At 41.2% G+C, this 57,671-nt stretch carries 58 protein-coding genes and 1 tRNA gene (1 of these 59 running past the window's edge); 27 read left to right on the top strand and 32 right to left on the bottom strand.

What is annotated here, in order from left to right; all coding sequences use genetic code 11:
- The 3 genes from V7K97_RS16665 to V7K97_RS16655 form a co-directional block, all read left to right on the top strand.
- A protein-coding gene (locus V7K97_RS16665; RefSeq protein WP_334802141.1) for a tetratricopeptide repeat protein crosses the window boundary here: on the top strand, nt 1–2,101 show its 3' portion. It extends 29 nt beyond the left edge of the window; only the last 2,101 of its 2,130 coding nucleotides appear in the window; its start codon lies beyond the left edge, outside the window; the stop codon is at nt 2,099–2,101.
- A gap of 615 nt (nt 2,102–2,716) precedes the next feature.
- Nucleotides 2,717–5,146, top strand: coding sequence for a hybrid sensor histidine kinase/response regulator (locus tag V7K97_RS16660; RefSeq protein ID WP_334802140.1), 2,430 nt, complete (start codon nt 2,717–2,719; stop codon nt 5,144–5,146).
- Nucleotides 5,143–6,438: a hybrid sensor histidine kinase/response regulator gene (locus tag V7K97_RS16655; RefSeq protein WP_334802139.1), complete on the top strand. Its 1,296-nt coding sequence runs from the start codon at nt 5,143–5,145 to the stop codon at nt 6,436–6,438. Before V7K97_RS16660 ends, V7K97_RS16655 begins: the two co-directional genes overlap by 4 nt.
- A gap of 181 nt (nt 6,439–6,619) precedes the next feature.
- On the opposite strand, the gene V7K97_RS16650 is transcribed toward V7K97_RS16655, so the two are convergent.
- From V7K97_RS16650 to V7K97_RS16635, 4 genes are all read right to left on the bottom strand, one after another.
- A complete protein-coding gene (locus V7K97_RS16650; RefSeq protein ID WP_334802138.1) occupies nt 6,620–8,389 on the bottom strand; it encodes a serine/threonine-protein kinase in 1,770 nt (589 codons plus the stop codon).
- A 365-nt stretch (nt 8,390–8,754) separates the two neighbouring features.
- Nucleotides 8,755–10,308, bottom strand: a complete 1,554-nt coding sequence (locus tag V7K97_RS16645) for a YcjF family protein (RefSeq protein ID WP_334802137.1) — start codon at nt 10,306–10,308, stop codon at nt 8,755–8,757.
- A gap of 350 nt (nt 10,309–10,658) precedes the next feature.
- On the bottom strand, nt 10,659–11,000 hold the full coding sequence (locus V7K97_RS16640; protein ID WP_334802136.1) for a hypothetical protein: 342 nt from the start codon (nt 10,998–11,000) through the stop codon (nt 10,659–10,661).
- Entirely contained in the window at nt 10,997–11,698 is a 702-nt protein-coding gene (locus V7K97_RS16635) for a DUF433 domain-containing protein (protein ID WP_334802135.1), read from the bottom strand. Before V7K97_RS16635 ends, V7K97_RS16640 begins: the two co-directional genes overlap by 4 nt.
- Before the next feature lie 442 nt (nt 11,699–12,140).
- On the opposite strand from V7K97_RS16635, the gene V7K97_RS16630 reads away from it, so the two are divergent.
- Together V7K97_RS16630 and V7K97_RS16625 are read left to right on the top strand one after the other, a co-directional pair.
- Complete coding sequence (locus tag V7K97_RS16630) at nt 12,141–12,623, top strand: hypothetical protein (protein ID WP_334802134.1); 483 nt, start codon at nt 12,141–12,143, stop codon at nt 12,621–12,623.
- Between the two features lie 150 nt (nt 12,624–12,773).
- On the top strand, nt 12,774–13,631 hold the full coding sequence (locus tag V7K97_RS16625; protein ID WP_334802133.1) for a lysophospholipid acyltransferase family protein: 858 nt from the start codon (nt 12,774–12,776) through the stop codon (nt 13,629–13,631).
- Between the two features lie 96 nt (nt 13,632–13,727).
- Here V7K97_RS16625 and V7K97_RS16620 read toward each other — a convergent pair whose 3' ends face one another.
- From V7K97_RS16620 to V7K97_RS16605, 4 genes are all read right to left on the bottom strand, one after another.
- Complete coding sequence (locus V7K97_RS16620) at nt 13,728–13,988, bottom strand: MoaD/ThiS family protein (RefSeq protein ID WP_334802132.1); 261 nt, start codon at nt 13,986–13,988, stop codon at nt 13,728–13,730.
- A gap of 129 nt (nt 13,989–14,117) precedes the next feature.
- Nucleotides 14,118–14,408, bottom strand: coding sequence for an Asp-tRNA(Asn)/Glu-tRNA(Gln) amidotransferase subunit GatC (gatC, locus tag V7K97_RS16615; protein ID WP_334802131.1), 291 nt, complete (start codon nt 14,406–14,408; stop codon nt 14,118–14,120).
- Between the two features lie 103 nt (nt 14,409–14,511).
- Nucleotides 14,512–15,033: a photosystem I assembly protein Ycf3 gene (locus tag V7K97_RS16610; RefSeq protein ID WP_334802130.1), complete on the bottom strand. Its 522-nt coding sequence runs from the start codon at nt 15,031–15,033 to the stop codon at nt 14,512–14,514.
- 118 nt (nt 15,034–15,151) lie between these two features.
- Entirely contained in the window at nt 15,152–15,922 is a 771-nt protein-coding gene (locus V7K97_RS16605; RefSeq protein WP_334802129.1) for an SOS response-associated peptidase, read from the bottom strand.
- 185 nt (nt 15,923–16,107) lie between these two features.
- On the opposite strand from V7K97_RS16605, the gene V7K97_RS16600 reads away from it, so the two are divergent.
- The gene (locus tag V7K97_RS16600) at nt 16,108–16,719 is read left to right on the top strand and encodes a glutathione S-transferase family protein (RefSeq protein WP_334802128.1); all 612 of its coding nucleotides are present in this window, start codon (nt 16,108–16,110) and stop codon (nt 16,717–16,719) included.
- Nucleotides 16,720–17,064: 345 nt separating this feature from the next.
- Here the strand turns inward: V7K97_RS16600 and V7K97_RS16595 are convergent, their stop codons facing one another.
- The 3 genes from V7K97_RS16595 to V7K97_RS16585 form a co-directional block, all read right to left on the bottom strand.
- Complete coding sequence (locus tag V7K97_RS16595; protein ID WP_334802127.1) at nt 17,065–17,292, bottom strand: DUF167 domain-containing protein; 228 nt, start codon at nt 17,290–17,292, stop codon at nt 17,065–17,067.
- Nucleotides 17,270–17,686, bottom strand: a complete 417-nt coding sequence (locus V7K97_RS16590; RefSeq protein ID WP_334802126.1) for a ribosomal maturation YjgA family protein — start codon at nt 17,684–17,686, stop codon at nt 17,270–17,272. The genes V7K97_RS16595 and V7K97_RS16590 overlap by 23 nt, the downstream gene beginning before the upstream one ends.
- 215 nt (nt 17,687–17,901) lie before the next feature.
- The gene (locus V7K97_RS16585) at nt 17,902–18,453 is read right to left on the bottom strand and encodes a DUF2231 domain-containing protein (RefSeq protein ID WP_334802125.1); all 552 of its coding nucleotides are present in this window, start codon (nt 18,451–18,453) and stop codon (nt 17,902–17,904) included.
- A 317-nt stretch (nt 18,454–18,770) separates the two neighbouring features.
- Between V7K97_RS16585 and V7K97_RS16580 the strand changes: the two genes are divergently transcribed.
- From V7K97_RS16580 to V7K97_RS16560, 5 genes are all read left to right on the top strand, one after another.
- Nucleotides 18,771–19,337: an HD domain-containing protein gene (locus V7K97_RS16580; RefSeq protein ID WP_334802167.1), complete on the top strand. Its 567-nt coding sequence runs from the start codon at nt 18,771–18,773 to the stop codon at nt 19,335–19,337.
- Nucleotides 19,338–19,621: 284 nt separating this feature from the next.
- Nucleotides 19,622–20,158, top strand: a complete 537-nt coding sequence (locus V7K97_RS16575) for a hypothetical protein (protein WP_334802124.1) — start codon at nt 19,622–19,624, stop codon at nt 20,156–20,158.
- Nucleotides 20,159–20,358: 200 nt separating this feature from the next.
- Nucleotides 20,359–21,195, top strand: coding sequence for a CheR family methyltransferase (locus V7K97_RS16570; protein WP_334802123.1), 837 nt, complete (start codon nt 20,359–20,361; stop codon nt 21,193–21,195).
- A 677-nt stretch (nt 21,196–21,872) separates the two neighbouring features.
- Nucleotides 21,873–22,079 carry a hypothetical protein gene (locus tag V7K97_RS16565; protein ID WP_334802122.1) on the top strand — a complete coding sequence of 69 codons (207 nt, stop codon included), beginning with the start codon at nt 21,873–21,875 and terminating at the stop codon, nt 22,077–22,079.
- 32 nt (nt 22,080–22,111) lie between these two features.
- Nucleotides 22,112–22,891 carry a hypothetical protein gene (locus tag V7K97_RS16560; protein WP_334802121.1) on the top strand — a complete coding sequence of 260 codons (780 nt, stop codon included), beginning with the start codon at nt 22,112–22,114 and terminating at the stop codon, nt 22,889–22,891.
- Between the two features lie 571 nt (nt 22,892–23,462).
- Here V7K97_RS16560 and V7K97_RS16555 read toward each other — a convergent pair.
- From V7K97_RS16555 to acs, 5 genes are all read right to left on the bottom strand, one after another.
- Nucleotides 23,463–24,086, bottom strand: coding sequence for a nucleotide kinase domain-containing protein (locus tag V7K97_RS16555; protein ID WP_334802120.1), 624 nt, complete (start codon nt 24,084–24,086; stop codon nt 23,463–23,465).
- A gap of 174 nt (nt 24,087–24,260) precedes the next feature.
- Entirely contained in the window at nt 24,261–24,941 is a 681-nt protein-coding gene (locus V7K97_RS16550) for a tetratricopeptide repeat protein (RefSeq protein WP_334802118.1), read from the bottom strand.
- 172 nt (nt 24,942–25,113) lie between these two features.
- Nucleotides 25,114–25,590, bottom strand: a complete 477-nt coding sequence (locus tag V7K97_RS16545; protein WP_334802117.1) for a DUF4365 domain-containing protein — start codon at nt 25,588–25,590, stop codon at nt 25,114–25,116.
- Between the two features lie 4 nt (nt 25,591–25,594).
- Nucleotides 25,595–26,080 (bottom strand): DUF4365 domain-containing protein, encoded by a 486-nt coding sequence (locus V7K97_RS16540; RefSeq protein WP_334802116.1) that lies wholly within the window; start codon nt 26,078–26,080, stop codon nt 25,595–25,597.
- A gap of 126 nt (nt 26,081–26,206) precedes the next feature.
- Nucleotides 26,207–28,180, bottom strand: a complete 1,974-nt coding sequence (gene acs / locus V7K97_RS16535) for an acetate--CoA ligase (RefSeq protein WP_334802114.1) — start codon at nt 28,178–28,180, stop codon at nt 26,207–26,209.
- A 269-nt stretch (nt 28,181–28,449) separates the two neighbouring features.
- Here acs and V7K97_RS16530 point away from each other — a divergent pair, with 269 nt between their 5' ends.
- The 4 genes from V7K97_RS16530 to V7K97_RS16515 all read left to right on the top strand — a co-directional run bounded on the left by V7K97_RS16530 (nt 28,450) and on the right by V7K97_RS16515 (nt 31,149).
- On the top strand, nt 28,450–29,094 hold the full coding sequence (locus V7K97_RS16530; RefSeq protein ID WP_334802113.1) for a restriction endonuclease subunit R: 645 nt from the start codon (nt 28,450–28,452) through the stop codon (nt 29,092–29,094).
- Between the two features lie 29 nt (nt 29,095–29,123).
- The gene (locus V7K97_RS16525; RefSeq protein WP_334802112.1) at nt 29,124–29,858 is read left to right on the top strand and encodes a Uma2 family endonuclease; all 735 of its coding nucleotides are present in this window, start codon (nt 29,124–29,126) and stop codon (nt 29,856–29,858) included.
- Between the two features lie 92 nt (nt 29,859–29,950).
- The gene (locus V7K97_RS16520) at nt 29,951–30,640 is read left to right on the top strand and encodes a hypothetical protein (protein ID WP_334802111.1); all 690 of its coding nucleotides are present in this window, start codon (nt 29,951–29,953) and stop codon (nt 30,638–30,640) included.
- Between the two features lie 68 nt (nt 30,641–30,708).
- Nucleotides 30,709–31,149: a hypothetical protein gene (locus tag V7K97_RS16515; protein WP_334802110.1), complete on the top strand. Its 441-nt coding sequence runs from the start codon at nt 30,709–30,711 to the stop codon at nt 31,147–31,149.
- A 107-nt stretch (nt 31,150–31,256) separates the two neighbouring features.
- Here V7K97_RS16515 and V7K97_RS16510 read toward each other — a convergent pair whose 3' ends face one another.
- The 5 genes from V7K97_RS16510 to V7K97_RS16490 form a co-directional block, all read right to left on the bottom strand.
- Nucleotides 31,257–31,508, bottom strand: coding sequence for a type II toxin-antitoxin system RelE family toxin (locus V7K97_RS16510; RefSeq protein WP_334802109.1), 252 nt, complete (start codon nt 31,506–31,508; stop codon nt 31,257–31,259).
- Nucleotides 31,505–31,774: a DUF6887 family protein gene (locus tag V7K97_RS16505; RefSeq protein WP_334802108.1), complete on the bottom strand. Its 270-nt coding sequence runs from the start codon at nt 31,772–31,774 to the stop codon at nt 31,505–31,507. Before V7K97_RS16505 ends, V7K97_RS16510 begins: the two co-directional genes overlap by 4 nt.
- Nucleotides 31,771–31,947, bottom strand: a complete 177-nt coding sequence (locus tag V7K97_RS16500) for a DUF6888 family protein (protein WP_334802107.1) — start codon at nt 31,945–31,947, stop codon at nt 31,771–31,773. The genes V7K97_RS16505 and V7K97_RS16500 overlap by 4 nt, the downstream gene beginning before the upstream one ends.
- 69 nt (nt 31,948–32,016) lie before the next feature.
- Nucleotides 32,017–33,090: a WD40 repeat domain-containing protein gene (locus V7K97_RS16495; RefSeq protein WP_334802106.1), complete on the bottom strand. Its 1,074-nt coding sequence runs from the start codon at nt 33,088–33,090 to the stop codon at nt 32,017–32,019.
- Between the two features lie 122 nt (nt 33,091–33,212).
- Nucleotides 33,213–33,779 (bottom strand): ferric reductase-like transmembrane domain-containing protein, encoded by a 567-nt coding sequence (locus V7K97_RS16490; protein ID WP_334802105.1) that lies wholly within the window; start codon nt 33,777–33,779, stop codon nt 33,213–33,215.
- Between the two features lie 675 nt (nt 33,780–34,454).
- Here V7K97_RS16490 and V7K97_RS16485 point away from each other — a divergent pair.
- Both V7K97_RS16485 and V7K97_RS16480 read left to right on the top strand, forming a co-directional pair.
- Nucleotides 34,455–34,763 carry a tetratricopeptide repeat protein gene (locus V7K97_RS16485; protein ID WP_334802166.1) on the top strand — a complete coding sequence of 103 codons (309 nt, stop codon included), beginning with the start codon at nt 34,455–34,457 and terminating at the stop codon, nt 34,761–34,763.
- Between the two features lie 342 nt (nt 34,764–35,105).
- Entirely contained in the window at nt 35,106–35,402 is a 297-nt protein-coding gene (locus V7K97_RS16480; protein ID WP_334802104.1) for a hypothetical protein, read from the top strand.
- Between the two features lie 151 nt (nt 35,403–35,553).
- Here V7K97_RS16480 and V7K97_RS16475 read toward each other — a convergent pair whose 3' ends face one another.
- Nucleotides 35,554–35,715: a type II toxin-antitoxin system RelE/ParE family toxin gene (locus tag V7K97_RS16475; RefSeq protein WP_334802103.1), complete on the bottom strand. Its 162-nt coding sequence runs from the start codon at nt 35,713–35,715 to the stop codon at nt 35,554–35,556.
- 34 nt (nt 35,716–35,749) lie between these two features.
- Between V7K97_RS16475 and V7K97_RS16470 the strand changes: the two genes are divergently transcribed.
- Nucleotides 35,750–35,884, top strand: a complete 135-nt coding sequence (locus V7K97_RS16470; RefSeq protein WP_334802102.1) for a hypothetical protein — start codon at nt 35,750–35,752, stop codon at nt 35,882–35,884.
- Nucleotides 35,885–35,974: 90 nt separating this feature from the next.
- On the top strand, nt 35,975–36,697 hold the full coding sequence (locus V7K97_RS16465; protein WP_334802101.1) for a TerC family protein: 723 nt from the start codon (nt 35,975–35,977) through the stop codon (nt 36,695–36,697).
- Between the two features lie 237 nt (nt 36,698–36,934).
- Here V7K97_RS16465 and ndk read toward each other — a convergent pair whose 3' ends face one another.
- Complete coding sequence (ndk, locus tag V7K97_RS16460) at nt 36,935–37,384, bottom strand: nucleoside-diphosphate kinase (RefSeq protein WP_179064967.1); 450 nt, start codon at nt 37,382–37,384, stop codon at nt 36,935–36,937.
- A gap of 252 nt (nt 37,385–37,636) precedes the next feature.
- Between ndk and speA the strand changes: the two genes are divergently transcribed.
- The gene (speA, locus tag V7K97_RS16455) at nt 37,637–39,652 is read left to right on the top strand and encodes a biosynthetic arginine decarboxylase (RefSeq protein WP_334802100.1); all 2,016 of its coding nucleotides are present in this window, start codon (nt 37,637–37,639) and stop codon (nt 39,650–39,652) included.
- A 289-nt stretch (nt 39,653–39,941) separates the two neighbouring features.
- On the opposite strand, the gene V7K97_RS16450 is transcribed toward speA, so the two are convergent.
- The 3 genes from V7K97_RS16450 to V7K97_RS16440 all read right to left on the bottom strand — a co-directional run bounded on the left by V7K97_RS16450 (nt 39,942) and on the right by V7K97_RS16440 (nt 43,646).
- The gene (locus V7K97_RS16450; protein ID WP_334802099.1) at nt 39,942–41,111 is read right to left on the bottom strand and encodes an NDP-sugar synthase; all 1,170 of its coding nucleotides are present in this window, start codon (nt 41,109–41,111) and stop codon (nt 39,942–39,944) included.
- Nucleotides 41,112–41,341: 230 nt separating this feature from the next.
- Complete coding sequence (locus V7K97_RS16445; protein WP_334802098.1) at nt 41,342–42,172, bottom strand: ScpA family protein; 831 nt, start codon at nt 42,170–42,172, stop codon at nt 41,342–41,344.
- A gap of 388 nt (nt 42,173–42,560) precedes the next feature.
- Nucleotides 42,561–43,646, bottom strand: a complete 1,086-nt coding sequence (locus tag V7K97_RS16440) for an AI-2E family transporter (RefSeq protein WP_334802097.1) — start codon at nt 43,644–43,646, stop codon at nt 42,561–42,563.
- A gap of 169 nt (nt 43,647–43,815) precedes the next feature.
- On the opposite strand from V7K97_RS16440, the gene V7K97_RS16435 reads away from it, so the two are divergent.
- Together V7K97_RS16435 and pdxH are read left to right on the top strand one after the other, a co-directional pair.
- A complete protein-coding gene (locus tag V7K97_RS16435; RefSeq protein WP_334802096.1) occupies nt 43,816–44,403 on the top strand; it encodes an IS607 family transposase in 588 nt (195 codons plus the stop codon).
- Nucleotides 44,404–44,411: 8 nt separating this feature from the next.
- Entirely contained in the window at nt 44,412–45,056 is a 645-nt protein-coding gene (gene pdxH / locus V7K97_RS16430) for a pyridoxamine 5'-phosphate oxidase (RefSeq protein ID WP_334802095.1), read from the top strand.
- Between the two features lie 131 nt (nt 45,057–45,187).
- Here pdxH and V7K97_RS16425 read toward each other — a convergent pair whose 3' ends face one another.
- Nucleotides 45,188–45,805 carry an FMN-dependent NADH-azoreductase gene (locus V7K97_RS16425; RefSeq protein WP_334802094.1) on the bottom strand — a complete coding sequence of 206 codons (618 nt, stop codon included), beginning with the start codon at nt 45,803–45,805 and terminating at the stop codon, nt 45,188–45,190.
- A gap of 138 nt (nt 45,806–45,943) precedes the next feature.
- On the opposite strand from V7K97_RS16425, the gene V7K97_RS16420 reads away from it, so the two are divergent.
- Nucleotides 45,944–46,273, top strand: coding sequence for a winged helix-turn-helix transcriptional regulator (locus V7K97_RS16420; protein WP_334802093.1), 330 nt, complete (start codon nt 45,944–45,946; stop codon nt 46,271–46,273).
- 297 nt (nt 46,274–46,570) lie between these two features.
- Here V7K97_RS16420 and V7K97_RS16415 read toward each other — a convergent pair whose 3' ends face one another.
- Nucleotides 46,571–47,479 carry a DUF3153 domain-containing protein gene (locus V7K97_RS16415; RefSeq protein ID WP_334802092.1) on the bottom strand — a complete coding sequence of 303 codons (909 nt, stop codon included), beginning with the start codon at nt 47,477–47,479 and terminating at the stop codon, nt 46,571–46,573.
- Between the two features lie 637 nt (nt 47,480–48,116).
- Between V7K97_RS16415 and V7K97_RS16410 the strand changes: the two genes are divergently transcribed.
- A tRNA-Ala gene (locus V7K97_RS16410) sits at nt 48,117–48,189 on the top strand.
- Between the two features lie 127 nt (nt 48,190–48,316).
- On the opposite strand, the gene V7K97_RS16405 is transcribed toward V7K97_RS16410, so the two are convergent.
- From V7K97_RS16405 to V7K97_RS16395, 3 genes are read right to left on the bottom strand one after another with little or no spacing between them, the layout of a single operon-like run.
- Nucleotides 48,317–49,684, bottom strand: coding sequence for a TniQ family protein (locus V7K97_RS16405; RefSeq protein ID WP_334802091.1), 1,368 nt, complete (start codon nt 49,682–49,684; stop codon nt 48,317–48,319).
- Nucleotides 49,674–50,825, bottom strand: coding sequence for an ATP-binding protein (locus V7K97_RS16400; RefSeq protein ID WP_334802090.1), 1,152 nt, complete (start codon nt 50,823–50,825; stop codon nt 49,674–49,676). The genes V7K97_RS16405 and V7K97_RS16400 overlap by 11 nt, the downstream gene beginning before the upstream one ends.
- A 2-nt stretch (nt 50,826–50,827) precedes the next feature.
- Nucleotides 50,828–53,524, bottom strand: coding sequence for a TnsA endonuclease N-terminal domain-containing protein (locus tag V7K97_RS16395; RefSeq protein ID WP_334802089.1), 2,697 nt, complete (start codon nt 53,522–53,524; stop codon nt 50,828–50,830).
- A gap of 173 nt (nt 53,525–53,697) precedes the next feature.
- Here V7K97_RS16395 and V7K97_RS16390 point away from each other — a divergent pair, with 173 nt between their 5' ends.
- From V7K97_RS16390 to V7K97_RS16380, 3 genes are all read left to right on the top strand, one after another.
- Entirely contained in the window at nt 53,698–53,958 is a 261-nt protein-coding gene (locus tag V7K97_RS16390) for a helix-turn-helix domain-containing protein (protein WP_292730027.1), read from the top strand.
- A gap of 50 nt (nt 53,959–54,008) precedes the next feature.
- Complete coding sequence (locus V7K97_RS16385) at nt 54,009–54,998, top strand: TniQ family protein (RefSeq protein ID WP_334802088.1); 990 nt, start codon at nt 54,009–54,011, stop codon at nt 54,996–54,998.
- 206 nt (nt 54,999–55,204) lie between these two features.
- Nucleotides 55,205–55,573, top strand: a complete 369-nt coding sequence (locus V7K97_RS16380) for a hypothetical protein (protein WP_334802087.1) — start codon at nt 55,205–55,207, stop codon at nt 55,571–55,573.
- Here V7K97_RS16380 and V7K97_RS16375 read toward each other — a convergent pair.
- Nucleotides 55,570–57,671: CHAT domain-containing protein (locus tag V7K97_RS16375; protein ID WP_334802086.1), on the bottom strand; the 2,102-nt coding region annotated here is incomplete at its 5' end. The genes V7K97_RS16380 and V7K97_RS16375 overlap by 4 nt on opposite strands.

Here is a 57,671-nt window from a genome sequence, read left to right as displayed (position 1 = left end):
CCAAATTATTAGTAACTTGGGAGGTGGGGGTTTTGGTGAAACTTTTGTGGCTTGTGATACCCAATTGCCTGGTTCACCTCCATGTGTCGTTAAGAAACTCAAACCCCAAGCAACAGATCCAGTAAGTTTGGAGACAGCTAGACGTTTATTTGATACAGAAGCACAAGTTCTCTATAAATTAGGAACTCACGATCGCATTCCCCAACTTTTAGCTTATTTTGAGGAAAATGCCGAATTTTATCTCGTACAGGAATTGATCGAAGGTCATGACCTGAGTCAAGAATTAACATCAGGTAAAACCTTAAGTCAAGAGCAAGTAATTGCACTTTTACAAGAACTTTTGACAATTTTAGAATTTGTCCATCAACAGAATGTAATTCACCGTGATGTCAATCCGCGAAATATTCTTAGACGACAACCAGATGGCAAATTAATTTTAATTGATTTTGGCGCAGTTAAACAAATTGCGACTCAAGTTATTACTCCCCAAGGTCAAACTATCGCAACAGTAGCTATCGGGACACCTGGTTATATTCCTGGTGAACAAGCTCATGGTACGCCAAAATTAAGCAGTGATATCTATGCTGTGGGAATAATTGCTATTCAAGCTCTGACTGGATTATCAGCAGAGGAAATAGTAAAAGATGCTGATACTAATGAAATTATCTGGCATAATCAAGCCACGGTCACGCCAGAATTTGCTCAATTTTTAGATAAAATGGTGTGCTACGACTTTCGGCAACGCTATCCTTCGGCAACCGTAGCATTACAAGCGCTGAAGGAATTAACACAACCACCCGCCCAAACAATAGCCTTAACTCCTATTTCTCCACCAAAAAATATAAATAAACCTCCACTTAAAAAAGGTGTATTGGGTAAAGTTTTACTAGCGATATTTTTGATTAGTGTTAGTGGAGTAGCATCAATATTTATTTGGAATCACATTAATTCCAAGAATGCCATAGAATTATCTAAACAAGGAAATACTTTTTTTGATTTGCAACGCTATCAAGATGCTTTAGAGGTATATGAAAAAGCCGTTGATATTCGACCAGATTATGCTCAAGGTTGGAATGGTCAAGGTAAAACGCTAGATAAATTAAAAAAATACAAAGAATCTCTCGCTGCCTATGACAAAGCAATTCAAATTCAGCCAGATTATTTAGATGCCTGGATTGGACGGGGTTTTGTATTGGGAAATTTACAGCAATATCAAGAAGCGATCGCGTCTTTTGACAAAGCCTTACAATTAAATAATGATAACTCAGAAGTCTGGAATGCTAAGGGTGAAGCTTTCAGTAATTTAAATCAATATGACCAAGCAATTAAATCTTATGAAAAGGCGATTGAACTCAAACCAGATAATTACGAAGCTTGGTATAAAAAAGGATTAGCTTTGCAGAATTCTAAGCGATATGAAGAAGCGATCGCAGCCTTTGAAAAAGTCGTTGATTTAAAACCAGACTACGACCAAGCTTGGTATAATTTGGGGAATAATCGAGTTAATATGCAACGCTACCAAGATGCGTTCACAGCTTATGATAAAGCGGTGCAATACAAAGCTAATTATTATCAGGCTTGGTTATCAAGGGGTAATATTCTCATGAATTTAAGACGTTATCCAGACGCAATTGAATCTTTTAATCAAGTAATAAAATACAATCCCAGAAACTATCAAGCGTGGTATAACTTGGGTTGGTCGCTACATCAAAACCAACGCTATGAAGAAGCAATAAAAATTTATTATAAAGCAGCAACAATTAAGCAAAATGATTATCAACTCTGGTATAATCTAGGAAATTCACAATACATATTGCAGAAATACGAAGATGCGATCGCATCTTATAATAAGGCAGTTCGTTATAAGCCAGACCATTCTGAAAGCTGGTATAGCAGAGGCAATGCCCTATTAAATTTGAAACGCTATCAGGATGCGATCGCATCTTACGATCAAGCAATAAAATACAAGTCTAATTACCAACAAGCAATAGATGGTCGCAATCAAGCCCAAATTCAACTACAAGGTGCAAAACCACAGCCTGTAGTTGTCCCAACTCTCCCATTTCCTAATCGCACTAATCCACCGCAGACGATGCCCTAATACATTAAGGGACTGACAAATAAAATAAATACTCAACTAATTAATTCTTGTGGGATGGACGACACGGGTATCCGTAGCCAAAGGCACTCATGTTACCCGCCTCACAAGATTGGATAATTTATTTGTTGGAAGCCCCTAATAATTCGTAATTAGGAATTATTAATAACACTTTTTATAGCCAATAATTGGAATTATAGTTAATTTTCAAGAACATTTTGAGATAAAAACTTATAATTCATGGCATTACTATAAATTTCTGGTTTATTTTACCAAAAGCTGTGAGCATCGGTAATTTTTTGGGCAATCTAAAGATAACCTAGAACACCAATTCAGTAATCCTGAAAGAACCTCTCCCCCAACCTCTTGATCTTGGCGTCAGCCTGCCGTTAGGCAAGCCCAGAGGGGAGTTTGGCTCCCCATTGGTGTCAACTTAAGCAAAAACGCTTATCCCACAGGCGTTTTACCCCCCTTAATCCCCCCTTGTAAAGGGGGGAAACAAGAAAATCCGGTTCCCTCCCCTTTATAAGGGGAGGGTTAGGGTGGGGTAAAACCTTAATCAGCTATTTCAGACTTAGAATTTCTTCTTACCGAACTGTGTGATTAAGGAGCTAACCCTTGATACAACAAAACTCCAGCCTATCGACATCTGACAAAGAAAATCATCCCTTACGGAATTTACTGATTCGATTTATTCTTGGCGGCACCACCCTTGTAGTCAGTATTTCTGCTTATTTCAGCTATCAAGCCACTAGAAACATGATGCTCAAAGATTTGAGACAGAGCGCTTTTTTAGAGGTACAGAGAGGGAGTGCTGAAATTGAGGAGTGGTTAAATGTTCGGCAAGTAGAGGTACAAACCCTGGCGAATACTTCAACTGTACGCTCCTTAAACTGGTCTGTGGCAGAACCCTATTTAAAGGCAGAAGTTAAGCGGATCAATGAATTTTTCTTGTTCCAAATAGCTAACCCAGATGGTTCATATTCCAATACAAAAGTTGGTCGAGCAAATAAAAATATTCAGGATCGAGACTACTTTCAAAAAGCAATTGTGGGAAAGAGCAACATTTCCGATCCCTTCATTAGCCGTTCAACAGGAATTCCTTTAATTGCGATCTCTACCCCGATTTGGTCAAATTCTGCAAGCAGTAATTCACCGATCGGGGCTTTCCAGGGGAATGTGAGAGTCGATCGCATTGCAGAGGTTGTCAACTCCCTCCACTACGGCGCGAATAGCTATGCTTTCGCTCTCAATTCCCAAGGACAAGCGATCGTCGATCCTAACTCGGCGTTAATGTCAACCGTAGAAAAACCTGCACCCAGCCTGCTGAAAATAGGCGATCGCAATTTAAATGCGATCGCTCAGAGGATGGTAAACAAACAACAGGGAATTGAGTTAATGGAAATTGACGGCACTAAAAAGTATGTAGCTTATCTGCCGTTGCAAGGCGCTAATTGGTCTGTGGCTTTGGTGATTCCCCGGCAAAATATCGAATCTCGATTGCAATTCCTCGATTTAATCGCCTTAATTGTCGGTGGATTGACAGTCACTATGATTACCGTTTTATGGCAGGTGCAAGCATTTGAACAACGTGAACTTAAAAAATCTAAAGCTGCGGCTGATACAGCCAACCATGCTAAAAGCGAATTTTTAGCCAATATGAGTCATGAACTGCGAACGCCCTTGAATGGCATTCTCGGTTGTGCCCAAATTTTGCTGCGTTCTCCAGCTTTACCTAAACAAGAGCAATATCACGTCAATATTATTGAACAATGCGGTTCTCATTTACTGACTTTAATTAATGACATTTTGGATCTCTCCAAAATTGAAGCGAAAAAGCTAGAACTGCATCCTGATGATGTGCATTTCCCCTCCTTTCTCCAAGGAATTGTCGAAATCTGCCAGATTCGGGCAAAACAAAAAGGCATTTTATTTGTCTATAAACCTGCGCTCAACTTGCCTACAGGGATTCATGTCGATGTGAAAAGATTGCGTCAGGTGCTATTGAATCTGCTGGGAAATGCCATCAAATTTACAGATAAAGGCCAGGTTACTTTCAATATTGAAGTAATCGATCAACCTCCCAGCGATCGGCAGAAACATCGTCTTCGCTGTACCGTAGAAGACACGGGAATTGGTATAACTCCCGCAGAATTGAGCAAAATTTTCTTGCCATTTGAACAAGTAGGTGAGAAAAAGCGCCAAGCTGAAGGCACTGGGCTGGGTTTAGCTATTACTCAGCAGTTAGTACAGATCATGGGTAGCGATATTCACGTTCAGAGTCAGATCGGTCAGGGGAGTAGCTTTTGGTTTGAGTTGGAGATTCCCGAAGCGACTGACTGGGTACAATCTGCGATGACTGCATCAGAGAAACAAATCATTGGTTTTGAGGGTAGCCCCTACACCATCCTGATGGTTGACGATCGCTGGGAGAATCGCACAGTGATTACAAACTTACTCCAACCACTGGGTTTTAATGTAGTTGAAGCCAACAACGGTAAAGAAGGTTTAGAAATAGCGATCGCCCTCAAGCCAGACTTAATCATCACAGATTTGCTGATGCCAGAAATGGATGGGTTTGAATTAATTAAACACCTGCGTCACACTCCAGAAATTAAGGATGTATTGATTATCGTCTCTTCCGCCAGTGTCTTTGAAGCCGATCAACATCGCAGTCTGCAAGCTGGAGGTAATGCCTTCTTGAGCAAACCTATACAGGTAGATGAATTGTTGCATCAACTAGAAAAATATTTAAATTTGGTATGGATTTATAAGCAATCTCAGCCTGATGGAGAAAAAGCTCAAGAAGCATCAATAGCAAATAGCCAATCTGCTCAATTAACTCCTCCATCGTCCCAAATTTTGCACGAACTAGTCACCTTAGCCAGTAAAGGTAACTTCAATGCAATTCTCAAGTGTGCCGATCAACTGGAGGAAACAGACACAACCTTCGCACCATTTGCTAACGAACTACGGCAACTAGCAAGGCAATTTGATGAAGATTTAATCCTCAATTTATTGACTCAATATGCGGTGGAAACAGTATGAAAACGGCTATTGAAGACCAAAATAATTCGATCAATCACACTCCTTCTAGGGGAATTGTTTTAGTCGTTGACGATAACCCTGCCAATTTACAAGTTTTATCCAGCTTTCTGGATCAGTCTAACTTTGAAGTTTGGGCAGCGCGTAGCGGTGAGAAAGCCCTTAAGCGATTAGAAAATGATGATTTACCTGATTTAATCTTGCTGGATGTAATGATGCCGGGTATAGATGGTTTTGAAACCTGTAAACAGCTAAAAAGCAATCCTCGTGTCCAAGATATTCCAGTCATTTTTATGACAGCCCTCTCAGAAACTGCTGATAAAGTCAAAGGTTTGCAATTGGGAGCTGTAGACTACATTACCAAACCTTTTCAGCATGAAGAAGTCTTAGTGCGGATCGAAAATCACTTCAAGCTGAGAAATTTGACGAAAACCTTAATCGCTAAAAACGCCGAATTACAACAGACTCAAACTCAACTGATTCAAGCAGAAAAGGTAGCAGCTTTAGGCCAAATCACAGCAGGAATTGCTCATGAAGTTAATAATCCCATCAATTTTATAGCTGGCAACTTAAATTTTGTTGAAAAGTATGTACAGGAGGTAGTTAGTTTACTGCATCTCTATCAAAAACATCTGCCCGAACCACCAGAGGAAGTTAAAACCGCGATTCAAAAAAGCGATCTCAACTTTTTGTTAGATGATTTATCTAAAATTATTCAATCCATGCAAGTTGGAACAGATCGCGTTACAGAAATTGTGTCATATTTGAACAACTTCTCGCGCCACAGAGAAGCTGGCAAGAAACTAACTAACTTGCATCAAGGGTTAGAAAGTACATTAGTTATTCTCGGACATCGCTTTAAACTAAATGCTCATCGCCCCGCCATCCAATTAGTTAAAGAATATGGAGATTTGCCACTTATTGAGTGTTTCCCTGGCGAAATTAATCAGGTATTTATGAATTTAATTTCTAATGCGATCGATGCAGTTGAAGAAACATATAAAAATGAAAATTTTGATGCAATTTATCAACATCCTGGTGTGATTAAAATTAAAACTGAGGCAATTGGAGAGCTAGTTATTTTAAGAGTTGCCGATAATGGCTCAGGTATAAAAAACACAGACCCAACAAAAATATTTGATGCTTTTTACACAACAAAACCTGTTGGTAAAGGAACAGGGCTTGGTCTATCTATTGCTTACCAAATTGTGGTTAACAATCATCATGGCAAGCTCACATACCATTCCAAGGCAGGTGAAGGGATAGAGTTTATCATTGAACTACCCATCCGATAATTCAGGAGTAGAGCCGGAGACGCTCCGCGGCTTGGCGTCAGAATGCAATTAGTAGAGGATTAATATGAATAGACCACACGACGCGTAGGGGCACAATATATTGTGCCCCTACAATGACTGTATTCTACGCATCTGAAAATTGCTGTATGTAACAAGTCTATGCATTTAAAAATTGCTGTAACTACCGAATATTAACCTCTTGCAGGTAATTTACTCCCTGAAAAGATTCAACCTTAGTGACTGATTTTTTAGGAACGAATGAATTTATTCTTTTTGCATAAGCTATCTTTTGATAGTCAGTCAGCACGCGTTGTTTTTGAGTATACTCATTTAATTTGACTTGAGCTTGAGCATAAACTAGAGTATCTTGGGGAATATTTTTGAGAAATTTTACAGCCCGATCGAAATCACCAATAGATGCTTTTTTGTAAGCTTTCTGTAAAAAGTAAGCTGCTCTAATCTGTCGCTTTTGATTGTATTCAGCTAACTTTTCTTGAACTAAAGCACCCGCATGACTTTCTTGAGGAATTTGACGCAGATATTGTAATGCCGCCGAAAAATCTTTTTCAGAGGCTCTTTCGTAAGCTTTTGCTAATAAATCTTGCGTTTGGGCTTCAATATTGACAGATGCTTTCTGAACTAGTTTATTTGTTTTAGATTGCCAATATAAAATATTTGGAACTTTAGCAGCAGCATGAAGAACATCTGACCATCTGCTCTCATGAAAAGCTGTTTGTGCTATTTGATATTGCTGTGCAGCCACTTGCCATTGCCCTTGCCATTGTTCAATTGTCGCTTGGGCTTCTGGATAAACATTACTGTGGGAGGGAATCGATTTAGCGAGGGCGATCGCTTCTTGCAAATCCCCTGCTTGATATTCTTTTGTGGCTTTATATAAAGTATCTGTTTCTGAGTACGCAGGCGAAGTATTAACTAAAGAATATACACCAAATCCCATCAATAAAGAATTAGCCGCCAGTCCTATTTTCATTCCGGTTAATAACGGGGATGATTTACCAGATTGAGGATTTTGATAATTATCATCTTCAATAGCAGCTTCTGGGAAAAATTCAGAATCTTCGTCTAATATTTGTGATGGCTGAGTTTCCCAGATTATTTGTTTAAGTACCCGCAGCACCTCACCCGCAGACTGAAAGCGGTCTTGGTAATTATAGCGGATCATTTGGCTGAGAACAGCAGCTAGATAATCGTTAACTGGCGTGTTTTGAGAACGCCAAAAAATTTCATTAGTATTAGGATCAACTTTTAATTGTAATGGTTCTAGCCCTGTTAAAGCCTGGATAGCAATCATACCCAAAGCATAAATATCACTGTTGGGCTGTGTTTGTCCAATAAATTGCTCTGGCGGTATGTACCCCAATGAAGTGACGGGAATTCTATCAATGGCCAATTCTGCACATATCCCAAAATCAATGGACTGGATTGAGCCATAGTCAATCATAACTAACTTGCGATCGCTACTGCGTCTGATCAAGTTTTCCGGTTTGATATCGCAATGGATTACGCCTTGAGAGTGAACAAATTCTAAAATACCTAAGGCATCTATCAGAAATTCTATAACTTCTTTTTCAGTCCACAGACAGCCCCATTGTTGATCAATAGGCAATTCCGCAGTCAGCCCATGTCCTTCAATACGCTCTTGCACTAAATAAAATCGCTGGTTTTCTTCAAAGCAGGCGATAAATTCAGGAATTTGGTCATGGCTTCCTAGAAGTTTGAGGGTTTGGGCTTCAGTCACAAACAGTAACCTCAACATCTCCAAGTAGCCAGATTCGGAACTACTAACTTTGATCTGTTTAACAACGCATTTGGGATTCTCTGGATAATCTACGTCTACAGCAATGTATGTTTGTCCAAACGCCCCTGCACCAAGGCTTTGAACGATTTGGTAACGCCCTTGTAGTAATTTACCGATTATGTGGTAGCTCATGACCTGGTTACTCAGTAAGTCCTTTTATTTACTTTTTCTGACATTCCCTGCTGTTTCCGGAATGCTTTAGAAATAAATAACCAGAGTTTTGATACCTGGAATACAAGTTTAATTTGTTAAGTATTATTACGTAATAAAAGATAATATTTTATTAAAATTCTTAATCTGTGTAAGAGGTTGTTTGAAAAGTTAAAAGGGCGGTTAGAAACCGCGTCTACACAGACGAAACCCGCCTGCGCGGGTTAAAAACATTAATTTTCTCTTAGTCCGCGCAGGCGGACGAGAGTTTGTGTAGCCGCGAATTCCATTCGCCCAGGCTTAAGTTGACACCAATGCCAAGACGCCCACCCCACAAGATGGATAATTTATTTATTGACTTCTTCATCGTGTTCAACTACTTCAGATTTATCTTGTAATGGCTTGACTACCCGTGCGATCGCTTCCTGAATAAAAGCTTTAATAAATTCATCTCTGCGATTAATTTGAAACTGTCGCTGTACAACTTCCGTCATTCCCCCATCACCCCAATCTTGATCGTGACGAAAATATTCAATAAAACTTTTCCCAGCAATTCGCGTTAAATAAGCTGCTGTCACTCCTTGAATCGCTCTACCAATAATAAAGGTGGCAACATTGAGTTGCAATGCTGTAGATAATAATTGAATTGCTCCTTTGACAATGCCTAAACTAGCGATAGTTTTCGCTAAAGAAAGGGCTAACTCTCGTCCCCGTTCCATATTCAATTCACAGCCGTAGACTCGACCAATTTCTACAACCATTTGAGCATTAACAGCAGCTGTTGCCAATAAATCTACCACTGGTATCGGCGTGACTGATACTACACCAGCACCAATCCATTGAAACCGTTCCACGATCTTGTCAGCTTGACGGCGACGTTGGCCATCGATGAGTTTTCGCGCTTCGTCTCCCAATCGCAGAGATTGCAAAAGAATATTATCCGCCACCAAATCTTCACCTTCGGCGCGTAAAACCGCAGCCGTGCGCCGCAGCAAAGGCACAATATCGGGTTCCGGCTGGAAGGTTTCGCCAGTTTCTAGTTGTGCAGATTGGGGATTAGCTGCGATCGCTACCACATCATTAGTAGCAATAAATCCCCGTACTCGTTGACGCAATCTTGCGAGGATGGCTTCTTTATCTTCATCTGTATATAAATCAGTTTTGTTGAGAACTAGGAGCGATCGCTTCCCAATTTCTGCCAACCCCCGTAGTGGCTCATATTCTGAGCGTCGTAAATCATTATCCACCACAAACAAGAGTAAATCTGCTTCCGTCGCCAGTTCTCGCGCCATTTGTTCCCGTTCCGTTCCCGCCACCCCTGCTTCTAAAATTCCCGGTGTATCTGTAATTAAAATCTTGCGTTCTAATCCCTTCAACCGCAGACAATAGGTTTCTCCAACCTGGGTTGTACCCATTGGTGCATCCACCTGACCAACCATGCGTCCCATAATCGCATTAACTAGGGAAGTTTTGCCAGCACTCCCCGTACCAAATACTACTACTTGAATTTCACCCCGTGCTAAGTTCGCTTCAATCTCTCGTGATTTACTTAATAAAGCCTGACGTGCTACTTCATCTTGAATTTGCCCTACCTGTTGCCGCACAGCCTGTAGAGTTGTAGAAGCAGCATCAGATTTAGCAGCAGGAATTTGTGCCGCAGTTGCTCGTTTCGGGTTGCGACGCGATCGCTTTTCCCCAGATCGAATCACTAATACGTAATAAACGAAAGCTGCAACCAAGGCTCCAATGAGGACAATCAGCAGCAACAGCAGCAAATTGCCTAGCAACGGCGAATAGGACAATTGCCAGTAGAGCCGTGATAGGGAATCAATTAGCCATAGGGCTAGCCCCAAAATGACGATCAGACCAACAATCAGCGTTACTATGCGTGACAGAGGCATGGCTGGGAAAGATTAGTAAGTATTCAGTAGGCAGATGCTTCTAATCTTAATAGTTTCAGCATTTTTTACCAGAGTAGCAAGAAGGAGCTTTTGTTAAACCAACAACGCTCACTCCTTTTTTTGTGTCTTTAAAAAATTGCAACAATGTTAGGGCTTACAAAAAACTACACGCGCTCTGGGGCAATTCATGAATTGCCCCTACCATTGTTTACGTCAGTCCTGAATGTCAGAATGCAATTGTGTACATCCATAATCTATTAGGCAAAATTTTAATATGCATACTATTACGAAAAAGTCAACGAAAAAAGCCTGGGCTAGTGCGATCGCAGAACCGGCAAAAGAATTTCCCCTTACCCAACTGTCAATTCTTTCTGGCAAAATCTGATCGCTTTTAAAAAAATCTCTGCCATCTCTTCCCCTGTAAGGTTTTGAGAGGCAAACGTAAATAACTTGATTTGAGCGCTTGCAACAGCAATTCTTTCTAAACAGTTATTAATGATTGCGCTATCTTTGGTCAGAACAACCCAGTCTCTTTTGCCAACTTCTGGCAACCAAGCTACATCTTGAGCATTATCGTCAAAGTGGTCATGATGAACTTCAATAGTAAGTTCTGCACCCTTAAGTGTTGAAATAATGACTCTGGAACATAGGCATCGATCGATAAAAAAAGTGATGGACTGGGGTTGTCTCATGCAGCAACGAACTTCTCGCAACGAATAGCTTCTTCAACTGCGAGGCGATCGCAGTTGTAATCATGGGCAAGATAATCAATTGAGTCACCTGCTTGATAGCGTTCTGCTAACACGCGGGTAGCAATTCCTGTGCCAGCAATAACAAGGCGACCAAAAGCGATTCGGGAGTCCATGACAACGAATCGAGGGTTATCTTCCTCGTGAGAGCGAGTAAAGGGATAAAGTTTAATTGCAAGCCCAGTGTCATCGGGTTCAATTCGCTGAAGATGGGCATTCAAAGCGTCTTTCATTTCCGTTTGCCCACGTTTAGAGGCATTAACAAGAGAACCATATCGCTCGATGAAGAGATCAACACCATCAGTACGAAAGCGTTCACCTGCCAAGGGGTGGGATACTTGAAACTGCTGCTCAATGAAATCAAGGGCATCTCGCACCTTGCCTAGGTCAATTTCGTGATGTTTGCGAATTGCTCTTAATACGTGAACTTCAATTAGGTTGGTAAATGAGAGAAGTCGCGGTTTGAGGTGACGAATTGGGATAAGGGGTTTGAAGAAGTTGGAACCTTTTGTGATTGCATAGTGCCGCCCAACTGTCCAAGAGCGAATTGTGACTGCTGGAATGTGTAAGTAACGAGCGGCATCACTAATGGAGTAGGTCGGAATGTCTCTAGGGTCAATTCCTCCGTAAAGCTCGGTCATAAGCGTGCCTACCAGAGATGTCTATTTTTATTATCGCAAATACCAATATATATCGATATTAGCAAGGCTTAACTTATTGAAAAATTCTTCTTAATGAAGCGATGCTCTTGGCTCTCTCTAGTCTATTGGATAACTAGATGGGCTAAAAATAGCGAGCGTGACATGAGCCGTCACGCAACGCCTGAAAGTCTTTCTACAAAATGGTTACAAAAATCAAATAGCTCTTTAATCCGAACATAAATGATCGCCAAAAGTGAATAAGACCCCTTTGTTGCATCGACTTGCAAAAATTAACCTACCCGACATTAGGCAGTAACTCTAAAAGACTTGTGTGTACACGGTAGAGAGAGAGGTTTTCCATATTCCGTGAAAAGTCAGAATAATTGCTAAGTGTAAAAACGTAGTATCCTAGATATTGGTATCTAAAAATAAGTCCGAAATCATGAGGAAAAACCCCATAGCATTACTACTTAGCGGAGTGATTGTCAGTTTCGGACTGTCATCAAAGTTAGCTCAAGCACAACAACAGGTTTCTAATGCCCAAGTCGCGGCGATGGTAGAGGCATTGCGACGGGCTGCACCGCAGACAGGCATCGCAAATGATGGACTTTACAGCCAATGGCAAGTCAAACCAGAAACCTTAAAAGGCTGGTCGAAACATTGTCTCAAACGAGAAATCACACCGACGCAGTTTGAAAATAGCCCCGAGACGGCACGCCAAGTTGTGTCTTGTATCACGCGCCGTGAGTTAAACAAGCAGTTTATCGCCACCAATAATGATGAAACCGCCTCTGTGCGTGGCGTAGCTTGTTGGTGGATGACTGGCAGCTATACAGGCTGCAACAGTGGATTTACTGCTGCATATCTTCAAAAAGTTGTGGGTTTTTACAACCAGCAACGGTCAAAACCAGCAACCACTCCATAGATATCACCAAATTAATCGCCGCGATGTGACAATGATTATGCGATCGCCAACTTAAAATATTTAGATGAATCGGTTTTTGTGTATGGGGTAAACCAGGTTATATCTAAGAAAGGATTGTTTGAACTTTGCCGATCCTGTTAGAATGCATCGATGTCAAAAAAGCAACATTTCTTAAACAAAAAACCCGGTTGGTCTTTGGATGAGCGAGATCCAAAGTTCATAGAGTCTCTGATGCCCCTGTTTAGCTTTTTCTATCACTACTATTTCCGAGTTAAAACTAGCGGCTGGGATAATATTCCACCCCAAGAAAAAGTCCTATTTGTCGGTTCGCACAATGGGGGACTCGCGGCTCCCGATATGGGAATGGTGATGTACGACTGGTTTCGACGATTTGGTGTGGAGCAACCCGTTTATGGTTTGATGCATCCCAAGGCTTGGCAAGTTAGCCCACCACTAGCGCAACTGGCCGCCAAAGCTGGAGCAATCATCGCTCATCCAAAAATGGCTTACACTGCCTTGCACTCTGGAGCTAGTGTACTAGTTTATCCAGGTGGAGCCGAAGATGTCTTCCGACCGCATTATTTACGTAACAAAATCTACTTTGCGAGACGACGAGGATTTATCAAGTTAGCGTTACGGGAAAGTGTGCCCATTGTGCCTGTGATTTCCTGGGGCGCTCACGATACGCTGATTGTGATCGCTGACTGCTACAAAATTGTGCAGCAACTCCACGAGTGGGGAATGCCTTGGCTGTTGGGGATTGATCCAGAAGTTTTTCCGATTTATCTCGGACTACCTTGGGGATTAGCAATTGGTCCGTTGCCCAACATTCCATTACCTGTGTCTATGTACACGCGGGTTTGTCAGCCAATTGTATTTGAACGCTACGGCCCTGAAGCAGCCAGCGATCGCTACTATGTCAATGAATGTTATGAATTAGTTGTTAGTCAGATGCAGCAGGAGTTAGATGACTTAGTGAAGCTAACTGCTAATGCCAATTCTCTTTGAGTAGTGATGAGTTAGAAGTTTTGAATCTTTAACTCCTAACTCCTAACTCCTAACTCCTAACTCCTAACTCCTAACTCCTAACTCCTAACTATTTTGCTAGCCGCCGCTAACTGGTGGAATTAACACTACTTCATCGCCATCTTGTAGTAAAGTATCTGGTTCAACAAATATGAGATTAATCCCAAAACGGGTGACATCACGCCATTGGGAGAGTTCAGGGTGTTCAACTATGAGGCGATCGCATACTGCTTTAACTGGCATACTATTAGGAAATTCTAGCACCAGTTCCGAAACCCTAAAGGCTTCTTGATAAGCAGCGAACAGTTTCACGGTAACGGTGATTGCAGATTTAGACATACAACATACTTTGGCATTACCAGCAAGTGGTTTAATACTTGACCAGTAACCTTAATTCTTGGGATTGATTATACATTATTAACTACATGATTTCATATCATGTCCAAATAATTTAGTTAATGATTTTCACTATTCAGCATTGAGGATTTTTGGGACTTTGAAAAATTCGCCTTCCTGTTCAGGCGCATTGTCGAGAATGCTTTGTCGGTCAGGATAGGGTTGCAATTCATCTTCTCGTGTGATATTGCTAACATCAATTGCCCGTGTTGTTGGGGGCACATTACTGACATCAAGCTCATTTAGTTGTTCGATATAGTCCAGAATACTTCCCAACTGCGTAGTGAATTGTTCCTCTTCTTCTGGAGTTAATTCTAAACGAGCAAGATTAGCTACTCTGTGAACTTGTTCTTGGTCAATCATATTTTTTTACTTAGGAGTGAGAATTTAGGATCTTTAGGGGCAATTCATGAATTGCCCCTACCTGAAAGTGAGGGTTTCGGCTATTGTTTGCGTAAGTCCTGTTCTAGAAGAATACGTCAATTTGCGATCGCCCAGTGGTTTTCAGCCAGTTTTGGGCTTCGATGTAGTTATTGGGAGCCATGCGAATAGCTCGAATCCAATAATCTGCGGCTTGATCAAAAAGAGCTTCGCCAGCCTCGTTATCTCCAGCTTCTTTTTCCTTTTCGCCTTGGTAGTGGTAAATCACGGCGATGTTATTCAAGGCTTGGGGTAGGCGTGGGTTGAACTCAATTGCCTGGTGATACAGTTCTAAAGCCTTGTTGTGGTCGCCATTGCTGGCATAGATTAGCCCCATATTGTAGAAAATATAGCCGCGATCGTTAGTATCTTCCTCTAGTGTTAGAGCTTCTTCATAGTATTCCAATGCTTCAGCATATTCCCCTTCTGCTTGGGCTGACATCCCATCTCGATAATAAACAAATGCTTCTTTAGCTTTTTTGTTGGTTGGCAGGATCTTCAGAATGATATCCGCCATCACTGTAAAGGATTTGTCAACAAAATTATCGTTTTTTTGTGTTCTTGGCATATTTTTCTCTGGGTATTGCGTATTGAGATTCGGTATTGGGCATTGGGCATTGGGCAATAATCAATAGTTTTTCTTCCCCTGATCTTTCATCTCCCCAATCCCCTAGTTCACTCAATAGCTAATTTAACTGATTTACGGGGGCATTCTTCTCACTGAGGGGTATGATACATTGCGGACTATTATGCCGAGAGTTGTTTACCAAGGTGCTGACTGGATAGGCAATCATTGCTGACGCTGGATAGGGACGCAATAGCTGCTGTAGAGTTTGGGGCGTTTGCACTTGCGAATCTAGCCATAAATCGTAATCTTGTGGTTTTAAAATCACTGGCATCCGCTCGTGGATAGGTTGGAGTAATTCGTTAGCTGCCGTTGTCAAAATTGTACAAGAGATTATTTCTTCATTAGCAGGCGTTCCCGCTTCTCCTGTGGTATCCGCTACGCGTAGCTTGCTTCCCCGTGGGGGTAAGGGTTGCCGTAGGCATCGCCATCTCTCCCACAAACCTGCAAAGCCAAAGGGTTCCCCATCTTGAAGACGAAAATAAAATGGCTGCTTTTTACCTTGTTGCCGTTGCCACTCATAAAAACCATCAGCTAGCACTAAACAGCGTCGATGCTTAAAAGCCGAACGAAAAGCGGGTTTTTCGGCAACAGTTTCTGCCCTAGCGTTAATCAGCTTTGCCCCCATTGCCGCATCTTTTGCCCATGACGGAATTAACCCCCAATGCAACTGCTTCAATTCACGCTTTTCGCTTTCGGGATTTTGTAACACTGTAGCCACCATTTGCGTAGGTGCAATGTTATATTCTGCTGCTAAATCCGCAACTGGTTCAACATGAAAAACTTGAGCTAAACTTGCTGGCGACTGTTTTAGAGTAAATCTTCCACACATACTTTTATTTTCAACCAATTACTGAATTAAACAAATAAATAATACTTTTTTCATTTTCCCAGATGATTCTCTGTAGTGTTCCGAAGCTAAATATATAAAAAAATATCCGGTTTTGGGAAAATCTTTTGGTAACATATTGTATTTTGAAGCTTTACTTATCAACATATTCCTAACTGGATTTTAACATGGAACTACTGCGTCTGTACGATTTTTTACCTTCTGGCAATGGTTATAAGATACGTCTTTTATTGACACAACTAGGTATGCCTTTTGAGATGATAGAGCTTAACATCTTGAAAGGGGAGACTCGAACACCAGAATTTTTAAGTAAAAATCCCAACGGGAAGATACCTGTTCTGGAAATCGAGCCAGGGAAATACTTAGCAGAATCAAATGCCATATTGGTGTATCTGAGTGAAGGTACAGAGTTTTTACCTTATGACCGCTTTTTACGAGCGCAGGTGCTGCAATGGTTGTGTTTTGAACAATATAGCCATGAGCCTTTTATTGCTACATCAAGATTTTGGATTTCTATTTTAGGTAAAACTCAAGAATATAGTGAAGCTATTAAGCAAAAACGTGAACCAGGCTATACAGCACTTAACTTGATGGAGCAACATTTAACTTCTCACAATTTTTTTGTTGGAGAACATTACACAATTGCTGATATCGCCTTGTTCGCTTACACTCATGTAGCTGATGAAGGTGGGTTTGATTTGGCACAATTTCCTGCTATCCAAGCTTGGATAGAAAGAGTCAAAACTCAACCAAGGTATATCAGTATTACACAAGTCTAAGAATTAGATTTTGTGAGTTTCTGTCTGTAGTTTCTTGACTTTCATAGAGGATGTATTAAGTAGGATATATAGCAATCCGATTTGATTTATGAATCACTCGTAGAGGTAAGGGACTGGGGACACTTCGACAAGCTCAGTGCATCGCTGGGGACTGGGAAGAAGGAATAAAGATGTACTGAGTTTTGTTCAAAAATCAAATATGAGTCCTATAGCCTGACATTGAGGAGGTATATATAAACTAGTACGACACGGCGGAAATAAAGCAACCATTTTAAATAGCCAGAAAGCATACAAAATAAGCATTCTTTCTTTTTACTTTTGCCTTTTTACTTTTGCCTTCTTGTACTAGATATCTCTATCAATTTCTATCAGCTTTTGCCGAGAGGACAAACCTGACTTAATTCTGATATAAGATTTGGGTACATCAAATTTCTCTGCTAGTAGTTTAATTAACTCTTCATTAGCCTTACCATCAATTGGAGGCGATTTTAAATACACAGTCAGAACACCATCAGGTTGTTCTTCAATCTTTTGCTGTTTTGAATTAGGTTTAACTTTGACTTTTTTGTGCATAACCTATTCCGTATATTTGTCGTATCCACAACCAACCTAAAACACAACCCAATAGATAATGAGGAAAATCCCACCAAACAAAGGTAGTACCAAGTAGCAATTTGCCTATCAATGTGGCGCGAATTTCCTCTAATAGTGGCGGATGCCAAAGTTGTAAGAATTCTATTATACAGGTGATGACAAAAACCCATATAGGAATTTGGATTACCGCCGCCCGACTTCTGAAAAACCCAAATGCGAACAGACACCAAAATATTTCGTAAAGTACATCTGCTCCGTAGTCATTAAACCACTGATTGGCGAGTCCATTATAATACTTAAACAAAAAGCCCATCGGTACAACGATGAGCGCAGAAAGAATAATAAATATTGTTTGGTTACGGTTTCGGCGCATTTGCTGAAAGCTTAGAGACTAAGCAAAATTTTAGCCTCTGCATAGTAGTTTTTCAATAATTCGTAATATTCTTAACAAGAAAGAATTTAGGAGTCAGGAGCCAGAATTCAGAATTAAATTCTGTGCTACTTGTGGATAGTGCAGTTGTAGCGAGTTCGCGTACTCCTCGTCTTGATTCTGACTTCTGAATTCTTCTTCAATTACGAATTATTTGGTTATGGATATCTTCTGCTACCAGCACCCACTACACCAATTTTATGGCGATAGGAGAGTTCTGCACCGAACCAGCCGGAAATACTAACCAGCGTACCGACAATCAGCGAGAGTAAAAGTCCCCAAGGTACTATTCGGGATTCAGCGTCGCCCAAACGCAGGAGGAAATTAACCAGAGTTAAAACTAGTAGAGAAACGTTAAGTATTAAATGCGCCCAACCTGCGGTGCGCTTGCGAACTCGTTCAATTTTCAAAAAGTCGCTCAGTCCGATCGCTGCTGCAAGGAGTCCTCCAGCTAATCCGAGGCCGATTAACCATAGCGAAGCCCTAGCCCAAAAGAAATCATGAGTTAACCAGTAGCCGACATCACTTCCCAAGGCGGCGGCTAAAAAGGCTATGGGAAACATCACACTCAAGGGATGTAGGGGATGTCCTGCGATCGCAACTGTACTAGGTACACCACTATCACGATACTCACTATCGTTACTTTCAATAACTGGTGGAATATTTGGGAAAGGTGTTGAACTTGTTTGCGTTGTTTCTGTAGTTTCCATTATTAGTATCCTGAATTGATCAAGTGCCTAAAATTACACCCAACCACTTTTAAAACATCCTCTGAAGCCAATTTAATAAACTAACATCAAATTATTATCTATCTAGCGATGTAATTATAGATTTAAATTTTGTCTGTCTAAACTGTGTAGGCGTAGGCAATAAATTTTTTAAAGGCAACATCAACCCAGATACAACATCTTCACTACTCAATATTGCCAACCTAAAAATATTCTTAACATAACCGTATTGGAAGTGGTTTATTATAAAATTGAAACAAACCTTTGATTCGGTGATTTATCTTGACTACTTTTATACAATGCTTTCAGAACGCTTTACCGCAGCCCTGATCTACGCTACCCAATTGCACGCCAACCAAGTTCGTAAAGGTTCAGGTGTTCCCTATATTGCCCATTTATTAGGTGTCGCCAGTATTGCTTTAGAATACGGTGCAAATGAAGATGAAGCGATCGCAGCCCTCTTACATGATGCCATCGAAGACCAAGGTGGCGCAACCACACGGAAAGAAATCCGCCGCCGCTTTGGTGATAATGTAACAGCAATTGTAGATGGTTGTACGGACGCTGATACAATTCCCAAACCGCCTTGGCGACAGCGCAAAGAAGCATACATTGCTCATATTCCTACTGCTTCTTCATCAGTTTTGCTGGTGTCATCGGCAGATAAACTTTACAACGCCCAGTCTATTCTCAAAGATTATCGCGTTTTAGGCGAATCACTTTGGGAACGTTTTCAGGGGCGTAAAGAAGGTACTCTTTGGTATTATCGGGCGCTTGTGGATGCCTTCAAGCAGACTACAACCACTGTAATCATTGAGGAATTAGAACGGGTTGTTGTACAAATTGAGGTATTAGCATCTGAATGAAAAATTTTATTTACCCAGAAGTAGATAGGACTTACGCACGAGTTACGAAATAACGAACCGCAGAGGCACAGAGGGCACGGAGAAATCAGAGTTTGAGAGATATTTTGCGTAAGTCCTAGTAGATAAAAGATTCATAGTGAACTAGACAAATAGCCTCTTTACAGACAAGATATAGTCATATCTCTTACAAACAAATTTTGTCTTCTAGGTTCTCTCTCTAGATAAAAAATCTTTCTCTCGATAGATAGGTGTACTTACATTATTCTGACTGCTATGTTACCAATATGACGATAGTAAGACAAAACACCCTAAATACAACCGTAAATCCTTTAGTAAGTCCTCCAGAAAACCTGGCTGAAAAGTATAGGGAAGCAGAGCGGATGCGTGATGTTCTGCTTTTACTGCAAAACTTAATTAACAGTGAAGAAGCCACTGTGAAACTAATTCTGGATTGTCTTTATGATGTTGGTTCAGTCAATCTGATCAATCAAAAGCTTCCCTTGAAGCCCCTAAACAGGTTGATGAAATTAATTGCCAGAATGTCCAAACCAGTTTTTAGAACCTTAGCTTTTAATTGGTTTAAGAAAAACTGTCCCAAACTGATTACTGATTGGCTACAGACGAAAGTCTCTTTTGAAAATCCCCCAAATACACCAGAGCAAGTAGCGATCGAAGTTGTACAACTGGAACCATACAGTATACCACAGACACAAAGCCTGAGCCAGGAGATTAAAAATCTGCGATCGCAAGTTAGGTGGCTAGCTGCGATTTCAGTAATAGCGATCGCTATTTTAGGAGTAACAGCCACTCACTTAAACTAAAAACTATGAATTATGAATTATAAAAAGGAGTCAGAATTCAAAATAATCTACCCATAAAGGGATAGACTTTTAACTTTTCAAAAAATCATACTAGTTTCGCCCACAAGGGGCGAGGTTTTGAACCAATATTCATTACCCAGTCGTACAGAATTCATACTGAATTATGACTCCTGAGTTCTGAATTCTTCTTATGAATTAATATGTCTTTGCCAAAACCAACCTTGGAGGATATCGAAATACACCTGCTTTTAGAAGGGGTGTATCAGTACTACGGTTATGACTTTCGCAATTATGCTCCTTCCTCACTGAAGCGGCGCATTCAGAGCTTCATGGAATTAGAGGGGTTAGCAAATGTTTCGGCATTGCAAGAGCAGTTACTGCATAACCGTGCCTATTTGGAACGATTTTTGCTTGCTCTGACGGTGAATGTAACATCAATGTTTCGCGATCCTAGCTTTTATAACACCTTTAGAAATCAAGTTATTCCCTTCTTGCAAACCTATCCCTTTATTCGCATCTGGCACGCTGGATGCTCAACTGGGGAAGAAGTCTACTCAATGGCGATTTTACTACAAGAAGAAGGACTTTACCACCGTTGCCGCATATATGCCACTGATACCAATGAGAAGGTATTACAAAATGCTAAAAGTGGTATTTTCTCTTTGAAATTGATGCAAGAATATACTCAACTCTATCTGAAAGCGGGCGGAAAGAAGTCTTTTTCCGAATATTATACAGCAGCTTATGATAATGCTATATTTCGAGCATCCCTAAGAGAAAATATTGTCTTCGCCCAGCATAATTTAGCAACTGACGGTTCTTTTAATGAGTTTAATGTCATCCTTTGTCGTAATGTCCTAATCTATTTCAATCAGATACTTCAAAAGCGGGTACACGAACTGTTTTATAATAGCCTCTGCACCTTTGGTATCTTGGGTTTAGGAAGACAAGAATCTATTAGGTTCACCTCTTACGAGCAGTCCTATGAGGAGATAATCAAAGGTGAGAAAATATATAAGAAAATTGCGGGTGGCTGAAAAAAATACTCTGATCCCAAATCTATGTGATCCTGCATAGAATAATTATCTGCTAGGGGACTGACAAGAAATAAATTATCCAAAGAAACGAACCACAGAGAGAGGAGAAATAGAGAGGGTTTTGCCTCAGTTTTGGGATATTTTTTTATTTGTCAGTCCCTACTAGTATAGCAGTTATCGTTTACGTGAGGTACACCCGTAGGGGCAGGGCATTGCCCATTGGTGTCAACTTAAGCCTGGGCGAAGGTCATTAGCGGCTACACAAACGAAGTCCGCCTGCGCGGACTGACGAAAAATTAAGGATTTGAAACCTGCGGAGGCAGGTTTTGTTTGTGTAGACGCGGTTTCTAACCGCCCATTTCACGTTAAGTTGACACTCATGGGCATTGCCGTGCCCCTACTCGTGATGTAAGGTTGTACTGCATCTGAATGAGAACCGCTAAGTAGAGCGGCGTGAATAATTCAAGGTTTGTAGTGAGGACTTTAGTCCTCGTTTGAGGGCTGGAGCCGCTCACTACGAATTAGTCTCAAGATTTTTTACATTACTTAATGTACTTTGATTTATTCTCGCCGACTTACTTATATGCAGTTTCAAGTATTTTCTTGTGTGCATCTTCATAGACAATTGGATGAGTGGGGAAATGAATCATGAATTATGAATTATCAGACAATAACTAATGCCCAATACAACTCTTGGAGAGGCTGCGCCAACGGCAACTCTTGGAGACGCTACGCGTAGCAAGATCCCCGAAGGGGTACGCTCAGTACAAGTGCCCAATACCCCAAAAAATATTAGGAATGAAATTGTGCCCGTTGTCAAAAGACAGTCTGTCAAACATTTTTTATTGTGTTTAGAAGATAGATTTAGCGATGGCTTAAGGTAAATTACACATTAAAGTCTTAAAGGAAATTATCAATGCAACTTCTTGAATGTACTCCGGTTGCAGTCATTGCTGGAGAAAATGCGGTTCATGTTTCTCAACTACCTTCTATATGGCAAGACATTGCTAGAGGAACCACGAGTACCGGACTTTCCCATCCCCAGAGCTATGTTGAGATGGCGCAGTTGTTCCTATACAAATTAGAACATGGTGATGTTGACTTATTTAGCGATCGCCCCCAACTAGCTCACTTGATACCCTCATTCTCCCAGCTATTTGCACAACTGGCATGGGAAACCCTAGAGTTTTTTGGGCAAGATTTTCTCAAAAACAGCTATCCGAACTTTGCAGAAATTCTCCGTGATGTCGAGTCAAAAGGGACAGAGTATGCTAATGAAGTAAAAGTAGCTCGCATTGGCATAGATTTGTTTAACGAATTTGGTTATGAACTACCTGCCAGCTTTTATCATGTGCATTTAGCACCAATTTACCGCGATCATATTTTTGAAGAACGCGCCTTACGATTTGATCAGCGCGACATCGAACACAAACGCGCTTGGGATGCCATACTCCATGCAGGTAAGGTGTTTGCTATTCAAATGAAGGTACAAAGTATTGCCTCCAAATACGGCTTTACCTATCAACATGGCTGTGGTTGCAACTCTCACCTATCTTCCATTGATATATCTCGTGGAGCATTTGAATATGAATTGAGTCCCGAAAAGCGTCAGCGCTGGATTCGCAGTTTCATTTGGACTGCTTGGTATGAGTATGCGTTTTTTGCGATCGTACCGAATACGAGTTATTTGGTTTAAGGGACTGACAAGAAATAAATTATCCATTTTGTGGGGTGGGCAACATGAGCGCTCTAAATCTGGGACGGATGGGGACACCCATCCCACAAAAAATTTGGGATGTTTTTTTATTTGTCAGTCCCTAATACCTCGCCCCCCGAAGCCTTTTAACTAATTCGTAATTGGTAATTTTGGGGTTTCAACTGTAGGGTGGAATTTAAGAAGTAAAAAGTAAAAAGTAAAAAGATAATCCCCATAAATAAATTGAGGGGATTTAATAATGACACCTTATTTCTCTCTACGAGACGCAATCATGCGAACGCGCTGCGCCACGACGCTCGATGACTCGCTAACGCTACGCTATCGTTATAAATGTTTTTATTTCATTCCATAAATAAATTTAGTTGCTCTCAAACCATTTTTCTTTTTCTTTATGAGTGCCTTTTTACTTTTTACTTTTGCCTTATTCGGTGACTAAATCGCTGGATTTAGATCCCCGACTTCTTGAAGAAGTCAGGGTCTGGGAAAGGTTAGATCATCTTAAATTATTGATATCAAGATTTTCCTTAATCCAACATTTCTGGAGCAATTCCTAAAGCCTTGAGTTCTTCAGGAGAGATCGATAATTAATATCTGTTGCTAATTGGTAAGCCATAAACTTACCTAGCAATGGATATTCTTGAATTATCTGAAAAACATCTTCAAATTTTTTGGCTTTGACTATGCAGTTTACTACACTATCTTGGACAACCATTTTATCAATTAATGCCAAATGATTCTGGTGCTTCTTATCATAACCAAACTCTTTGCTGGCACAAGACATATATGCACTAGTGTAAATGACATATCCAAGATTCATCGCCTCCTGTAATATATCTGAATATACATTTGAGTCGAAATTAGACAGTGTAATATAATCTCCTATTTTCTTTTCTAAGTATTCCCATGTTTCTATTTTATTAAAAATTTTAAATAGTAGAATTCGTAAAATTACTTCTTCTTCATTCTTGCTCCTATTTTCATCGTAAATTACGTTTCTGATCAGATATTGTGAAACACGATCGCTTGCGCGATATGCATTACAAAATTTATAAGTATTAATAATCGGGTCACTTGTCCAGGGTGGTGGTACGTTGTTAATTTTGTTGAAAAATACTTCCTGACGCATAGCAGCAAATCGCCAATATGTATCAAAAATTTCTTGTCTTACTTGCATACAGTGTTCTCCTGGTTTGTCTTCATCAGTTTCAAACCTGTTTTTTATCTATGAGGGAAGATTATGCGACAACTGCCGCATAATAATCGTATCAGATCGCAGTTTTGCCAAAATATCCTTAAAGCTAATTTTCAGCAAGTCTTCTTAACTTTTATCCCCTGAATAATATGATTTTCAGGAAAGACTAGGATCATCTGAAGTTTTGATCTCTCGCAAAATTCGTTCGACTTGATTAACTTTTTCAACTCTTTTCTGTGCTTTGAAAATATTTATAGCTTTTTCTAAAGAAGATAACGCCTCATCTTTTTTATTTGTTTGCCATAATGCCAGTGCAAAATTAGTCAGCGCCTCGCCATAATTAGGATTGATTTCCAGAGCTTTTTTATATTCAGTAATGGCTTCTTGCCAGCTACTTTGGCTAGCGTAAGCCATACCGATCGCATTGTAAGCTAGAGCATATTTGGGCTGGAGGCGAATGGCTTCTCGATAGGCGCTAATTGCTTCTTCTGATTTCTTTTGCTCAAAAAGCGCATTTCCTAGTTGAAAGTGTCCAAATGCATCTTCTGGAAATTTTTTAATGAATTTACGTAAATTTTCCTCTGCGCCTTTGAAGTCTCCTTGATTATATAAAGCATTGGCTTGTTGCAGGAGCTGCGATCGCTCTGGTGTATCTGTACCTGAAAATTGTGCTATTTTTTGCGGTTGTCTCTGTGCATCCTGTTCTGGCGAATGCAAAGAAACTTGTCCAGAAAGCGCTAAGACTGATGGTGATATCCCCATTACAGTGATAATACTCAGCATCATGCAGCTAAAAGGTTGAACAAATGCTGATTTGGGTTTGCGCTTTACCTTCATCGCTCTGAATACCTCAATAATGTTCTATTCTTATAATAATGTGAGGATGCATTAGGAAGTCTGCAATGCACTAAAAAGTTTGTCAATACGCTGGCTGCACGGTGTAATTAAAATTTTAGGTACGGGCGAGCGCGCCTATTTGTTTTATAAGAATAAATTTGTATGTGCATACTCATGTATTATTTCTATGGTCATACCAACTATTTATACTTGAAATAATATTAGCTATTTCTTTGTCATCAAGTTTTTTCAGTTCATCATCTTGGTTAAAGTGCAATTTAACTTGCTTTTCTCCATCTATTTTAGGTTCTAAAATCCATTTATAATAACCTTGATCGGTTTCTAAAATAAAGAAAAATAGGCAAACGGGGAATGGTAAATCTTTAAATTTTTCTAGTATACTCAACCTATTTTTGTCTAGCTTTAAAATATCATTATGCTTCTTTAAATTAGATGTAGAATCTGTTGCTTTTACTTCAATACCAAAAAGTCTTCCAGTATAAACTCCATCTTTGGTAATTGTGATTAAAAAGTCTAATCCTTGATTTGGTGTTGGCTGATAAATAATCAAGTCATCACGACGAGTTAAGTAAACAATGGCAAGAGATTCTGCCCGTCTTCCAATATACCAAGGTGCTGTGGTTTTCATTGTTTTATCTCCAGTCTCGATCGGCAAATTTGGAAACTAACTGATTAGTATGGTATCTACTCCAAAAATCATCAACTTCCTGCCATAGCAGTTCTCTATTTTGTTTAATAATTTTAAATTGAGTAGAAAGGCTTGACAAAGACTTAAGACTTTCACCATTTGCAGAAACCATGTAACCTATCTCTTGAATTTCATCGATACCTACTATATAAGTTGGTGCTGGATAAGATGCTAAACTAATTACATTTTCTTGTCGTACTTTCACTTTTAATCGATTATATTTTTTAGTATAACCTTCTCTTGTTGTTTTCACTTGTACAAAGAAATAAGGGACAGATTTACCAGCCCCTACCAACTCTACAATAAAATCAACATATTGCCATTTGTCTCCTAAAAACTGCGGCTTGAAAATAGGGCCAGCATGAGAGTGAAATTCCGTCATTAATACTGTAAAAATTGCTTCGCCTCTTTGCCCCAGTGCATCTCTCATTTATAGACCTATTTTAATTGAGCCTGTTCAGCTAAGGGCAGGCTGTTTTGCCTACCCTACAGTATTAAGAATTGCTTTGTGTTAGTTTGTCGTTAACAGACTCCTATTTTGGGAAATTTGCATTACTTACGCGCCTTCCCGTAACTTATCCAACACACTCCGATCTTCTAATGTCGAAGTATCACCAGATACCTCTTCCCCAGCAGCTAGATTCCGCAGTAAGCGCCGCATAATCTTACCCGATCGCGTCTTGGGCAAAGCGTCTGTAAACCGAATCTCTCCAGGACGTGCGATCGCACCTATTTCTTTAACAACGTGCTGTTTGAGTTCTTTACTCAGTTCCTCACTAGCCTGATAAGTCCCTTCTAAAGTCACAAAAGCAACTACTTCTTCACCTTTGAGTTCATCCGGTTTACCCACTACCGCCGCTTCTGCAACGGCTGGGTGCGAAACTAAGGCTGATTCTACTTCCATTGTACCGAGGCGGTGTCCTGATACATTTAGTACGTCATCCACGCGACCCATTACCCAGAAGTAGCCGTCTTCATCTTGTCTCGCGCCATCACCAGCAAAATAAGTATAATTCCCATCTTTAGGCGGAATGTGTTCCCAATAGGTGCGGCGGAAACGTTCTGGATCGCCGTAGACTGTTCGCATCATTCCTGGCCACGGATGGCGTACTGCTAGATAACCGCCTTCGTTATTCGGTACGGTGTTTCCTTCTAAATCCACGACATCTGCAATAATTCCTGGGAAGGGAAGAGTTGCAGAACCTGGTTTGGTAGGAATTGCCCCTGGTAACGGTGTAATCATGATACCGCCGGTTTCCGTTTGCCACCAGGTATCCACAATTGGACAGCGATCGCCACCAATTACTTTGTGATACCATATCCAAGCTTCGGGGTTAATTGGTTCGCCGACGGTTCCCAGCAAACGCAATGAAGACAGATTTCGCGCATTTGGATGATGTTCACCCATTTTAATAAATGCCCGAATCGCTGTAGGTGCTGTATAAAAAATATTAACGCCGTATTTTTCAATTACATCCCAGAAACAGCCAGGATTAGAAGCACGGGGCGCACCTTCATACATCAACGTTGTTGCACCGTTGGAAAGAGGACCATAGACAATGTAGCTATGTCCCGTAATCCAACCGACATCGGCAGTACACCAATATACATCTGTGTCTTGGAGGTCGAATATCCATTTGGTAGTGATATGGCTATACAAATTATAACCAGCAGTTGTATGCACTACACCCTTCGGTTTGCCCGTGCTGCCAGAAGTGTAGAGGACAAACAACATATCTTCACTGTCCATTGGTTCGGCGGGACAATCTGCTGATGCAGATTTTTGCAAATCATGCCACCAATGATCGCGTCCGCCCAACTGCATATCAGTTTCTTGTCCGGTGCGCTTGACAACTAGGACATTTTCTACACTGGGAACAGCACCATCAGCTAAGGCTTTGTCTACCTGTTGCTTGAGAGGGACGATCGCATCTTTGCGCCAACCACCATCAGCCGTGACTACTAGTTTAGCTTGAACATCAATTAAGCGATCGCGCAAAGCTTCGGCGCTAAAACCACCAAATACTACAGTGTGGGGTGCGCCAATTCTCGCACAAGCTAACATAGCAATCGCCGCTTCGGGAATCATCGGCAGATAAATTCCGACGCGATCGCCTTTTTGTACACCCAGTTGCTTCAATACATTGGCGAACTGGCAAACTTCCCGGTGCAGTTGGGCGTAGGTGAGGGTGCGCGAATCACCTGGTTCTCCTTCCCAAATCAATGCTGCTTTATTTTTGCGCCAGGTAGTGAGGTGTCTGTCAAGGCAGTTGTAAGAAATATTAATCTTACCACCAACAAACCACTTAGCAAAAGGCGGTTGCCAGTCTAATACCGTGTCCCATTTTTGGAACCATTCTAATTCTGTTTCAGCCAAATCTGCCCAAAATTGCTGCGGATCGGCTTTAGCTTTGTCGTAGATACGCTGATAGTCATCCAGGCTTTTGATATGGGCATTCTGCGAGAATTCCGAGGCTGGATGAAATAGGCGATTCTCTTGTAGGATTGATTCTATAGTTGGTTGAGACATGGTTATGAGTGCGATCGCTATTGTTACTAAAAACTATTCTTAGCCCAGTTGTGCTATACAGGGTTGAGATTTTCGTTAAGCTGGGTGGAAATTGCCGAGTTATTTAGTTTACCGAAAATTTGGGTAAAAGCCCCCTCCTTCCAGGACGGCTTTATATTCATTTTCATCTACCAAAAGCAAGCGATCAAGAAATGTAAACACGTTTTGCAACCTATCTACCGGTAATGTTGCAATATTGTAAGTAGTCTTGACAAAGAAAGCCTGAAATTATGACGCTTACTGTTGAAGCTAGCAGCCTATCTCTCAACGATGTTCATCGGTTTCTCAAACTAGAAGAGCTTTCAACTGGTTTGTTTACAGACTTCTTAAATTTAGAACCGTTGACAGAGTTTGAACAGCAGGATTTATTGCGAATTAGCAACGACTTCCGTCGTTATCTGAGGTTGGGTAAAATATCTGAAGGTTTGGTTAAATTTATAACCATTGCGCCACTAATGCGGCTAGCTGGATTTTACGATGTGCCGATTCGATTGACAATGGAAGATAGCATTGCGATCGCAGTCGAAGATGAAGACAGAAGAATTACCGGGCGGATGGATATTTTAGCAATCAACAATCCTCAAAGTAATATTGCGCCGCCTTTTTGGGTTGTGGTGATTGAAACGAAAAATAGTGCGGTTGATGTCGGTGAGGGTTTACCTCAATTACTCACTTATGCTTTTAAAAGTTTAGATCAACAGCCATCAGTTTGGGGTTTGGCAACTAACGGACTGCGTTATCAATTTGTTTATTTAAGACATGACGTGCAGCTAATTTATCAGTTAATGCCATTATTAAATCTGAATGAATCTCCCGGTGCAATAGAGTTATTACAAGTTTTCAAAGCTATCTGCAAGTTACCAAATTTTCAGTAAAATGAACGTAAATAGCGGAGCGATCGCTGATGTCTGAACCTGCTACCCTAGAAATAGAATTAATCTCTGATAATATTTTAGAGGAGGAAGTTATTTTTCCTCCCGGTGATATACTTAGTGACGAACCACCCTTGGAAAGTGATCTACACCGAGACCAAATCGATTTGCTGATTCGCATACTTAAATTATGGTGGCGAGAAAGGCAAGATTTTTATGCTTCTGGCAATTTGACGATTTACTACAGTCCTAACCAGAAAAAATCAGAACATTTCCGTGGCCCAGACTTCTTTGTAGTTTTGGGAACCCAGAAAAAAGATCGTAAGAGTTGGGTAGTTTGGCAAGAAGACGGCAAATATCCCAATGTGATTGTGGAAATTTTGTCAAGTTCAACGACAACAGTTGATAAAGGGTTAAAAAAACAAATTTACCAAGATACCTTCCGTACACCAGATTATTTCTGGTTTCACCCTGTAACAATGGAACTTCAGGGATTTCATCTAGTTGATGGGAAGTATCAAGAAATCCAAGTAACCACTGATGGACGTTTGTGGAGTCAGCAGTTAGAACTTTATTTGGGAGTTTATGAAGGTAAATTAAGATTCTTCACTACTGAAAATCAATTAATACTATCATCAGAAGAATCGGCTGAACAAGAACGTTTACGTGCTGAACAGGCAGAAGAACGTGCCCAACGTGCAGAGCGAGAAATTGCCCGACTGCGGGAGGTTTTACGTATACAGGGCATCGATCTAGAGAATATTTAATGACATCAGGAAATTAACTAAATACATTTTCAAGTTAAAATCTAGTTATCAGTGTGTAAAAAAAGCGTAATCTTCTGAAAGTAGGGCATCGTTTGCAAGCAACAGAGATTAAGGATCAGCTAAAGTCCCTTATCGAGCAAGCTTCCTCGATAGATCATAATTTAGCGAGAAGATTAGATGAAATCAATCGTTGGGTAAAGAACATCAAGCCAGGTTCCCTGACTGCAAAACCCTTTGTAATTGCCTTTCTGCTAGAGGTGATTACGGATTCCACAATATGGCTGATCATCAAATCCTTACCTTCAGAGGAAGAACAAAAAGCAAAGTTCGATCTTATGACGCCGATCGAGAGATATTGGTATGGTTATCTCTTTCCCAGATGGTTCAATGCAAGTGACTCCAAGTTTTATATTTGGAAACAAAAATTGATGGCAGGCGAATTTAATCAGCTTGATGATGATATCATTAAATTAATAGCTCAAGATGTTGTCAGTCGAGAAGGTAGTTTTTTGCAGCGTTATATTGCCGACCTTTCTATGGCAACAGATTTAATTGTTAGTCGTAACAATCAACCACTGTGCATTCAAGTAACTAGTGTTAGTGAAGAACTGAATCACCAAAAGTACCAAGCTTGGCAAAATACACTGCGATCGTGGGAAATAGAGAGAGGGTTGTTCTTAAGTTACAATCCCAAGGATGCTAATTTTGTTAACCAGTTAGTCAACGTGGCCCTGTATAACAGTGATTACCTTTCTGGTGGCAAATATTTAAAATTTTCGTGAACTTTCAGGAATTTGATCTTTCAGATTTGTGTTCTAGCCTACATACTTACGTGCTAATTAGAGCTTTTATGGCTAACAAAAGAGAAACTCACTGCGACAATCAAGTAGATACATTTGCTGAAGCATTAGCAACAGCGCGACAAATGCAGCAGAACTGGCTGACTTATGGGGTTGATTTTGTCAATTTTTACGTTGAAGATGTGGATGGAGACTGGCTGGAAACGTGGGGACATGACGAAATATTAGGTAATTCTCGATTAGATACTATCAAAGAATTTTTGGTAAGTAATGATAGTGTAGCTGTTAGGGTAAGAGAGCATTTAGGAGAGCGATCGCTATTTGATTTTGCAGTAAACTTAGATGAATCTTGGAGAATTTCCGAAACCAATGATAGGTTATCTGCCGTGAGAAATCTGTTAGCTGGTGAAAGAAATAGTGTTGATACAGATGAGATTAGGTTGTTTGATTTAGTAAACAGTCTGCTGGTAAAGTTGGCAGAGATTTTGTGAAATTTTTAGTTGCATAGTGGTAGAGGAAATTCGGAACTCAAGAGTTCTCATGTTTTATGTAGCTTGCCATTGGGTGGCATATAGGCGATCGCTTTTCCAGATAAGCTTTAATAATCTTTTAGATGTGCAATCTTTATCACTGTTAGTAGTAAGGGTTGATCCTGAATCTGGTAGATAATACGGTATTCACCCAAACGAACCTTATACAGCCGTTCGGTATCCTTCAATGGGTGAGCGTCTTCTGGACGTGGATTTAATGCTAATTCCTCTAACTTTTGTGCTAGTCGTTGCTGCACCTCTGAGTCCAATTCGACAATTGTCTGTACAGATGAAGGTGCTAATGCTACTTGGTAGCTCATATCCCTAGCTCCCTTTTAATGTCTTCAAAGGGTGTTGTCCCCAGCCTTGTAATTTCCTCTAGTGCTGTATAAGCATCTCTGACATCAGCCTCATCTAACCTTGCTTCAATTAGCTCATACATCTGCTCTGTTGAGGTAATTTCAATCCCTGGTTCTTCTCTAAGTTTGTCCGTTAATGCATAAAAAGCTTCTTGTTCGTCTCGATGTTCTAACACATAAGCTCTTAACTCTTGTTTAGTCATCGCTTGAAAATTGGCCTTACTCATAAATATCTCACCCTCCCATTTGGCAATATTTCTACTTCAAAGTTTTGTCCAGCCAGAATGTAAATGCGTGTTGTCCGTTCATCTAATCTTACCAAGTAAATTGGCAGGTACATCTGAGTTAAATCCTGACACACCTTAAATAATTCAATTGCTTGTTCATTTGTTGGTTTCATTCAGCATCATTAGCAAATCAAATAGCAGTAAAAAATCCTGACCAAAAGCTTGAAATTGATAGTCTTATTTTAACTACTTAGACCAGTTTTCTTGAAGTCCAGCCTGGAAACTTTAGTGGTATCACGAGGTACAGACCAAAGTTTGATGGTTTCGTCACCACTGCCACTTACTAGGGTTTTCCCATTAGGACTGAAGGCCACAGACCATACAGATTTGGTATGTCCTGCAAAGTTGGCAAACTCTTTACCAGTGGCTAAATCCCAGAGCTTGATTGTTGTGTCATAACTACCACTGGCTAAGGTCTGTCCATTAGGACTAAAAGCAACAGACCAGACGGCATGAGAATGCCCCGCTAGAGTGTGCAACAATTTGCGATCGCTCACTCGCCACAGCTTGATGGTTTTATCCATACTACCACTGGCAAGAGTTTGCCCATCAGGACTGAAGGCAACAGAACATACTGCTTGGGAATGGCCTGTGAGAGTCTGTATAAGTATCGGATTGCCAGTGTTTAGCTGCCAAATTCTGATGGAGTTATCTCTACCACCACTTGCTAACTTCTGGCTATCGGGGCTAAAAGCAACAGACTTTACCCAGCCTACATCCTGGAGCGTCAAGAGTTCTTTGCCTGTTTCTAGATTCCAGAGCTTAATGGTATTATCAGCACTGCTACTAGCAAGCAATTTTCCATTGGGACTTATAGCGATCGCTTCTACATCGTCTCTATGTCCATCAAGGGTACTGATAAGACTTCCTGTTTCCAGATTCCACAGTTTAATTCGATTATCCCAGCTGCCACTAACGAGTACACGCCGATCGGGGCTAATGGCTAAGGATACAACTGCGTCAGCATGACCTTTAAAGCTGTGGAGTAATTTGCCAGTATGCAGATTCCAAATCTTGATCGTGCCATCATAGCTACCACTAGCTAAAGTATTACCATCTGGACTGATAGCGATCGCATAAATCCAGGTTGAATGTCCTTTGAGAGTTTGATCAGGTTGAATAATTGGCAAAGACATAACCCCAGCTGTGACTGTCTGGAATGGTAATAGTAAACGATAAGAGCCAAACCCAGCCAAGGTTACTGTAGATGTAATTGCCAGTAATACTGTAAATTTATTAACAATTATGTTTGACACTATAGAGCGACTCTCAATTTACATAATTTGGGCGACAAATAATATGAGAAGGCAGAATAAAATAAAGCTTATTTTAGCTTTATTAACTAATTAGTTACTTCTGCCATGTTGTACTAATGAAACTATCTAATGCCTTTTCCTACTAAATCTGGTTTAGCTACCTTAGCTGCATTTTTTTGTTGCTTACTCTGGTATTCAATCCAAAGTCGGATCACAAATAAAACTGTGATGATGGTAATAGCAGCAAGGCTAATTGGTGTTAAATACGTCCAATGACCCGACATTTTATCCCAGATATGCCAAATCAAAACAACCATAGCTACATAAGTGAGCTTATGTAATTGCTTCCAGTTCTTTTTCAGCTTTTTTACACTCCAATTATTAGAAGTTATAGAGAGGAGTGTAAAAATAATGAAAGTGCTTACACCCTGGATATATATCCAAAATGTCTTGATGTCAAAAAAATCAAAATTTCTCTTTTGAACCATTAGGAAACCATGACCTAAAGCCAAAAAGAAAGCCATCACACCAATAACCCGGCGGCGTTTTAGCAGCCATTGGGGAATACCAGTCTCTTTTGTCTGAGGAAAAACAATTCTGAGAATTGTGGGAATTAATGTGGCTATATAACTAGCTAATGCTAGAAAACCAATAATATTAGGCAGGGGTGATTCATCCATTGAAATCATGATTAATTCCTACAAATAAGATTTTTGATGATAGAAACTACAGGTATAAATAATGAAATAAAAAGTTCAACTCATCCTCATTTTAATAGCAGATGAGCTAGGCATTTTAGCCCGTAAAGTAAAGCCTATATATTTATCAGAGGCTGATTCACAATTTATGCAATTTTCACAAATTAATTTACAATTATCCCTAAAGCCACCTACCAGTAAATAAATAGATAATCTGGTGAAAAAAGTAGAGACGTAGCACTGCTACGTCTTTACAAGGGTTCTGGATAACGCATATTTAAATTTGGTCGATGTCTAATATTTATAGCCGACCCTTCTTCTGAAGTCGAGGCTATTTACATTTACAGGACTAGCCCTTTCAAGGTGACTCAGAAAATCTCTGATTTCCTCTCTGCGTTCTCTGTGCCTCTGCGGTTTAAAAGTAATTTATCTAACCACAGAGGCGCAGATAACACAGAGTAAAGAGGAATTTTTTGAGCAAAATTTTTACTCACCTTGAAAGGGCTAGTCCTAATTTATTCTTCACGTTGAAGGATTCATAAGATAGTTTGAGCATTTGTTGCAAAGGTTAAATATTTTCTTATGAATGCTGAAGCAATTGTTACTCGCGTTCAAGCATTTATAAGAAACGTTTAAGCATTTGTTACAAACGTTAAATATTTTCTTATAAATGTTGAAGAAATTGTTACTCAACCCCTGTTTCTGCAAGCTTTAGAACTTTATAAACGCCTGCTCGGAGATGCACACCCGGATGTTGCCACCAGCCTGAACAACCTGGCATTACTCTACAATTCTCAAGGACGCTACGACCAAGCCGAACCCCTGTTTCTGCAAGCTTTAGAAATTCGTCAGCAGGTGTTTGGGGTAAATCATCCCAATACGGTTACTGTTCGGCAAAATCTAGAAAATCTTCAAGCTCAAAAGAGTGATAGCCGTAAAGTTGAGAACAATCCTAACAATACTAAAAATCAATAGTTTATAAACTCAACTGGATAACGAAGTCCTCAAATACAGGGTTTGCCGTGGCAGATATCTGGATTATGAGTAATGCGTTGTAGAAGTGTGTCATTCATAAAGAAATATTCATAAATTATGACGATATTTTTGTTCTCATATTCTAATTCTAGATGTCAAATAACGACAGCAGAAAAATAATTAGTAGCTACAAATAAATACTTTTGACAGTTAATTTATTTTTGATTTAGGGCTTTACAAGTATAATTTTATACTCTAATATACAAATAAGAAAGGCGATCGCCCTCTGCCAAGAATCTGCGATCGCCTTTCCCTAAACCCCCATTCTGGGAGATAATTACAATGATGACACAAGTACAAAAGTTTGTAAAAAATCAGAAGTTCGCCCAATCGGAATTACAACAGTACTTAGAGAGCGAAAACTTAAATACACCCATCCTGAATCAATCTTCTGAAAATCAATTACCGAAAAGAGAACCGATTAAACATCTATTAATAGGTTCTCCAAAAGCAGTTACTAGCACAATTCACTATCTGCAAGTGATTGGCTACGCCAGCATCGGCGATTGGAGTCCGCTACTACCAACCGCTAACCCAGGCGAGGTAATGAGTATTTTAATCCGTCAGATTCTAATGTAATAAGACATATCAAGATGGTGCGTTGCGCTGCACGACAACGCACCCTACTGGAATGACACAGCTAAAATAGTGCATTAGACGTAGGTTGGGTGGAGCGGAGCGCAACCCAACAGATATCAGGATGTTGGCTTTGGCAAAGCCTCCACCCAACCTACAATTTTTTTGCTGGAAACTGTGCTAAAATTTCAAACTTTTGAGTGATGATTGTGAGAAATCTATCTGCGATATCTGCATTTCCAGCAAACAGGTAATCGTTAATTTCTTGTAAGTCTTGGGTAGCTTGAGGCGATAGAAAATATAAACTCATTACCATATTTTTGTTCTCATATTTTAATTCCAGATGCGAAATGACGACAGTCCATTGCGATCGCATCAAGCTAAATATCAAAAATTTTAGCGTATTGAATAATACTAAATATATTCCAATGACACGGCGATCGCACCCATTGAACCCTCTTCAAAATGCACCACAACCACGTTAAGCTGAATTAAAGTAGCAATTTATTGCGCTTTCTAACATGAAAATCTCTGTTTCTGTCAAATTTTAATTTTTTCTGCTTGAGAAACCCGGAATGCTAGACCAAATTTTTGATAACCTCAACTTTCATTTCAGCGTTGAAGCCCCGATAGTTCTGCTGATCCTGATATTTTTAGAGGCAGTGTTATCTGCCGACAACGCGATCGCTCTGGCTGCGATCGCTCAAGGGCTTGAAGACAAAGAACTTGAGCGTAAGGCCCTCAACTTTGGTTTAGTCGTTGCCTACGTGCTGCGAATCACCCTGATTTTAACTGCCACCTGGGTACAACAATTCTGGCAATTTGAATTATTGGGCGCTGCTTACCTGCTGTGGTTGGTATTCCAACACTTTAGCTCTCAACAAAGTGAAGACGAGCGCCATCACGAGCCGCGTTTTAGTTCGTTGTTGCAAGCTATACCCGTGATTGCATTTACAGATTTGGCATTTTCTTTAGATAGCGTCACAACTGCGATCGCAGTTTCTCAAGAAAAATGGCTGGTGCTGACAGGTGCAACAGTTGGTATTATTACGCTGCGATTCATGGCGGGATTGTTTATCCGTTGGCTAGACGAATTTGAAAACCTAGAAGATGCAGGCTATGTAACTGTAGCCTTGGTGGGTTTGCGGTTGTTGTTAAAAGTGGTGAACGATGATCTAGTTCCCCCAGAATGGATCATGATTCCTGCCATCTTCCTGATTTTAGGCTGGGGATTTTCCAAACGTGTTGGCACTGAATTACCCCAAGTAGAACCGGAAAAGAGCGAAGTCTCGAAGTGAGAAGAGGGGATGAGAGGGATCTGACTTTTCACGGGATCTGCAAAACCTCACTTCCATTCCTCTCTCCTGCAAGGAGAGAGGCTTTGAATTCTCCCCCAACGCTAGTAGGGAAGGGGGTTGGGGGGTTAGGTTTCGCGTTTGTTTTTCCACATAGCGTGAAAAGTCAGAAGGGAGATGAGGGAGAATAATAATTGTTCATTTGCTACCCCCACTCCCCACTCCCCACTCCCTAATGTTTTACTCGTGCAACCAAGGCGTTAAGTGTGGTTGCCAACTTACCAATTCTTCATCCTTAAACCACAGGGCTATTTCCTGTTGCGCGGTTTCTGGAGCATCAGAACCGTGGATTAAGTTGCGACCAATATTCAGGCCAAAATCGCCGCGAATGGTTCCAGGCTCTGCTGTTAAGGGGTTTGTCGCACCAATAATCTTTCTGGCAGATGCAATGACACCATCACCTTCCCATACCATCGCCACCACTGGGCTAGAAGTGATAAATTCTACTAGACCACCAAAAAAAGGACGTTCCCGGTGAACCCCATAGTGTTGTTCGGCCAATTCCCGACTGACTTTCAAGAACTTTAAACCAACTAGGGTAAAACCTTTAGTTTCAAAGCGACGGATAATTTCCCCCACTAATCCCCTCTGTACACCATCAGGTTTAATTGCTAAAAATGTGCGCTCCAAAGCTATCTCCCAAAACTTAATTAAGTTTTTATCTAGTCAATTGTCCTTTGTCCTTTGTCCTTTGTTCTTCATCCTCCGTCTTCAGTCCAAGGGTTTTGCACTAATGACCAATGACTAATGACCAATGACTAATGACCAATGACTCTTGACCAATCAGAGTTTATCTCAGAAATTATCTTTAGGTGCATATACGTTGCCAAATGAATGCGCTAAATTGTTAACTCGTGGGTGAAAAACAGAGGTTAGGAAGAAATGGGTGCTGAGTCAACTGCTACATCTGAAGAGGTGGTACTACCGTCCAATGGACAAAAATCTGAAGTGAAACATCCTAAACAGAAAAAACTTTTACCACCTAGTCCTACCACAGGAGATTTACCTCGCCCCTGGAAAATTGAGGATAGTGAAGCCTTATACCGGATTGAAGGATGGGGACAACCTTATTTTTCCATTAGCGCTGCTGGACACGTCACCGTGGCACCCAAGGGCGATCGCGGGGGATCTCTTGACTTGTTTGAATTGGTCAACGCCATGAAACAGCGCAACTTGGGACTTCCCATGTTGATTCGCTTTTCGGATATTTTGGAAGACCGGATTGAGCGCTTGAACGCTTGTTTTGCCAAAGCGATCGCTCGCTACAACTACCCTGGTGTCTACCGTGGTGTCTTCCCCGTCAAGTGCAATCAAGAGCGGCATTTGATTGAGGATTTAGTCAGATTTGGCAAGCCCCATCAATTTGGTTTAGAAGCCGGTTCCAAGCCAGAATTAATGATTGCTCTAGCTGTATTGGATACACCAGGAGCATTGCTCGTTTGCAACGGCTACAAAGACCGAGAATACATCGAAACGGCAATGTTAGCCCAAAGACTAGGGCAAACACCAATCATCGTCTTAGAACAGATTGAAGAGGTTGATTTGGTGATTGATGCCAATCGCCAGTTAGGTATTAAGCCGATATTAGGAGTTCGTGCTAAACTCAGTACCCAAGGTATGGGACGTTGGGGAGCCTCCAGTGGCGATCGCGCTAAATTTGGTTTGACAATGCCTGAAGTTATTGAGGCTGTTGACAAGTTACGAGAAGCTAACCTCCTCGATTCTTTGCAGTTGATGCACTTCCACATCGGCTCACAAATTTCTGCCATCAATGTGATTAAAGATGCCATCCAAGAAGCCAGCCGTATTTATGTGGAATTGTCGATGCTGGGCGCGGATATGAAATACCTTGATGTTGGTGGTGGCTTGGGCGTAGATTATGACGGTTCCCAAACCAACTTCTATGCATCGAAAAATTACAATATGCAGAACTATGCCAACGACATCGTAGCAGAGTTAAAAGATACCTGTGCAGAGCGGCAGATTCCCGTACCAACACTGATTAGTGAAAGTGGACGAGCGCTCGCTTCCCATCAGTCGCTGCTGATTTTCGACGTTCTTAGTACTAGCGATGTCCCCCTCGACCCACCAGAACCTCCGCAAGAGGGAGAATCCCCAATTATTAATTATCTTTGGGAAAGCTACCAATCCATCAACCAAGAGAATTATCAAGAATTGTTCCACGACGCTGCCCAATTCAAAGAAGAAGCCATCAGCCGCTTCAACTTAGGAATTTTACGCCTCAGAGAACGAGCCAAAGCCGAACGCCTCTACTGGGCTTGTTGTCAGAAAATTCTCACCATCACTAGACAGCAAGAATACGTACCCGATGAACTGGAAGACCTAGAAAAAATCATGGCTTCCATCTATTACGTGAATATGTCAGTGTTTCAATCGGCACCAGATTGCTGGGCGATCGACCAGCTATTCCCGATTATGCCAATTCACCGCTTGGATGAAGAACCAACGCGGCGGGGAATTTTAGCAGACCTCACCTGCGACAGTGATGGTAAAATCGACCGCTTTATTGACCTGCGCGATGTCAAATCGGTTTTAGAGTTGCACACCTACAAGCCCGGAGAACCCTATTATTTGGGGATGTTCTTGAATGGAGCTTACCAAGAAATCATGGGTAATTTGCACAACCTATTTGGCGACACTAACGCCGTTCACATCCAATTAACACCCAAAGGCTACCAGATTGAACACGTTGTCAAAGGTGACACCATGAGCGAAGTAGTGAGCTATGTGCAGTATGACTCCGAAGACATGGTGGAAAACATTCGCCAGCGTTGCGAGAAAGCATTAGAAGAAAAGCGCATCACCCTAGCAGAATCTCAGCGACTGCTGCAAACCTACGAGCAGAGTCTTAGAAGATATACGTACTTAAATAGTTAGGATTGGGAATTGGGCATTGGGCGAATGGCACTAATAAAAGCGCAAAGGCTTGTGTCGTCTCGTTCCCAGCCTCCAGGCTGGGAATGTATTTAAAGAGGCTCTGCCTGTTGTCAAGCTACTCGAGGCGGAGCCTCCCAGAATGGGTTCCCAGCCTAGAGGCTGGGAACCAGTTACCAGTTAGAGCAAGGGCTGTATCTTTTCTTAGTGCCATTCGGCATTGGGCATTGGGCATTGGTTATTCCCCTTGTCTCCCTTGTCCGTCTATTCCCCATTCCCCAATACCCATTCCCTAATTTACATTTGTCCCCAACAATTCTTCTATCGCTTGTCGCTCAAGAGGGGTATGTAATGGCACTGTCTGACGGGCATCTGTAATTAGCCAGTCTAAAGCTGCGGCTTGAACATCGATCGCCGCGCCAGTTTTATCTACGCAATAACGCCCAAATACCAGCTTATCGACTAACCGGACTCCCGGACCCAGGCGCGACCATTCAAAAATTACGCTGTTATCTACTGTTGCACCACTACATATCCAACAATTGGGGCCAATCATCGCCGGACCGACAATTTTAGCTCCGTCTTCGATTCTCGTCATGCCACCAATGTAAACTGGGCCTGTAATATCCACTTTGTCCCAATTGACGGCGACATTTAAGCCAGTGTAGATACCAGGGGCGACTTCATGACCAGGGATTTGCACATTTTTGATTTCACCTAGCAGCACACCGCGAATCGCCCGCCAGTAGTCTGGGACTTTACCAATATCTACCCATTCAAAGTCCATCGGAATGGCGTAAAAGGGAGCTTGGATTTCTACCAATTTGGGAAACAATTGGCTCCCAATGTCATATTCCACATCAGAGGGAATATAATTAAAAACTTCTGGCTCAAAGATGTAAATACCTGTGTTGATATTGGTGCTGAGGGCTTCTTCAGTTGAAGGTTTTTCTTGGAAAGCTTTGACACGTCCCTCTTCGTCAGTGACAACTACACCGTAGCTAGAAACTTCTTCCTTGGGGACAGATTTTGTAATAATAGTAGCGATCGCTCCTTTGGATTTATGCCATTTAACCGCCGCAGTTAAATCTAGGTCAATTAAAGCATCACCGCACAAAACCACAAAGGTATCATCAAAAAACGGTGAGAAGTCTTGGATGCGCCGCATCCCTCCAGCTGAACCAATTGCTTCTCCCTCTAGTTTACCGTTGTCATCAATTTTGCCTTCAAACGAATAAGCAATCTGTACCCCAAACCGTTGACCGTCACGGAAATAGTTTTCTATTTCCTCAGCCAAATGACTAACGTTGACCATAATCTGGTCAAATCCATGTCGGCGTAACAGTTCCAGCAAGAACTCCATCACTGGCTTTTGCAGGATGGGAATCATCGGTTTGGGAATTGTATAAGTAATTGGACGCACGCGAGTACCCTTACCAGCCGCGAGAATCATCGCTTTCATAAAAATTTATTCCTCAACCACAAGCCAGTTTACTTTCATCGAGTGATACTTAATCATCAGTTTTTATTTCTGCTCTAAGTTATCCCCAAACAGGGATAACAGGAATTTAGTGGTTATTGCAACCATAACTATACTTAGATGACAAGCGATCGCTTATCTTTTCAATTTACTCGGATTTTGGGACTGAAGCACAAATCTGTAAATTATCTGTAGGGCTACTTTTGCCTTTCTTAGTTCATCGGTTGCTCAAGGGGTTTACAAGAGTTAGCTGAATCTCTAAGTAACCGAATTTTAATTTCATGGTAAAACTCTTCTTGAAATAGCTCTACTTTCGATTGAGCTGAGAGTAGTAGTAACGCCCAGAAAACGCTAACTAGTTGACTCTGTTTAGACTCATGTCCAGACCCATTTTGGTTGAGAAGCTTTGTCTGAGTCCACAACTCTACAAGTTGTTCTAAATTCAACCAAGTTTGCTCTAAACTTAACTCTCTTGCTGACAAATTCAACACCTGCTCCAGTTCCCTAGCGACTTCTGTCAGATTTTCCTGGTGAGCTAACTCCAGCGCCTCCCGCATACTTTGGACGCTAGGTTGACGCCTGGGACGTATGGGTCTACTGACTTTTTCTACCAGCTTTAGTTGGTTCGCCATAATCTGCAATTGCTTGATTAACTCTTGCAGAGTCACCCGGCGCTTTGGTGGCGGCATTGCCGATGGACGACGACGCAATTGCCGTTCTAATGGTAGACGATGACCCTGATGTGATGCACCGTCTTCACCTTCTAATAGGGCATCATCTTCTACACCATCCTGTGCATCTCCTACTGTTGACAATTGCATCAAGGTATTGGCCTTGAATAATACCAGCATTGATGCTGACAAAAATGCCTGTCCAGATTGAGACAAGTCCGCTTCATAGCCTCTTGTGATTGCCCCCGGTGCCATCAGTTCTAAGTAACGGTCAATCACCTGAATCACTTGGACATCCCAAGGATCAATTTCTCCCTGCTGGGCTTGATAAATCAAGAGTGTGATTGTTTCTAATAGCTCGGAAGCTTCCATCAACGGGTTCTAAGTTAATTAATCAGAATCAAAGATCGTAAATTCAATTGTGAATTGTGAGATCAGATTGTGCAACTTTTTACTTTTCACTTGGGGATTGGGGATTGGGCATTGGGCGAATGGCACTAAGAAAAGCTATAAGCTTTGCCCTAACTGGTTCCCAGCCTGGAGGCTGGGAACCAGCTCTGAGAGGCTCCGCCTCCTCTTTCTTGATGAGAGGCAGCAGCCCATTCAGAATACATTCCCAGCCTCCAGGCTGGGAACGAGGCTACATAAGTCTTTGGGCTTTTCTTAGTGCCATTCGGGATTGGGGATTGGGGATTGGGGATTGGGGATTGGGCATTGTTTATTCTCCTCTTACCCATCCTTCCCTGCTCTCCCTGCCTCCTCAATCCGGGGGTGAGTCATGGGTAATAGTGACAGTTGAGACAAAATCACTTGGCTTGCCGCTCTTGATCGCATCGAAAGTGCCTTTAATAGTACCAGCGATGGGAACAGCAACAAGCGTCCCCAACAACCCAGCAATTTCAAATCCCATCAGAATTGCTACAAAAATCCAGATGGGATTCAGTCCGATAAAGTTGCCGAGTAACCTGGGAGCTAATAGGTTATCTTTAAGCTGCTGCATAAGAACCGCCGCGATCGCCACTTGAACTGCCAACCACCAATTTTGCAACAGGACTAAAATCGTCACCACACCAATGCCGAGAGATGCCCCAATAAAAGGAATGAGTTCTGAAATACCGATTAATATGGCAAACAACAGGGCAAAGGGCACCTTCATCACTAAGAAAATGGGCGTTAGGGTTAGCACCATAAATAGTCCTAACAACAACTGGCTGAGGAAGAAATTCTGGAAATTTAGGCGTAAGGATGCAGTCAGGGGATCTCCAATATTAGAGGGCAAAAGATTGATCAGACCATACCAGACGCGATCGCCATATAAAAGCATATAAAAAGCAAGCACAATGACTAACACTAAGTCAAGTAATCCTGAAAGCAGTGTTCCAGCAAATCCCACTACACCAGAAGCTAGCTGTTGCACTAAATTCTGAATGTTGGCATTGATTTGGCTGCTCACAACCCTGAGATCAATTGGCAAACGTCGTTGCTTTGCCAGCATTTCAAACTGCTCTAGGTTTGCTTGACTGGCACCTAACCAATCAGGGATATTCTTTAACAGTTGGATTGTTTGGTCAATGATCAACGGCACTAGGGTAACGCCCAGAATCCCAAACAGGGTTAATGTTGCCAGTAAAACGATGATCACCGCCTGAGTGCGGGTGATCCGAGCACGTTCAAAGAACTTAACCGGGTAATTTAGCAGAAAAGCCAGAATCGCCGCAATGCTCAAGATGGTAATGGGATGCTGGAAATAGCGAAAAAGCACGGACAGTAGCCAGACATTGAGAGCGATAATCGGACCGCTCAGACCATAAATTAACAGGCGTCGAAGGGAGGCTGAACGGCGCATTTTATGCAACCTATTTTAGATATTCGTTGAGAGAACTTGTAAAATTCTTGATGGCGCTGATCACCATCTCACCATCATAGATATTTTCGACAAAGATTATGTATCAAAAATAATTAAATAAAGTATAGTCTAATATATACAGATATCCTCATTTTGCGCCAAAAGCTGTATGAAGCTCTCAGACTATGCCCAACATCTTGGAATTTCCTATCAAACAGCGTGGCGACATTTTAAGTCAGGCAAAATACCTTATCCCACTCAAAAGCTCCCATCTGGAACTGTGATAGTTGATTACGTCCAAGATTCTGGTATCGCAATGAAGGGTAATGCTGCGATTTATGCTCGTGTTAGTAGTGCTGAAAATAAAGATAATCTAGAGCGTCAAGCAGAGCGTTTAACTGCCTACGCCATAGCCAGGGGGTACAAAGTCCAACACGTTGTAAAGGAGACTGGGAGCGGATTAAACGACAATCGAAAAAAACTAGAAGCTCTTTTAAAAAAGGATGACTACGAGATACTAATTGTTGAGCATCGTGACCGACTTTGCAGATTTGGAAGTAATTACCTTGATGTGCTGCTTTCTCGATGTGGTGTGAGTTTAGATATCGTTAATAAAGTTGACGATAAACCGGATGACTTGATGACTGACTTAGTAGGGATAATTACAAGTTTTGCAGCTCGTCTTTATGGACAACGACGCGGAAAACGTAAGACTGAAAAAATCATTGCTACTTTACAAGCTGCTGATGAAGAATAGTTAAAACAATGGATAAAACCGTAGCTGACCTTCGCAAAGACTACACCTTGGAAGGTTTGAGTGAACTCGAAGTAGACCTCAATCCTTTTATCCAATTTAAAAAATGGTTCGATCAGGCTCTAGCGGCACAACTCCCCGAACCAAATGCCATGACCATTGCCACCGCCACCCCAGACGGTAAGCCCTCTGCCAGAATGGTGCTACTCAAAGATTTTGATCAACGGGGCTTTGCCTTTTTTACCAACTACAACAGTCACAAAGGACAAGAACTGGCAGAAAATCCCCAGGCGGCTTTAGTCTTCTGGTGGGCAGAACTAGAACGTCAAGTGAGAATTTCCGGGTATGTGGAGAAAGTTTCTGAAACTGAGTCTGACCAGTATTTTGAAAGTCGCCCTGTAAAAAGTCGCTTGGGTGCGTGGGTATCTAATCAAAGTGAGGTGATAGAAAGCCGAGAAGTCCTGGAGCGACGCTTGCAGGACTTCCACAACAAATATGAAAATCAGGAGATTCCTCGACCGCCTCATTGGGGAGGCTTACGAGTAATCCCCAGAGAAATTGAGTTTTGGCAAGGACGCTCTAGCCGCTTACACGATCGCTTGCTCTATAGCCGTTTAGATAATGGCACTTGGAAAATTGAGCGGTTGTCACCATAAGAAGATGTGGGCATGGGGCATTGGGCATGGGGCATGGGGCAATAGTTCTTCCCCTGCTCCCCTGCCTCCCCTGCTTCCCCTGCTCCCCTGCTTCCCCTGCTTCCCCTGCCTCCCCTGCCTCCCCTGCTCCCTTACCACTGGGCGATCGCATCTTGAATTGCTGCCTGTGCTTCTGATAGAGATTGGGTTCGGGCATCTCCCCCATTCAGGCTATTGGCGTTAATAAATTGAATGTCTGTAAGCCCAATAAAGCCGAAAATCGTCCGCAGGTAGGGTTCTTGGAAGTCATAAGGAGCGGCAGGAGATGTGGGACTAAAGTCACCGCCGCGTGCTGTGATGATAACCGCCTTTTTACCCTCAACTAACCCTCTAAAGCCTTGAGTATCTAAAGCAACAGTCCGGTTAATGCGAACGATTTGGTCGATGTAAGCCTTGAAAGTGGAAGGTATATTAAAGTTATACATTGGCACTCCAAAGACGTAGCGATCGGCTGCCAAAAATTCATCTACTAGCTCGTCAGAAATCCTCAGCGCCTCAGTTAATTCTGGGGTATGGGTTTCTGGTGGTGAAAATGCCGCCGCAATCCAAGCTTCATTAACGTGAGGAACTGGGTGATGCCCTAAATCTCGATAGGCGATCGCGTCTTCAGGGTGTGCTGCTTTCCAACCACTGACGAATTCCTTAGATAGTTCTCGTGAGTGCGATCGTTCACCACGGGGGCTGGAGTCAATATGTAGAATGTTTACCACCAATTATCTCCTGATTAACTAGGATTTCTGCTTTGACTTTTTTTGTCAAAGCATTACATCAGATACTAAAAGTAACTAGTTACTAAAGTAAAGTAGTTACCATAAAGTAACTATTGGATAATTTTGGCTAACTTATCGATGTCAGGTTTTAAAAATCCTGATGCTTGCCCAGTCAGTATTCTGATGTCCTTGCTATCAGGACCCTGGACAATGTATATATTGTGGGTGTTGTGTAATAGTGGGCCTACTCGCTTTGGTGCATTGAAGCGCCAAGTAGAGGGCATCTCCACCAAAGTTCTGACGGAAAGACTGAGGATGCTTGAGGCGGCAGGGATTATTTATCGCCAGTATGAAGCAACTGTTCCACCCCAAGTAACTTATGGTTTTACAGAACGTGGTGAGGAATTAGTTGATGTGCTTCATAAACTCAATGCACTTGCCGAACGCTGGTATGGCAGCGAACAATAGGAACATAGTAACACTAATGTTTAACCCTAAATTATACAAGTATCATCTCAAACCTAAGTATTTTTAGGGTTATTGTCCCAAATATTGGAGCTGTGGGCTTCAGGACAGTTCCATCCACACTGAAAGTTCTTCCCGATCAAATAGAGGAAGTTTTTGAATACCAGCTTTTTCAAGACTGTTGTCTTGTGTACTTCTTTCCATTCAGATGCGGTACAACATTACATCACAAGGTGTAGGGGCACGGCAGTGCCGTGCCCCTACGGGTGTACCTCACGTAAACGAGAACCGCTATATAGTCTACTGTTCGTGGATCGCTGCTGCTTTGGCAGGAAACTGAATTCTGGGATCTGGCATAAAATTGTATCTCAAGTAGAATCCTCCCCAGACAAACAGAATAATTAACAACCCACCAATACCAAGGGGGCTAGGAAGCCAGAAAACAGCTTCTATGTGGTTTAACTCACCAGGCTGGAGTTTCCACACTAGTTGATTGCCATTTTTTTCTGGCTCAATGGCAGTTTCAGTTAGTTGAATGTTTTTGGCTCCCCAAGGAGTCTTCAAGCTAAATTCTAAGTCGAGAATTGAACCAGCATTGGACAGGACATTACCTTTGCTGGCAATTAGAGATAGCGATCGCAAATCCAAATCATAAATTAACCGATTTCGGACTAAAAGTAAAAAATTGTTCTCCTCCAAGAGTACGTTTGATTCAATTTTCGGCAGTTCTGAGTTAGATTCGCTCTGCACAGACTCAGAAGGTTGATTAGCATGGGAGTTAAAAAAATCGTTGAACTTCTCTTGCAATTCCCTACCACTACTAAAAGGAATTGTGACGATAATTTCTTCTTGGGAAACTCGCTGTGTTTTACCCTCAAGTTGACGGGCGCGGCGTTCTATGCTGTTTAACCATTCATACACAGAATCGCCGCTAAAACTGGTTAGGCGTTCTCCCAACTTAATATGCTGTACTAGTTCACCACTATTTGAATTGTCAAAGTTAAGCCCCACATCGTACTTAACACAACCGGATAGTAGCAGGGATGTTAACAGCACTACCCACAGAATGGGATTTCGGATGGGAAAGACGCGCTTGATTCGATTTCGACCATTCGGTGGTGAGAGAAATTTCATATTTGCCAACACAAAATTAAATGGTCTGATTAACCACAAGAAAATCTTTCCGAAAATTGAAGAAGTTGAAACCATAAATTTCCCCAAAAGTCAAACTTTTTAACCAATCTTGACTTCTACTACTGGGCGGCGGAATACAGGGCAAAGGCACATAATTTTTTAAACCCTTGTTGGATAAGGATCTTGATCAAAAATAGTCTAAATTATAAAACGCCCAAACCCTTGCTATTTATTAAAGGATTATTATACTTTAGATGCGTTTGCCCTGCGATCGCTCTAGTTCCAAAAGTTTTAATGGTAGTACATCTATTTAGTAGTGGTAAGTTATAAGCTGATGTGCAGCTAAATTTTATAACAAGAAAACCCAAAAATATTGTAGTGCGGGCATCTTGCCCGCGTCCAATATACAAATTAAATAAATACGCAACAGCTTATCAAACTTAATAAGTGAAAATATTAGTGTTATAGCGGTTCTCGGTTGAGTGAGGTACAAGAACCCCACCCCCAAACCCCTCCCCGCTCTTCGAGAGGGGGCTTAAGATGTACCTCACTAGATTGAGAAACGCTATAATCTTTACTAGGGCTTACTTAGTATTTGCGTTTCTTAATAAAGTTGTCTTGACTTAACTTGCATAAACTTGCATAATGGTTAAGCTAATACAATTTATAAAACTAATTAGAAAGCTTAAAAAGCTTACCTAGTTAGATTTCTGGGGTTATAGCGCAGTTGGTAGCGCACCTCAATGGCATTGAGGGGGTCAGCGGTTCGAATCCGCTTAGCTCCATTCTTAAAATTTACTAAGAAGAGGAAAAGGGTGTGACTTTACCCATAACTTTGCCGCAACGGCAAGCTTATGCTTCCAATAGAAGGTGGCAAACTTATAGTTCCAATTTCTGGGTAATTTTTAAGCTTCATAAGTCAAGTTCACGATTCGCTTCTCTAAGAGCTAATCTAACTTTTTTGCATCGGAAGTACCCTGGTTTGGAAACTAGCTCTGAAACAGCAGATTCAGTAGGATATTTACCCTGATTATGTAGCTCAAAAGCAACTAGTCGCACCTCCTGGCAGCATTCCTCTATTATTTTCTTATGATAATCTTTCTTATAGCTGACATACCTGGCAGAGATAGCACGACATATATCTGGAAAATGCTTGTAAATAGTTCTTCTATCAACTCCTAACTGCCTAGCAACCTCCTCCATAGATAAAGGAGGAGACTCTTTATTTGTGAGTAGCACTTCTAGATAGGATTTGACTCTCTCAGCATTAAACGGCTTACTCCTTGTTCTTAATGTGGTTTTAACTTCAGTTGCTACCAATTTCCTTGAGAGAGATAAATTATTAGTCTCTTCTGTCAAAAAGCTTAGAATTGATACTCCAAAAGAGTAACAAATATTTATCAGTGCTTCAAGAGAAGGTAAATTTCTACCTTTACACCAGAGCCAAACTGTATTTCTGGGAATATTAATCTGACGAGCAAATTCAGCTATATTTCCTTTTGCAATTTGCTCAACCCAGTTAGATAGGGTGAGAGCGATTGCAGTAGAAGATAAAGCATCATTCAAATATGGAGTAGCAGCAATTAATTCTCCAATAGCCTTAGCGACCCATACTCTCTGTTCTAGCTCATTTTTTTTCAAAGCGTTCCTATTGGCTGATTCTTGGGATAGAATCTGTCCTAACCACTCTCCACATTTTGAACAATATCCTGGTCGCGATCGCCAAGCTAGTGTAGTGTTTTTTTGATGACAATGAGGACACTCAAAAATTAATTGATGATGGTGATAGGGGCATATTCGTACTACATCTAGCGACCAAAGTAAAGGCTCATAAATTAATTGTTTTTTTTCGTACCATTCTTGATAACAACTCGGACACCAAGCCCGAACAGAGCGTAGTAAATTTCTAGAAGGGAATAGTTTGTCCCAAGTTAGTAAAGTGAGAAAGCATAAGTCGTCACGGAGCGTTAATTTCTCTAGAGCTTGAACTAAGTCAGTTGCCATGACACCGCTACCGTTGAGTGCGGTAGTGTAATTATATATCCTGTGTAAATTGGCACTTCCAAACTCTTTGTTAACCAGCGTTGCGAGTTCTTTCTCCATTAAAACCCCTGAATTAACGCAATGAGCTTCTGCTAATCGAGATATATAACCAGTTAAGCTTTCCACTAATGGAGTACCAATACCAATAGGATCTAACCTATACAACCGACTGCGAGATGGAATAGCAACCTTTCTTAAATCCCAAGATTCGTATGTTTCTAATACACTAGCTAACATCTTGCTGCACTCCGATGGGATCTCTTTTAGGTTTGCGTTTGCCAACCTTTCCTGGCTGACGAGTAGTTTTTGGCGTTTCTTCGGGTAGCACAATTGGTTTTGTGCCAAGTCCTAATGCAGAGCGTAAGTTTTGTATATCTGTTTCCGTTTCAGATAATTGTCGTTCGCCCTCTTGAATTTCCTTGAACATTCTCTGACACTGAGCAACCGACCAAGCACGTTTTTGTAAGTCTTTGAGAGTGACTGTTGTTGCTTCTCGATCTAGAGCATCTTTAAGAGCGCGTGTTAGCCAATTTTTCAGTATGCCAACACATCCTAATGTACGTTCATAAAAATATTCCCAATGAGTAACTAAATCTGGATACTCTGAAAGTGGCATCTGCTGTTGAAAAGTCAACAATACACTTTTAAAAGCCTGTACGTCTTCTGGATTATCAGCACAATAACGGCGGAAATGAATATCGACGCTACGGCGTGAGAGTTGACCGCTTAAATTACGGAATGTCAGTAATTCGTAAGTTCCTAATAGACAATGCAAGATACCTGTCATATTTGCCACAGATTTGAGGCAGTCTAATTGATCTTGTAGCTTGTATCCGCTTGCCATCTTGCCAAAATGTTGTGCTTCATCTACAAAAAATACGTCTGGATGACGATGGATGAGAGCATTTTCTAAAGCTCTGCGTAGAGCAGGAGCAACTACTTTCGACTCAACATTAATTTTTCCGAAATTATCGCGGGAGATGCCACGCACGCCGTAATCAAACTTGTGATCGATTAAGGGTTCTTCTAAGGCGATTAAGGCGCGTGTGTAGTAATCTTTCCAGTTGAAGTTTCTCGATTCTGGGGCTACAGCTTCAACACCAACAACAGGAACACGACTGCGATCGCTTTCCAATTTAGGTAATGCTAGTTCTGTTAATTTCTGCTCAACGCGGAGTCGCAAAGTTGTTTTACCGATACCGCTAGGGCCATAAATAAAGATAAATGATGCCCCTGCGGGTTCAGCAATTGTTCGCATGAGAATTTCATAGACTTCTTTAAGTCGAGGATGCGCTACGGTGTAATTTTCAAAGTAAGCAAGCCTTTCTGTAACAGGCCGTGTGAGGAGTTCAAGAGGAAATCCAATAGATTTTGTCATAGTTAAAACTCCTCATACACTACAAGTGTTTCTGGGACGATCGCTTCATCTTCATCCGCTTGAAAATCGGTATTGGCAAAAGTAACTTGAATAAGTTTTGGTTCTTCGTTACGGCTTGTTGTCGCTTTTCCACCCTCGATTACCCTAAAGACTTCCTTAACTTCTGCATCATAGGAACGCTGTTCTAATAGAGCTTCTTGAGCTTCTACCGATGCTAAAAATTCTGCTAAATTCTTAGCCGAAACTTTAGATTGTTGTGCATGATTTGAAGAGCGTTTGCGTAACTCGATACTAGCTAACTTCAGTTCTTTTTCTGAACGGCCTTGGAGTTCTGCATAATATTGAGAGATACACTGTACCCACTGTCCTCGAACAAAGGCGTAAGCGATACCAATATTAAACGGGTCATATCTTATCTGAACAGAGGTATTTTCAATTTGGGGATCGCGGAAATTATTAGACCAGTAGTAGATTGAGTTAATTTTTACACCACGTCCAACTTGAACTTTTGCTTTTCCCTCTGAGGTTGTAGGTAGGGTAAGAATCTGAAAGTTTTCATCGTAAGGAATCATGCGGTGAACCCGACTGCCTCCAATCGCCATACCCGCAGCAAACGCATCCCTCGGACTCTGGAAAAGTGCCGGATGTTCGTCTGTATCGTAAACTTCGTAAGCCCAAGCACAAAGATATTCATAAAGTAAACCAAGTGTCCATACAGCTAGATTTTTAGGGTTAACTGACTTGGTGACTTGGCGGACGTTACGAGTTATTTGTGTATTACCGAGTAAGTTATGGACAAATTGAGTATTGGAAGTTCCAAATAGGCGTTCGCAAACCGAACCAAAACGAGCTTTGGCTGGGGGTCTTTGCTTTTTTGTACATTCAAAAGTAGCTAGTAGTGTTTCAAAGTAAACGCTGTGAAACTCTGCACCGTTATCTACAACTACAATTTGGGGAAGCCTGCCATGACGCTTGACACAAATTCTTAGCACCATTAAGCAAGAACGATATGAGGGTGAGTCAAACGTTAGGTAAACTGCCAGCAATCGCCGTGAATAAGCATCTACGAGAAATGTTGCCCAAGGTCTGCCAAGATTGCGACCTGTATCAGAGCAAACTAGCTCTACATCTAACTCAGTATGATCTATATGCCCAATTTCAAAAGGGCGATCGCCGTGTCTTGGGGTAGTTATAGCAAGCTCCCAATAGAAGGATTCATGCTGATAAGCGGCACGACGACCTTGGCGTTTTTTAGTCTGTTCGTAACCAGTCCGGCGTTGTACTTCTTTGGTAAATGCTTTATAGCTCGGAGCAATTACACCAGATTGTTCGCAAGCTCGAACTAAAGCCGCGTGAACCTCCCACATTCTTTTTTGTTTAAGAGTTTCATAGTCTTCTAAAATAAACTTCTCCATAATTGCTAAGGTGTCTTCGGGCAGCTTGCGCTGACGATTACCTTTGACACTGCGATGGGACAAAAGCCCAATGTAGCCGCAACCGTATTTTTGAATTGCAGTTAGATATTTAGCTTTCCAGTGACGAATGGTACGGGCTGGTATTGTTTCGTTTTCTGGGGGATGGCCGTTTAAGTAAGGTTCGATAGTTCTGTAGCGTTCAAGAGCTTCTGCTTGGTCTTCAGGACTAGCTTGATAAAATCGCTGCCAAGATTCTGTGGTAATAGCTGTTTTTTCTGGTGTTTGGAGACTTGTGATTTTTCCTTGCCGAACCAGATTCTCAAATATAGCTTTTTTGAGTTCAATTAACTGATTATTTTCTGCGCCAAGTATAACCTCTGTTTCGCCAACATGGATGATATTTAAACCTTTGCCGTCCCAACTAACAGTTGTTCCAGTAACAATATTGACTACAGGAGAGATAGCCGGAAGACTTACACTTGGTTGCTCAACCATTAATCTATAAGCACTAGCCGTTTGTTCATCACGGAAGATTAGACATCTTTCTGGTTCGGCAAGTGGTGAAATATTTAAATCAACATAGATTTGCTCTTGAGTAATTAAGGTATAGATATCGTCAGATTTAGCTCCTGTTGACCCATTGAGTAATTCTGCTAAAGTTATTCCTGGTTGAGATGACACAATTGCAAGTAATGATTGAGCGATCGCTTCTTCCACTACTAGAGATTCTGAGCGATAATAATCTTCTAAAAATTGCAGATTACGTTGCAGAACCCAATTGATTTCACGATCTGAGCGAATGCGGTAATAAAGCCCAAACTGGTTAGCATAGTCTTCTCCTGGCGGACAATGCCATTGATTATCTTCTTGAGAGTAAAAGTAACGATTGGGGTTTTTCTCTGCTAGTTTTTTCAAATCATGCTCAGTTTTACATTCTTCCCAACCAGCCGAATTGGTTCGGATGACAAATAAATCTGGGGTGTGTAAAACGCCTAATCTACGTCCGTTACTTGCTTGATAGTCAAGTTTAATTTGCGGTGGTTGATCGTAGAATTCTAGAACATCTTCATCATGTTCTAACTGATAGATAATTGGCAGTTCAACCCGATGAGACTCAAATTGAATCGTGACTCCCATCTTGCGGCTAGGATAGCGTCCCGAAACATTCTTGCTACCGCCACCAACGCGACGGGATGGCTCAGATGAGCGAACTTTCTCAATAATTTTTTGCCCTGCCTCGGATATTTGAAGGCGAGCAACCCATTGTTCAAATTGCTCTTTCATATACTCCTTAGTAAGCGCAAAGCGCTTTATTTTATGAATCTATCAAAATAAGACCATAAAGTTAGGAACTTGCTTGCCTGATGCTATACTACTTAACTTTATAACACTTATATTGTGCAAAAGTCCACTTATAGTAGATAGATTTAATGGTGATACTGGTTCAGTATTGTTTTGTGACGCAAAAACACCCCAGTATTGAGTACCGCTTTGGCAAAGCCATTAGGCGGCGAAGGCGAGAGCTAGATTTATCCCAAGAAGAACTGGCTGAAAAGTCAGGACTTCATCGCAACTACATCTCAGGAATCGAAACCGGAGAGCGTAACCCTTCGTTAAAAAATATTGTTAAGTTAGCCGCAGCTTTGGAGATATCTGTCTCCGACCTCTTTGTTAATTACGGCATCGAGGTTAAGAGTGAATCGGAAACTAATTCCTAAAATTTAGCTGTTAAAACTAAAGTACCAGCGTTTAGGTTAATCCCAGAGGGATGACTATTTACTTAGAACATTGGAGCCTAAAACCTCTAGAAATCCCGCAACGGAGTCGGTTATTCTCTCTTGAACCTATAGCGCTGGGAACTCCCTACGCAGAAAGTCTTAGTAGCTATCTCCATCGTTTGGCACAGGCGCACTGTTTAACCTCTCAAAAGCTCGTTATGGGAGAAATTGCGCCACTTATCCTCAAAGATGAGGATAAATCTGAGCTATTAGCAAAAAATCTGAGTCACCTATTGGGAAATAGCGATGCTAAACCGGCTATCAACGGAATGCGAGAAATGACAGGAAAGTTAGTTACTGTCTTAGAAGAGTTAACAATGCGTCAGGATTTACGCTTTTTGACCCTTTTAAGCTGGAAAGGAATGATTTATGACAAGGGGTTATTTCGGAACTATCGCGCTTGGTGTCCTTGTTGTTGGGAAGAGTGGATGCAGGAGAACAAAACTATCTATGAACCATTATTATGGTCATTTAAAGATGTAGAATTTTGTTTGATTCACAAACAGCGATTAATAGAAGAATGTCCTCATTGTGGTTCGCGTTTACCTGTGATGGCTAGGTTTTCACCTGCGGGATTTTGTTCTCGTTGTTACGGGTGGTTAGGACAGGAAATTAAAGGCGAAGAGGAAATAGAGAAATATCGAGTTAATATTCAAGGAATTAGCGAATTAATTGCACTTACTCCCCAATTAGGTTATAAACCCATCCCGATTGAGTTAACCCGAAAATTACAATTGATTTTGTTAGTGTTTGAACAAGCAATTGGAAAGGATGTGAATTTATTGGGAGATTTAGGAGGAATCATGGAATCGTTGAGGATAGCCTCAACAACAAATCAAAGTCAACCTTACCATTTGGTGAAGTTGATTATTCCTGTGTGCGAGAAGGCGAAGATTAGTATATCCCAGTTGTTTGGGTCAGATTTTAAGGAATTGGGCAAGATATTGTTCGGGAATTTTAGTCTGGAATTAAAGTTGTAGAAGCACCAGAAAAATGTGTGAATTAACCAAGTATCTAGGTGAATTTTTCTGGTTGTTGAAAATGGGCGTAGGCGTAGCCCGTCGTAGACATCGCACTCCAAAATTACTTCTATTATTGATATCGTGTCAGCACCACATCTCTGGATTCGGCATTAGATGTATAATTACTCAAGGTTTTTGTGTATTTATTGACTGGTTAAAACTAGATGATTACTGTTACACCAGAGGAAATTAGTCAGTTTCGCAGCGAATTGGCAGATAATCCCCAGGCTTTAGTAGCTTTGGACACTATCGAAGAGTGTGAAGGTTATTTAGACGATGCTGTTCCACTGCTGGTTATGCGGGAAACTGCACAGGAAGGAGATAGAGGATTAAATGATTGGTTGGAAAAATCCCGCCAATTTTTCTGTCAGGAAGAAGTTAGAGAAGCCTTGGAATCTGGATTGCTTGCTCCAGCGATAGAAGCGATCGCAATTGGTATTGCCATTCCTCCTGGTATAGCAACTGCACTCAGTATTTGTGTGTTTAAACTGGGTGCTAAAAAGTTTTGTAAAGTCCCCGAATCTGGTGCTTAAAGTCCAGAAGCTGTAAATCCAGCCCAGTAGTAGGGATTTGCGAAAGGTAGGGGTTGACGTTGCTTGATTAGTTTCAAAGATTCTTGAAATATGATGCGTTGTCCTACTCTTAGTTGAGCAAGGACTTTTTCAATCTGGGTTTTGTGTTCCTCCAGAAATATGTCTAATCCCTCAATAGTCAGATTTCGCAGCCAGTTTTGAGCTTGCTTAAGGGCTATGGCAACATCTCCTGCTTCCAATCGAGCAAGTTTGAATAAGTTTTCGTAGAATTTAATCATTAAAAAGCTGGTGGAAAGGTCATCTACTTTCCATAGGGAACTAACGACACTGGGACTACCTGCTAATAGAAAACCGCTAGGTAATCCAATATATTCATCGCTGGCATTGTCAAAATCAATTAATCCAGTTTCGCAAGCGGAAAGGGTGACGAGGCGACATTGTTCTAATTTGAGAGCGAAGATTTTATCTAAGGTAAGGCATTTTTCTAAATCGTGGGTTTCCCCTACTCGCAAATTTAGGTAACGTTCGGAGTTGGGTTTTGTTGGTGTGTCTGCGATGGGTGCATTTGCCAAAATTAAGGCTGATTTACCGGGATTTGTTAAGTTAAAATACCCGTGACAGCTAAAGTGGGCGCAATGGTAAGTATTTAAGTCAGAATTATTAATTGCTGTGAGAGTTGCTGCCGATTTTTTCAGGACGTTGGCAGTATTAAAGTAACTTTGAATAACTTGTACTTCTAAATCTGTATAGTTTAAATCACCTGTGGGGTTTTGAATTGCAAATAGAGATTGAAAATCAGGACGTTTGCGCTGTTGCACCTGTTGCAGTAGTTGACAACTGGGTGCATAACTCACACCACCAGGAAATAAATCTAGAAGACAAAGCGAATTTCCAGAATTTTGATTTACTGGTAGTGCATGAAGGGGGAATAAATGCAGGAATCGATGGGGAATTAAGATGAGTTTATCGTAGTGCGTGGGTATCTGGTTTAATATTTCATCAATGTGCAGAATTGAGGCTAATTGTTTGAGTTCTTCCCCTAAGTTATTCAACCATTGGTCTTTTTGATCATCGTAGTTATGTAAATATTCATTTACCCAATCATACAAAGCTTTTCTATCTTCTGGCTGGGATTGCCAAACTGTTACCTCTCCTTTTTTTGTGACAATAAATGCCACAATTTTGTCATTGAGAATATACCACTCTATAATGGCTGTACGCTCATCTAAACTAGGCTGGAATGAATCAAATTTGAAACCATAACCAACGGGTAAGTAGCGGTTTTGCAATTCATTATGCTGCTGTCGCAACTTTTGGAGATGTTGTGCTAGAACTTGGGGATTTTCAGCTTTGCCATTTTGGATTTGATATTGTCCTGTGGCTATTTCATCCCTGTATGTTTCTAGTTGAGTGAATACTTCTAGAGGAAAGATGGTTTTAGAGTCACGTTCAAGGATTTGTTCAACTAAACTGCGGGTTTTACTACGTTCAACATATTCAATTGCTTTGGTGATATTAGCTAATTCCAGGCAAATTTCCACCATGCGGCTATAAACTTGGTTAAAGGATTCCGCTTGCTTGCGTTTGCTTTCCTCCCCAGAAACGATTTCTGACCGTAAAGATTCTACTGTGTCAATAGCAGATTTAAACTGATCATAAGCTGAGGTAAACTGATTAGTGTTTTGGTAAGCAATTCCGAGTCCCCACAAAGATTCTGCATGGTTTTGAGGCAAAGCTTCAGCAGTTCTGACAGTTAAAGCAGCAGTAAAAGCAGCGATGGCATTTTCGATGTTCTCAGCCTTGTCTCCTTTGATTCTCTCCCTGTAGGCAATTGCGAGATTATTATGCGTAGCTGCCCATTCAAAAGGCAAAGCTTCCCTGGTGTAGACAGTTAAAGCAGCAGTAAAAGCAGTAATAGCATATTCGATATTCTCCGCCTTGCCTCCTTTGATTCTCTCCCAGTAGGCAATTGCGAGATTATTTTGCGTCGTTGCCCATTCAAAAGGCAAAGCTTCCCTGGTGTAGACAGTTAAAGCAGCAGTAGAAGCAGCAATGGCATATTCGATATTCTCAGCCTTGCCTCCTTTGATTCTCTCGC

The organism is Nostoc sp. (genome assembly GCF_036917815.1).
Taxonomy (GTDB): Bacteria; Cyanobacteriota; Cyanobacteriia; order Cyanobacteriales; family Nostocaceae; genus Nostoc.
Note: the sequence above shows the minus strand (reverse complement) of the source record. Positions and strands in the feature narration are given on the sequence as shown.

Bases quoted from the DNA above. Each gene is read 5' to 3' on its own strand.
- V7K97_RS16645 (WP_334802137.1), bottom strand. From the start codon at position 10,308: ATGCCTCTGTCACGCATAGTAACGCTGATTGTTGGTCTGATCGTCATT.
- V7K97_RS16580 (WP_334802167.1), top strand. From the start codon at position 18,771: ATGCTTTCAGAACGCTTTACCGCAGCCCTGATCTACGCTACCCAATTG.
- V7K97_RS16405 (WP_334802091.1), bottom strand. From the start codon at position 49,684: ATGTTAGCTAGTGTATTAGAAACATACGAATCTTGGGATTTAAGAAAG.
- V7K97_RS16620 (WP_334802132.1), bottom strand. From the start codon at position 13,988: ATGTCTAAATCTGCAATCACCGTTACCGTGAAACTGTTCGCTGCTTAT.
- V7K97_RS16610 (WP_334802130.1), bottom strand. From the start codon at position 15,033: ATGCCAAGAACACAAAAAAACGATAATTTTGTTGACAAATCCTTTACA.
- V7K97_RS16570 (WP_334802123.1), top strand. From the start codon at position 20,359: ATGTCTTTGCCAAAACCAACCTTGGAGGATATCGAAATACACCTGCTT.
- V7K97_RS16635 (WP_334802135.1), bottom strand. From the start codon at position 11,698: ATGACCGAGCTTTACGGAGGAATTGACCCTAGAGACATTCCGACCTAC.
- V7K97_RS16420 (WP_334802093.1), top strand. From the start codon at position 45,944: ATGTCAGGTTTTAAAAATCCTGATGCTTGCCCAGTCAGTATTCTGATG.
- V7K97_RS16650 (WP_334802138.1), bottom strand. From the start codon at position 8,389: ATGAGCTACCACATAATCGGTAAATTACTACAAGGGCGTTACCAAATC.
- V7K97_RS16415 (WP_334802092.1), bottom strand. From the start codon at position 47,479: ATGGTTTCAACTTCTTCAATTTTCGGAAAGATTTTCTTGTGGTTAATC.
- V7K97_RS16655 (WP_334802139.1), top strand. From the start codon at position 5,143: ATGAAAACGGCTATTGAAGACCAAAATAATTCGATCAATCACACTCCT.
- V7K97_RS16525 (WP_334802112.1), top strand. From the start codon at position 29,124: ATGTCTGAACCTGCTACCCTAGAAATAGAATTAATCTCTGATAATATT.
- acs (WP_334802114.1), bottom strand. From the start codon at position 28,180: ATGTCTCAACCAACTATAGAATCAATCCTACAAGAGAATCGCCTATTT.
- pdxH (WP_334802095.1), top strand. From the start codon at position 44,412: ATGGATAAAACCGTAGCTGACCTTCGCAAAGACTACACCTTGGAAGGT.
- V7K97_RS16465 (WP_334802101.1), top strand. From the start codon at position 35,975: ATGCTAGACCAAATTTTTGATAACCTCAACTTTCATTTCAGCGTTGAA.
- V7K97_RS16630 (WP_334802134.1), top strand. From the start codon at position 12,141: ATGAGGAAAAACCCCATAGCATTACTACTTAGCGGAGTGATTGTCAGT.
- V7K97_RS16490 (WP_334802105.1), bottom strand. From the start codon at position 33,779: ATGATTTCAATGGATGAATCACCCCTGCCTAATATTATTGGTTTTCTA.
- V7K97_RS16480 (WP_334802104.1), top strand. From the start codon at position 35,106: ATGATGACACAAGTACAAAAGTTTGTAAAAAATCAGAAGTTCGCCCAA.
- V7K97_RS16600 (WP_334802128.1), top strand. From the start codon at position 16,108: ATGGAACTACTGCGTCTGTACGATTTTTTACCTTCTGGCAATGGTTAT.
- V7K97_RS16625 (WP_334802133.1), top strand. From the start codon at position 12,774: ATGTCAAAAAAGCAACATTTCTTAAACAAAAAACCCGGTTGGTCTTTG.
- V7K97_RS16435 (WP_334802096.1), top strand. From the start codon at position 43,816: ATGAAGCTCTCAGACTATGCCCAACATCTTGGAATTTCCTATCAAACA.
- V7K97_RS16400 (WP_334802090.1), bottom strand. From the start codon at position 50,825: ATGACAAAATCTATTGGATTTCCTCTTGAACTCCTCACACGGCCTGTT.
- V7K97_RS16575 (WP_334802124.1), top strand. From the start codon at position 19,622: ATGACGATAGTAAGACAAAACACCCTAAATACAACCGTAAATCCTTTA.
- V7K97_RS16395 (WP_334802089.1), bottom strand. From the start codon at position 53,524: ATGAAAGAGCAATTTGAACAATGGGTTGCTCGCCTTCAAATATCCGAG.
- V7K97_RS16450 (WP_334802099.1), bottom strand. From the start codon at position 41,111: ATGAAAGCGATGATTCTCGCGGCTGGTAAGGGTACTCGCGTGCGTCCA.
- V7K97_RS16540 (WP_334802116.1), bottom strand. From the start codon at position 26,080: ATGAGAGATGCACTGGGGCAAAGAGGCGAAGCAATTTTTACAGTATTA.
- V7K97_RS16545 (WP_334802117.1), bottom strand. From the start codon at position 25,590: ATGAAAACCACAGCACCTTGGTATATTGGAAGACGGGCAGAATCTCTT.
- V7K97_RS16560 (WP_334802121.1), top strand. From the start codon at position 22,112: ATGCAACTTCTTGAATGTACTCCGGTTGCAGTCATTGCTGGAGAAAAT.
- V7K97_RS16470 (WP_334802102.1), top strand. From the start codon at position 35,750: ATGACGACAGTCCATTGCGATCGCATCAAGCTAAATATCAAAAATTTT.
- V7K97_RS16500 (WP_334802107.1), bottom strand. From the start codon at position 31,947: ATGAAACCAACAAATGAACAAGCAATTGAATTATTTAAGGTGTGTCAG.
- V7K97_RS16445 (WP_334802098.1), bottom strand. From the start codon at position 42,172: ATGGAAGCTTCCGAGCTATTAGAAACAATCACACTCTTGATTTATCAA.
- V7K97_RS16605 (WP_334802129.1), bottom strand. From the start codon at position 15,922: ATGTGTGGAAGATTTACTCTAAAACAGTCGCCAGCAAGTTTAGCTCAA.
- V7K97_RS16585 (WP_334802125.1), bottom strand. From the start codon at position 18,453: ATGGAAACTACAGAAACAACGCAAACAAGTTCAACACCTTTCCCAAAT.
- V7K97_RS16510 (WP_334802109.1), bottom strand. From the start codon at position 31,508: ATGAGCTACCAAGTAGCATTAGCACCTTCATCTGTACAGACAATTGTC.
- V7K97_RS16515 (WP_334802110.1), top strand. From the start codon at position 30,709: ATGGCTAACAAAAGAGAAACTCACTGCGACAATCAAGTAGATACATTT.
- V7K97_RS16475 (WP_334802103.1), bottom strand. From the start codon at position 35,715: ATGGTAATGAGTTTATATTTTCTATCGCCTCAAGCTACCCAAGACTTA.
- V7K97_RS16590 (WP_334802126.1), bottom strand. From the start codon at position 17,686: ATGCGCCGAAACCGTAACCAAACAATATTTATTATTCTTTCTGCGCTC.
- V7K97_RS16385 (WP_334802088.1), top strand. From the start codon at position 54,009: ATGACTATTTACTTAGAACATTGGAGCCTAAAACCTCTAGAAATCCCG.
- V7K97_RS16380 (WP_334802087.1), top strand. From the start codon at position 55,205: ATGATTACTGTTACACCAGAGGAAATTAGTCAGTTTCGCAGCGAATTG.
- speA (WP_334802100.1), top strand. From the start codon at position 37,637: ATGGGTGCTGAGTCAACTGCTACATCTGAAGAGGTGGTACTACCGTCC.
- V7K97_RS16530 (WP_334802113.1), top strand. From the start codon at position 28,450: ATGACGCTTACTGTTGAAGCTAGCAGCCTATCTCTCAACGATGTTCAT.
- V7K97_RS16440 (WP_334802097.1), bottom strand. From the start codon at position 43,646: ATGCGCCGTTCAGCCTCCCTTCGACGCCTGTTAATTTATGGTCTGAGC.
- V7K97_RS16550 (WP_334802118.1), bottom strand. From the start codon at position 24,941: ATGAAGGTAAAGCGCAAACCCAAATCAGCATTTGTTCAACCTTTTAGC.
- V7K97_RS16565 (WP_334802122.1), top strand. From the start codon at position 21,873: ATGCCCAATACAACTCTTGGAGAGGCTGCGCCAACGGCAACTCTTGGA.
- V7K97_RS16640 (WP_334802136.1), bottom strand. From the start codon at position 11,000: ATGAGACAACCCCAGTCCATCACTTTTTTTATCGATCGATGCCTATGT.
- V7K97_RS16505 (WP_334802108.1), bottom strand. From the start codon at position 31,774: ATGAGTAAGGCCAATTTTCAAGCGATGACTAAACAAGAGTTAAGAGCT.
- V7K97_RS16595 (WP_334802127.1), bottom strand. From the start codon at position 17,292: ATGCACAAAAAAGTCAAAGTTAAACCTAATTCAAAACAGCAAAAGATT.
- gatC (WP_334802131.1), bottom strand. From the start codon at position 14,408: ATGATTGACCAAGAACAAGTTCACAGAGTAGCTAATCTTGCTCGTTTA.
- V7K97_RS16555 (WP_334802120.1), bottom strand. From the start codon at position 24,086: ATGCAAGTAAGACAAGAAATTTTTGATACATATTGGCGATTTGCTGCT.